Source organism: Paenibacillus sp. J22FR21 (assembly GCF_056269135.1).
Map to the genome: position 1 here is coordinate 1,038,089 of NZ_JBWDNJ010000002.1, position 57,671 is coordinate 1,095,759.

A 57,671-nucleotide genomic window follows, 5' to 3' on the forward strand; every position below is an offset into this window, starting at 1 on the left:
AATCAAGCTCAGGCTGCTGTCCAGCCGAACGTTCAATTCGGGCATTATCGCAACCCGCTATGAGGTAGAGAAATAGGCTTGCCGTACAAGGTGTTCCACGAGTGTGCACGATACTAACACAAATAGGCAGACCCTACAAGGATGTACGCGGGGGCTGCCTATTTTCTTATGTTACGAGTTATAGGAAATGTTGCCAATGATAGGCGGACACACATTGCATTTATGCACATAGAATATTGATAATCTAATAAGCGAATTCGCTTAAAGAAATGGCGTCATTTGAAATGGAGTGGCATCATCATGTACGACTCGTTAAGAAGCGTCAAAATCATTTCGATCATTCTTATCGCTCTTGGTATCGTCTTTTTTCTGTTAGAATTTGCGGCTGCTGGAAGCATATCTATATTGGGTCTAGTTTTGTTCATGATCGGATTCGGGCTGAATTCTTTGATGCGCGCGGTAAGATACGAGCTCGAGAAACTTCGGTTGGAGAACGCCGAATTGAGGCGACAAATGCAGGAAAAATGGAGATGAAAGAACATAAACAATAGATTTCAATACATTTTTAGCCCCTAAGAATGCGGAGCAATACGGATGAATCTTGCTTGGAGGAGAGCTGATATCGATGGCGGTGCTTTACAAAAAAATGAACATAGAAGGGATTGAAGTCTTCTTTCGTCAAGCAGGGAATCCTAGAAATCCAGCAATTATTCTTCTTCATGGATTCCCTAGTTCTTCCCACATGTTTCGGGATTTGATACCGCTATTGGCTGATTGCTATTATGTCATTGCTCCGGATTATCCTGGATTCGGGAACAGCAGTATGCCTCCAATGAATGAGTTCTCTTATACCTTCGAACATCTATCCTTGGTTATTGAACAATTGCTTGAACGGCTCAACATCCCACGATATATTTTGTATTGTCAGGACTATGGGGGCCCAATCGGATTCCGAATTGCAATGCGGCATCCTGAGCGAGTTCTGGGTTTCGTCATCCAGAATGCTGTAGCTCATGAGGTAGGACTCGGTCAACCTTTTGATATATTCAAGGCTCTTTGGGCGGATCCGAGCCCGAGAACAAAGCAGCGTTCTCCAAGCTTGTCGAATTTGAATTCACTAAGAAACAATATACTTCAGGAGCTTGTCATCCTTTTTTGATCAGTCCTGATGGGTATACAATGGATCAGTTCTTCCTCGATCGGCCGGGTAATGCCGCCATTCAGTTGGCACTTGGCTACGATTATCGGCATAATGTGGAACAATATCCGGTTTGGCAGTTGCCGAGTTTATGGATTCTAGCTGTGAGAACGGATGGCGTGCAATTCATGCGCTTCATCCTTTTTTGTGTGTTCACTTTTACTCTCATCTATTATTAGCTTAATAGTTTTGCCTGGTTGTATGCCTTGACAACGATCGGTTTATAATTATTTGACCGATTAGTCCAGAAATGTTACTTTACTTTTGAAGGAGGGAGACACGCAATGGCTAGACCTAAAGAATTTGATCAAGATATTGTTTTGCATAAAGCAATGAACCTGTTTTGGGAGCAAGGCTACGAGAAAACATCTATGCACCAGCTGGTTACGCATATGGGAATTCACAAGGGAAGCTTATATGATACCTTCGGGGAAAAGAAGCAGCTATATAATCAGGCATTAAAGCGTTATATCGAAAAATTTGAAACTTCTCTAAAACAACGAGTAGAAGCTTCCCCTTCGTCCAAAGAGACCATACAACAATTTTTTGATATGGCTATCCGCGAACGAGAAGATATACCTCAAGGCTGTTTCATTGTAAATACAGCGGTAGAGCTATCCAGTCATGATGCCGAGGCAAGGGATTGTGTACGTGTGAATTGGGAGCATGTAGAAGGGATCATTCGTAATTTGATCTTGCAGGGTCAGCAATCCGGAGAGTTCCCTGAAACGCTTGACTCGGATCAACTGGCATCTTGTTTGAATAATGCCTTAATTGGACTTCGCGTAATGGTGAAAACCAATCCGGACAGGGAAAAACTCAGAAATATCATAAAAGTGAATATGTCATTGTTGAAATAACGGAGTAGAAGCTGTTGGAATGGAATGCCGACGGCTTTTTTTTATCTTAAACAGAAAAGTTGATTCTAGAACGATCGTTCAAAATAATTATTGACCGATCGTTCCAGAAATGATATTTTTACTTCTGAGCTCAATAAATAATGAAATTGGAGTGAGGAAATGGAAGCCAAAGTGAAATCAACTTCCTGGCATTACAGCTGGATAGTTGTCCTAATAGCGTTTATTACGCTTCTCGTCTCTGCTGGTATTCGTTCGATGCCGAGCATATTGATGGTCCCGTTTGAACAAGAGTACGGGTGGGACCGCAGTTCCATATCGGGTGTTATCTCTGTCGGTATCTTCCTTTATGGCCTTGTAGGGCCATTCTCTGCTGCTATCCTGTCTAAGTTCGGTATTCGTCGTACGATGGTGATTTCACTTGCTGTCTTGGCCACGAGCATGGCACTGACTCCTTTTATGAAGCAGCTATGGCAATATGAATTGCTCTGGGGTATTGTGTCTGGGCTAGCAACTGGGATGATGGCTAACGTCCTCGGAGTGACTGTAGCTAATCGTTGGTTCGTTAAACGCAAAGGCCTCATTGTTGGCATTCTAACCGCCAGCGCAGCGACAGGACAACTGCTATTCCTGCCTTTGTTAGCACATATCACTGTTGAGAATGGCTGGCGCTATGCTGTCTTTACCGCAGTCGGGTTTATTGTCCTGGTATTGGTGATTGTGGCGATCTGGATGAGAAATCATCCATTTGAGAAGGGGCTCGCCGCATATGGCTCTGATGAACTTGTGAAGCCAGAACCGTTTCAAGGCAATATATTTCTTACACCGCTGTCGACATTACGTCAGGCGATAAAGAACAAAACGTTTTGGTTGCTCGCAGGCACGTTCTTCTTTTGTGGATTTTCGACCAACGGTTTGATCGGCACGCATCTGATCCCGGCTTGCGGCGATCATGGTATTCCTGAAGTGATGGCTGCCGGATTGCTAGCCTTGATGGGAATGTTCGATTTGATCGGTACGACATTATCAGGTTGGTTAACGGATCGTTTTGACGCTCGCAAGCTGCTTTTCTGGTATTACGGCCTTCGCGGACTCTCCTTAATGTTCTTGCCTTATGCCCTAGATGGGGGACAATCCACGTTGTTCATATTCTCAGTGTTTTACGGACTTGATTGGATCGCGACTGTACCGCCAACGGTTAAACTAGCGGCGCAAGAGTTCGGTAAAGAGAAGATAGGTATGGTATTCGGCTGGGTGGTCGTTGCTCACCAAGTCGGTGCATCTGCCGCAGCTTTCCTGGCTGGAGCAATAAGAGATTGGACAGGAACCTACTCACCGACGTTTTTCAGTGCAGGTCTTATTTGTTTGTTCGCTGCCATGATGGCTATACGTATTACGAAGCGCAATAAGGAACCACAAGCAGCTTAATCATAAGGTTAATAGAACATTCGAAAAGAGACTTAGGAGTTGGATCCCCTTGTCTCTTTTCGAATGTTCAACTACTAATTAATGCAGCTCTCCTCGTGCGGCGCGCGCTATGCTTTCCGCAAAGAGAGGTGCTTCCCGTCTATTATGATCTTCAGATATTTGTTGACGGGTCGCGGATGCTTGTTCAAACGTGAGTCCTTGATCTTCGAAGATTTTCAATAAATGTTCTGACGGGTGGGTTACTACGGCGTTCGTAAATTCGGTTTGATCAGCGTTGACGCTCTTTACGCTAAGCTCCCAAATAACTTGCATCTGAGTCCGTTGTTCGGTTGTAATAAAAATATCGGTCGTGGAGACCATCCGGCATTTGTGCTTCTCAACAATCTCTCCGATATAATGCTGGATCGAGAGACTGCTGCCGATTTTCTCCACGTTAATCGACATTGGACGTCCGTCTTCCGTCTTGGTCGTGCCCACCGCAATATGATCCGGGGGACAACAACGTTGATACTCGGCTTCTGAGAGAGAGAATAACCAATGGCCAATGTCAACTTGTTCTATAGGAACGTCGATGATGTGACTAAAGCTCGACGTTGCAAGAGTTAAGTCCTCGCGAATCTTTGACATAAGCAAGCCTCCTGTCGAAAAGTAAATTCATTAAAGCTTTCGACAATTGTGCATACTTTATGCTCAAATTATTGAATTAGATGATCAGTTTAGTACAACAATAAAGGAATATGCAGACTGGAAGCACGTTTGTCCGCAGCTGGTTCGCGGCGGAATCGGCCACAATAATGTTGTTCGTTCCTTATCTTACTGACGAATGTTATGATGTGTTTAGTGAAAGTGCATTCATACATAATCTACTCTGAAAATAGCGAGGGGACATGCCATGAAATCTATGAGATTTGATATCTTAACGATCCAAGCGATCTTCGAGAAGCATAGCCTCGGACGCATTGATCGCATAGAATATTCGGATCGTGGAATTGTGAATCCTTGTATTTTTATTAACGATCATTATGTAGTTAGGGTAAATGCCCGAGACGTGGAGCTGCCGAAATTTGACAATGAGCAGCAAGCGCTTCGAATGATGAAATCAGAGGGCATACCTGTTCCGGATGTCTATGTATTTGATAACAGCCATGAACATTTGCCCTATGAAATATTGATTACAAGCAAGATGCCGGGCATTGATGTATGGCAAGCATTGGAGACGGCTACCGATGAATCAAAAATCAAGATGGCATACAACTCAGGCATGTTACTTGCGAAAATACATGGTATTGGGCGGGATAAGTTTGGAGAGCTTGCTCTCTCGTCGAATAATCAATATAACAGCTGGCAACAGTATCTTGTTGAGGGCATGAAGCAGAGAACCAATCGTTGCCTGAAGCTTGGAATTATCAATCCTGAGGAAGCCGAGCGTTATGTCTTCGTATATAAGAGAGCGGAGCATTTGTTCAGTGGAATTGCAAAAGCATCGTTGATTCACAACGATTATCACTTTGCTAACTTGCTGTGTGCTGATGGAGAGATCACAGCTATTCTAGATATGGAGTGGTCGATTGCCGGAGATCCGGAGTTCGACTTCAAAGCGCTGCATGCCAAGGATGTATTCACGGATGCAAAGGAGATGCAGCAGGCATTCATGGCAGGTTATTCAACCCTGCGCAAGCTGTCACCTTTATTTGATATCAAGCTGCTCTATTATCAGCTCTTTGAAACAGTCGAGCTCATTTCGGTGTCCTATCTGCATTGGGGAGAAGAATCCTACCAAGGGTATAAAGCTAGTGCCAAATCATGGTTGGAGCAGATTGAAGCTTCATGGTCAACAGGATGACTTCTTGACATCCGTAACTGTAACAAATATAATTACAGTAACAAGTAAGAAGAGGGCGGCTAGCCGAGCAAACTGCTTATGCACCGTCCTTTTTTCACAACCTAACTGTAATCAATTAAGATACAGTTTGGTTATCCATTCTAATGACAGGTGGTGCTGACGATGAGCTTTGCGATCAGTGATTGGGTACAAGGCAGAACGAAGGACGGGGAACTTATTCAAGGATTTATTACGGCGATGAACGAAATACACAACATTGCAAACGTTTATGTTGTTCAATCCGATCATGATGCTGCTGTCGGCACTACGATCTCCGTGCTCAGAAGCTGGCTCAAAGAGCAGCCTACGGTGGATGTGCTGGAGTACGAGGAGCCGATCCTAGACTTTATCGAGCTGGCGCTGGCCACGCGTGACGAAGAATGGTACGCGGAGCTGATGGGGCGGATGCAAGAGGTCCACAAGCAAGCGAGCGGCAGAAGCAATGCTCCGATTCTGTATAACCGAAATCGTATCGGACGCATCATAAGATAACGGTAGAACAACAAAATGGCAGCTGATCAGATGATCAGCTGCCATTTTTGAAGTAGAATAGATAATAATCCGTCTAAGCTGACAAAGGAGCACGAAACGATGAAGAAGTACATACTTTTCGATCATGATGGCGTTCTGGTGGATACTGAATTCTGGTATTACAAAGCGGGAGAACGCGCTCTGGCCGACATTGGATTTACCTTGGATAAAGACCAATACCTCCGCGACATGACCCAGTCATTGGGCACATGGTCCCAAGCTAGGAAGGCAGGTATTGATGAACAGACCCTCAGCAAGCAGCGTGAGGTCCGAAACGTCTATTACCAGAACTATCTAAGAACAGAAGACATAGAGATCGAAGGCGTAGTTGAAACGCTAGCCGAACTGTCCAAGTACGTCCGCATGGCCATCGTGACGACTGCAAAACGTGCGGATTTTCAACTTATTCATGAAAATCGCCGGATTAAACAATTCATGGAATTTGTCCTTGTTCGCGAAGACTACGATCGCACCAAGCCGCACCCGGAGCCATACTTGACCGGACTAAAGCGTTTCGGAGCTACCAAAGAAGAGACGCTGGTTGTAGAGGATTCAAACAGAGGGTTAAACTCAGCCGTAGCGGCTGGTATCGACTGTGCTATTGTCCATAACGACTTCACAAAAACACATGATTTCTCACAGGCCAGCTATCGAATCAAGACTCTGTTTGAGCTAAAAGACATAATCCTGAAAGTAAGATAAGAGAGCATTCTCCAGCGTGTTGCCCCCAAATAAGGTTAGGTTCACCATTAATTTTAATGCCGAATACAATAGTGAAAAATCACATTGTATGAGGGATATAATGGAACTACTTCGAAAGTATATAATCGCGAATCTGTTGATATTTATGCTGTGTGACCTTTTATGGATGGCGGATGGTACTATTCGCCCTTCGGTAGCCGCAGTACCGTTCTTCTTTGCCATTGTCTATTTACTGAATAGGAAGAAGTTTGAGAAGGCGTTATTTGGGTGGAATGAGTCATAGCGTAGCTTTAATTTCATAAGTGTTTCGAAAAGCCGCCGGTGTGCGGCTTTTTTTTGAGGGGATTTGGACCTTTAATCCAACTGGATGGTCAGAGCGGCTTCTAATTGGACGGTTACAAACGCGATGAACAGGTTTAAGATACCTTCATATCAAGTTTCCACGTGGAGGGGATCTAATTATGCAGGTACCAGTTGGTGTATGGATTGCTGCCGCAGCAATTGCAATCGTTGTGACTTGGATTACGATATGGGTTACGAATAAAGCCTACTCGAGAAGATGGGAAGACAGCAGCAACGAGAATGACGGACGGATATAAAAGGAGGGCTCATAGACATGTATGATATTATTTCAATGACGATATTGTCTTTCGCTTTTGTTGCGGGATCGATTTTACTTGGTGGTGGAGCCGTATACCTGATTAAGCATGATATAAAGTAAAAGATGAGATTACCCACAGGAGGCCCTGTGGGTAATTTTGATAAGGAAACTAGTCCTGTAATTGCCGATACGCCTCGCAAAATAGAGATATTCCCCGTTCGATATCTTCCGATCTCGGTCTCGCAAATGTAAACCTGACAAATCCGGCGTCCGATCCGTACACGCTGCCCGGAACAAAAACAGCTCCCCTTCTAATGGTTTCCTCCAAGAGCCTGCCGTCTTGAATCGTATTGTTCAACTTACACCATAAATGCAGTCCTCCATCCGGAATCGAGTGCAGAAGTGCATCCGGAAGCTCCTTGTTGAGCGCTTCGATTGTCAAATCCCGCCTAAATCTCAATTCCATCCGTAATCGATCCAAATGCGGTACGAACAGTGAAGATTGTAGAAACTGTGCAGCTACCTGCTGCGGGATTACGCTTAAACCGAAGTCCATCTGCTGCCTGGCATCGGCGAGACGTTTCACAATGGAATGGGGAGCTACCATCCAGCCGATTCGCAGGCCTGACGCTGCTATTTTGGAGAAAGAGCCGATATAAATGATGGACCCGACAGTATCCGATGCTTTCAAAGGAGAAGGCGGCTTGCCATCATAAGCGGTCAGACTGAAAGGATCATCCTCTACAATCGGAAGCCCAAGCTCGCTTGCGATATCAAGCAGCTGCCGACGACGTTCATCACTGAGCACCGTACCGGTAGGGTTCTGAAAATTAGGGTTGAGAAACACCATCTTAATTCGATGTTTTTTGAACAACGAACGAATCTCCTCCGGCTGAGCCCCTTGCGAATCGACCGGAAGCCGGAATAATCGAATCCCTGCAGACTGGAACATGGGAAGGGAGTAACAATAGGATGGATCTTCGATAGCCACTGCATCCCCAGGGGACAGAAGACATTGCGTAATTAGATATAACGATTGCTGAGAGCCGGATGTAATCAGAATAGATGATTCGGTCGTCCGAATTTCCCGGTATTTCTCCAGATAATCAACCAGAGCTTGTCTAAGCGGAATCGAACCTTGCGGATTGTCATAGCCCAAGTAAGAGGGATATTGGAATTCACTCATGATCTTGGCTATTTCTTCCGTCGGGGCCAAATCGGCTGCCAGCTCACCGCTTGCAAAATCGATCAAGGAAGGCTGCTGTATGAGTGCTTCCCGAATCCTTCTCATAAAAGGCAAGTTGGGCAGGAAGTTTCCGCCTTCCGCATAGCGGCTCCAATTGGGGGTGTGTTTCGGTGTCGCCTCCCATTTGGTGGTACTCACTGATGTTCCGCTGCCGGTACGGCTGTCGATAATACCCATGGATCGAAGCTCAGCAAAGGCCATGATAACGGTGCTGCGATTGACGCCAAGCTGATCTGCGAGCTTCCTCTCCGAAGGGAGCAGACTGCCGGGAGGAAATTCCCCATATGAAATTCGTTGTTCGAGATGATCGGCAATTTGTTGATATAGAGCTTTCTTACTGCCGCGATCTGGTTTCCACATCTTACGATTCCCCTTACTACTTAGGTCAATTCTGATCAGTAACTTCTATGACCTAATAGTAACACAGCCTTTCAACATGGAGAAAACGGATGGTTCATTTCGCGAAGGGCTTCGATAAAGGCTTCATTTTCAACAAAGGTGCCGATAGAAACTCGGATATGTCCGGGCAGGCCCCATATTCCTCCATAACGAACAATGATCCCTCTGGCAAGCAACTCGTTGGCTACCGTCTTTGCATCAATGCCGATTTCAATCAACAGAAAGTTACTCATGGATTCCACATAGGTGATCCCTAAGTCCTTGAGCAGGCTATACATTTGCATTAAGCCCTGAACATTTACTGCCTTGGAGGCTATTAGATGTTCGGTATCGGACAATGCTGCACGCGCTCCTGCTTGTGCCAATGCGTTAACGTTAAATGGTTCTCGTACCTTCATGAGAGTAGAGATCACGTACTCGGGGGCTAGTCCGTAGCCGATCCGGATTCCAGCAAGCCCGTAAATCTTGGAGAAGGTATGCAAAATGAGAATAGGGTAACCCTCACGCACAAACTCAAGCCCGTCCGTGTAATCCGATGCAGAAGCATATTCGCTATACGCCGCATCCAACACGATCAAAACATGTTTCGGGAGCGAGTCGAGCAGTGCGCGTAAATCCGGTTTGGCCAGATAAGTTCCGGTCGGGTTATTCGGCGAACATAGGTAGACAAGCTTCGTTCGATTCGTCACGGCACCAAGAATGGCATTACGATCATAGCCATAATCAGCATTGAGCGGGACGGAAACAACGGCTGCAGCCATTAGATGGGCACCGAATTCATATTCACTGAAAGAGGGCGATGGGATAATGACCTCATCCCCCGGTTCAAGATACGCTTCTGACACGAGTTTGATTAATTCATCCCCGCCGTTGGTGACGATAATTTGATCGGGCTGAAGCTGATTCTGCTCGGCGATCTCCGTTCTCAGTAGTGACGTATTAGCATCCGGGTATCGGTGCAGCTCCGGGAGCATTCTTTGCATGGCTTCAACTGCCTTTGGAGAAGGACCTAATGGATTTTCATTAGATGCCAGTTTGATTACGCGGGAAAGCCCGAATTTCTCTTGGACTTCCCAGATCGGTTGACCCGGCGAATAAGGACTGATGTTGCTCAGAGCCTGCCTGGCCAGTGGTTTATTCAAGTTATTCATCGTAACACCTCTCTCGGATAGAGTTCACTCATTTCTGATTGTAGTAAGAATTATTCTGCAAGTAACCATCCATTTCTGAACGAATGAGAGCGCGAATGGCTGGTTCACGGAAAATTAGTTGAATCGCTCTCTTGAAACTCGGATAAATTCAGACACAGCTGCCGTTCTATAGGTATCTTTCCTGCGTATGAACAGGGTCGGGGTTAGGTAGAACTTATCCTCGATGTTTTGGGAGCGCAATTGATATTGAACCTTGGCTCGCTCAACCACTGAACGAGGCAAAACAGAGACTCCGAGACCGGCGTGAATACATCCCAGTATTCCCTCCAATGTACCGAATTCCATGATTTTTGCAGGAATAATCCCTTTCGCATGTAACCCATCCTCGAGCTTTCGCCGGTAAGAACAACCCGCACGAAACACCAGTAAAGTCAGATTGCGTAATTGTTCAGGATGATCAAATGATGCGAATTGTCCCGATGAGACAAGTACAAGCTCCTCAACTCCAACCTCAATAATATCGAGCTCTGCATGCTCAACAGGCGCAGCTACAAAAGCTCCATCCAATTCATATTTCAATACGAAATGGATAAGTTCTTCCGTTGTTCCCGTTTTCAAGGTCAGATCGACTTCAGGATAAGCTTTCAGGTAATCGGTGAGAATATATGGCAACCGAACCGCTGCAGTGGTTTCAAGCGAGCCGATGCGAAGCGGCCCTCGTGGAATCGTGTTATCTGCTACGACGCGTTCAGCCTCATGAGTAAGAAATATAATTTTCTCCGCATAGGACCTGAGTGCCTCTCCGGATGTTGTGAGTTTCACGCCTTGCCGCCCACGACGGAATAGCGTCGTATTCAATTCCTTCTCGAGCTGTTGGATACGAATGCTGATACTCGACTGCACGTATTCTAATTTCTCAGCTGCCTTGGTAATGCTTCCTTCGTCCGCAACGGCCAGAAAAATCTGCAGGTCTCGGATTTCCATCGCCATACCTCCATATGAGATATTGATTATTTTAATGTTAACCATCGTTAAAGTTCATTTTACTCGATATAAGTGATGGGTTACAATGCACTCAGAAAGGAGGCAGGTCTTATGAGGCTTGTTGAAAATAATCGAACGAACTTATCTGATTCTACCAAGACCATTATTGGTGGATTTGTTATGCTCATCATAGCAATGGGCATTGGACGATTCTCTTACACTTCCATACTCCCACTAATGCAAGCTCAAGCTCATCTTTCCGGTTCGGAATCCGGGTACCTGGCGGGAAGCAACAATTTGGGTTACCTTGTCGCTGCCTTTGGTGCAGGATTCATAACGTGGGGGAATAGGAAGGCTTACCATCTTCGGATTCAATTGATCCTATGCCTCCTTACAACGGGACTTATGGGAATAGCATCTTCATTTTATGTATGGATGATTTTGCGCTTCTTAAGTGGAATGAGCAGCGGACTTATTTTCGTTTTATCATCGAGTTTAGTACTGAATGCGCTGCTTTCAGCGAAGCGTGAGAAATGGGTAGGCGTGTTCTACGGCGGGGTTGGTACGGGTATTGCTTTAACCGGATTATTGACGCCCATCCTCAGCCATTTCACTTGGAGGGGAACATGGATTGGGCTTCCGATCATCGGCTTCGTGCTGTTAGTTCTGGTTTGGCCTTATTTGCGAGAGGATAAGACGGTATCAACAAATCAACATGCTGGTTCCTCGGCTTCACCGGGCGAGAACGCATCTATCTTTGGCTGGCTTCTATTTATGTATGGCCTTGAGGGACTTGGTTATATTGTTAGTGCGACTTTTCTGGTAGCCATGGTCAAACACATGCCACAGATATCAAGTTTCGCTGACTATAGTTGGATTATCGTTGGGATTGCCGCTGTACCATCGACCGTTCTCTGGTCTTGGTGGACGAGTAAAGCCGGTTATATCAAACCTCTGATAACCGCACTGATCCTGCAAGCTGCCGGAGTCATTCTGCCGGTATGGCTGCCTAATCTAATAGGTGTAACATTAGGGTCGATCCTTTTTGGCGGAACGTTTATGGGGATTGCCATGCTCGCAATTTCTGCTGCTCGAATAGCTAGACCTTCCAGCGGCAATAAAGCTATCGCTCTAATGACTGGCTTTTTTGGTATCGGGCAAATCCTTGGTCCGATTGGGGCCGGTATTGTTTTGGAAGTGACGCACAGTTACAGCTTATCCCTCATTCTTGCCACTTTGGTGCTAGTTCTTGCTGTTACCATATTGATGGTTGGCGCAGTCCTCACCAATAATAAAAGATCCATAAGAAACGCTTAGCGTAGCGTCCAAATACAGGAGGTGTTCCATCATGTTAGAAACGGAATTAACACGTATGCTCAATATTCAATATCCACTATTCCTAGCGCCGATGGCAGGCGGCCCTGCGACACCTGAGTTAGTTGCGGCAGTTTCAAATGCCGGAGGCCTGGGAAATCTGGGAGGCGCATACTTAACACCTGAACAGCTTCGAAGTACGATCCGAAGGACCAGAGAATTAACAGATAAGCCTTTCGGGGTCAACTTGTTCGTACCAGAGCAACCAGAAGAACGGGAAGGCGAAGTCGGTGAAATGACAACCCATCTCAATAAATATCGCGTCATGCTTGGCATTGAACAGAATCCATTCATTCCGAAGTCTTCAGAGTCCTTTCAGGAGCAAGTTCAAGTCTTGCTGGAAGAGCAAGTATCCATATTCAGCTTTACATTTGGCATTCCACCGCATGATATGCTCCAAGCTATGAAGCAGCGTGGAATTGCGATTATCGGTACGGCAACGACTGTTGAAGAAGCGATACGTTTGGAAGCGGCTGGCGTAGACGCCATTGCGGCCCAGGGAAGCGAAGCAGGAGGACATCGGGGCACATTCTTGAAGAGCGATTCGGATGCTTTGGTCGGTACGATGGCGCTTATTCCGCAGATAGTAGATCACGTGTCGATACCGGTCATCGCATCAGGTGGCATTATGGATGGACGGGGACTCGTAGCAAGCCTCGTATTAGGGGCAGCTGCTGTACAGATGGGAACCGCATTTCTGGCATGCCCTGAGAGTGGTGCCCATGAGATATACAAACAAAAAATTCTAACTTCCAATGAGAATTCCACTGCCATTACTCGTGCCTACTCGGGCAAACCGGCAAGAGGCATTCGGACAAAATTAATGAACGATATGCATCAGTATCCGGGAACAATCCCCGACTTCCCCATCCAAAACGTATTGACTCGAGACATTCGGCAGGCAGCGGCTAGAGCAAATAACCCCGAGTATATGTCACTCTGGGCGGGTCAAGGACTTCGATTAGCCAACAATCACTCCGCGGCAGCAATTGTTGAACAAACCATGGATCAAGCAAAGGCACTTCTCAAGAAATGGTAAGGAAAAGGAATGAATGTCCAGCATTCTGGACAACCTGACTGGAGTAATTGCAGGAGGGGAACGTTTCCATGACGGAGCACAATCAGGATCTCGCGGATCGGATAACAGAACGGCTGGGAGCTTCCCCGGATGTTGTGCGCCGCCATCTTCAGACAAAGGCAGGGTTCGAGGTATCCTGCCTTTTTCTCACATCTCTAGCTGATCAAGATCAGGTGGACGAAGCGATTATCCGTCCGATTCTTCATGCAATTCAAGAGCCGGAAAGCGAACATGCCGATGAGATTGAACCTTTGTCCTGGTTAAAGATGAGGATTTCCCATGGTCAAATGAAGGAAACGGACGGACTGGAAGATTCTATTGAAGCGCTTCTTGGCGGCCATTGCCTCATTCTTCTCCCAGGGAAGGATCAAGCGCTTGCAATGGATGTTTGCAAGCGGGAACAACGCAGCGTAGAGGAACCGAGCACGGAATCCACGATCCGTGGGCCGCGAGAAGGGTTCGTGGAGGATCTAATCCGAAACCTGTCCCTTATCCGCAAGAGATTGAAGAGCGATAAGCTCGTATTCGAATCCATGGTTATTGGCTCGGAAACGAGGACGATGGTGTGCCTAGCCTATATGCGAGGGATAGCCTCGGATAAATTAGTGGATGAGTTCCGCAAGCGGCTGCAAGCCATTCATACCGATAGTATTTTGGAGAGCGCCTATATCGAGGAATGGATTCAAGACAAGGCACTAACACCTTTCCCGCAATTAATTGCAACGGAAAGGCCGGACGCTATCTCCGCGAAATTGCTGGAGGGACAAGTTGCCGTCTTGACCGACGGTACGCCGATCGTCCTAGCAGGACCCTTGACGTTCTTTCAGCTGTTTTCCGCACCGGAAGACTATTATCAACGTGCCGATATTGCCACGCTGCTGCGCTGGCTTCGGATGGCTGCCTTTTTTCTCGCCATCTTCGTACCCGCGCTTTATATTTCGGTCGTCAGCTATCATCAGGAATTGCTTCCGGACCCGCTCTTGGTCAACTTGGCCGCTCAGCGGGAAGGGGTGCCTTTTCCGGCTTTCATTGAAGCGATCATGATGATGGTTACGTTCGAAGTATTACGGGAGGCGGGGCTTCGGATGCCACGGATCGCCGGGCAGGCAATCTCCATCGTCGGAGCGCTTGTGCTTGGGCAGGCAGCAGTAGAAGCAGGGATCGTCTCCGCAGCCATGGTCATCGTCGTCTCGATCACCGCGATATCCAATTTCGTATCCCCCATGTACAGCTTTGGTATTACCCAGCGGATCATTCAGTTTTTTTTCATGGCTCTTGCCGGTGTGATGGGATTGTTCGGGCTCATGTGCGGCGTATTCTTCCTGCTGATTCATCTTGCTTCACTCCGTTCGTTCGGAGTCCGGTATTTCGCGCCATTCGCTCCCATGTACCTGCCCGATTGGAAGGATACGTTCATACGGGTTCCAAGGCCGTTTCTGAAGAACCGACCGAAAATGTTTCAACAGGGAAAGTCCAGAAGGTGATCTCATGAAATGGTTACAGATTGTCGCTCTGCTGTTATTGTGCACGGGTTGCTGGGATATGCGAGAGATCAATCATCTGGCTTTGGTGGAAATGACCGCAGCGGATATGGATCCTAAAACCAAGCGTATAACGGCTTACTATCAAGTCCTCAACCCGACCGGCACCTCATCCCGGCAATCCGGGCCTGCGAAAGCGTCCGTATATACTTATGTAGTCTCGGAACAAAACCTCGGCCTGTTAACCGAAAAATCAGGCACGACTATGTCTCGGATGCTGTTCACCGCCCACTTACAATGTTATGTGTTCACCGAAAGGTTCGCGAGAGATGGGCTGCTTGAATTAGTTAATTATTTGGAACTTAATACAGAAAGACGAACCAATGTATATGCCGTCGTAACGGATGCGCCAATTCAGAACGTCATGGAAAGCTTCACGCCTCTGGACCGGGTACCTGGGCGTAATCTTCGGTTGTTGATGGACTGGCAAGCAAAGACATTCGGAATGACCAGAAAACTGACTCAATTGGAAGATATCGTGAAGGGGATTCCTTTGAGCCGGCCGACGATCATTCCGCTCCTTCATTACAATAGCAGTAGTGCAGCCTCCCGAACGGATCGAATGGAGCACATAAACGCGACAGAGCCGGGGTTTGAAATCTCCGAAGGCGCAGTATTCATTCGAGCGAAAATGGTGGGAAAGATCGATCAACACACCAAAAAGATGTATTACGTGTTGAACGGTGATGCCCGCAGGTGCTTGGAGAACATCAGAGTAAACGGCGCCAAAGTCGATTTAGAGACGAGAAATATCCAAGTTAAACGAAAATGGGGTCCGAAACGACTCCATATCACAATCCACGTCAACCTTCGGGTGCTGTACAATCAACAAATGAGACCCCTTACGCTTCAGAATACTCACGAAATCGAACAGGCTTTTAATAAGACCCTAGAGGAGCAGTCGGACCAATTTGTCCGGTTTGCGAAAGACAACAACTGGGATCTGCTTGGAATCGGAGATACGAAACAAGGGCGCGGAAAGTGGAGAGATTTCGACGTATCGTTCGAGGTGAGCTCCAAAGCAGCTTTGTTCGGAAACACGAGAACGCCGTATCAATAAGGAGAGAGATGGCATTGGAAAAACCACTACAACTAGGTGGGTGGCAACTATTCGCAATGACTGCTGCGTTCGTCGCAGGGACGTCGTTCATCTTGCTGCCAGTCGGCATTATCTCCGCAGCTCGGCAGTTCGGGTGGCTCGTCCAACTGTGGAGCACGCTGTTTGGCGTTGTCGCCGGAGCGTTCTGGCTGTACGTAGCAAGCCGATTTCCCGGTCTGTCTCTTGTCCAAATCGCCCAACAGGCGCTGGGTAAGTACGTCGGAGGCTTCGTGTCCCTCTGTTATGTCGTGTTCTTCGTTCAAATGGCGGCTTGGGTGACTCGAAACATGAGCGACTACATGCAGATTAACTTGATGCCAAGAACCCCGATTAGCGTGTTCAACATCTTGGCTCTGCTTGTATGTGCCTACGCGGTGATCAAAGGAATCGACACGATCTCTATGGTGAGCGTAGTCATTCTCCCCATACTGATGATCGCGTACTGGACGCCATTTACCGTCATGCTGAGAGAGTGGGACTGGAGAAATTTCAACTATCCGGGTACTTTTGAATGGTTGCCAACCCTTGCGGAGACGAAGTACGCGCTCGGCTTTCCGTTCATGGAGACCGTCGTATTCATGATGGCATTCCCGTTGGTACGCAGGAGGCTCAATACCGCCTTTTTGGGAGGTATCGCATTCATGGGCTTCCAGCTTGCACTGGGGATTTTCTTTACCATCGGTTTACTCGGCGTTTACCGGGGGTCACATTTGACGTACCCCATTTATATCATCTTCCGCGAAATGCAATTTTCTAATTTCATCGAGCATCTCGAAGCGATCATATCCGTAAACGCTCTTCTGCTCGTGTTCCTGAAGTTAAGCATTCTGTTCTATTTCGCCGTTTCAGCGATTTGCCAGCTGTTCGCAATCGAGAGCAGGGCTGTCGTCGCTTACCCGCTCGTATGGGTTATCTCAGCCTATGCTTTGTTTTTCTCTAATATCGTGGAGAATGCGGAATGGGTCCAGGATTATTTGTTCATCTACTACGTTCCGTTCGGATTCGGTTTTCCCTTATTGTTCCTAGTGGCCAGTTGGGTGCGCAAACGCGACAGAAGTACGAGTAAGGAGGCGGCGATATGACCTGGCTGATTCTATTGTACATTGCGTTTCTAGTCTCCGGTTTTATCATAATGAAAGCTCAGAATATTGGCCGCAAAGAAAAGATATTATTCGTCACGATTACGACAATCGGTTGCATCTTGTGGGGGAGCTTGGTTTTGCATCGACCTCTTGATCTGAACAAAGTGATCGGAATAGCCATCGATTTCATGTTTTGAGAAGTCCTTGGAAGAAAGCAACGCCTGACAACTTATAGTAATCGTAAAAGCTCATTCATAAATTGAATGAGCTTTCTTTGTTTGAAGGACGTGAATTTTCGAAGTTGCTAAACAAGAATTTAAGCAAGACAAATAACCCTCCGAAATAAATCAAACGCAAGAAATCCGCTCTACCAAGCGGATTTCTATTTACGGCATAGCCTTACTCCACCGCAATTACCAATGATATTGGAATTGACAGATCCGCATCAAAAGCATATATTATGGACAAAACAAATCGACGATTAAATTTGTCGTCAATAAAGAAACCGACATAAGGGAGAGATACGTCATGAACAAAATGCTTATCATTAATGCCCATCCGAAAGTAGAATCCACATCTTCTTTCAGTTCGATTGTTCTTCATCATTTTATGAAAACTTATAAGGAATTGAATCCAACTGAGAGCATTGAACAAATTAATCTATATAGCGAAGAAGTACCCGCAGTAGATCAAACGGTACTGAGCGCATGGGACAAGTTGGCGAAAGGTGAGCCGATCACCGCCGAAGAACAGAAAGCGACTTCGCGCATGTCTGAGGTACTGCAACAATTTAAAAGCGCCAATAAGTATGTCATTGCATTGCCGCTGCATAACTTCAATATTCCATCCAAACTCAAAGATTATATGGATAACATCCTGATTCCTCGCGAAACGTTCAAATATACGGAGAATGGTTCGGTAGGGCTGCTGAAAGACGGTCGAAGCCTTCTGGTAATCCAAGGAAGCGGCGCCGTGTATACAAATAATGACTGGTATACGGAAGTTGAATTTTCTCATAAATATCTCAAATCCATGTTCCAATTTCTCGGGGTTGAAGATTATCAGATCATCAGGGCTCAAGGGACAGCTGTTTTAAATCGGGATGAAATATTGGAGAAAGCCTATAAAGAGGCTGAGGGAGCCGCGACGTATTTATCCAAAGTGCCGGTTCAGAAATGAAAATGAAAAAGAATGTCGGAGAATTCTTACTTCGTGTTATGGTCTTTACGCTTATTATTTCAGTAATGAGTGCAAACATGTTTAACGTTGCGCTTCCAACTATTGGCAATGAGTTTCATCTTACTCCATCCCAAGTGAGCTGGGTTATTACAGGCTATATGATTGTATATGCAATCGGCTCGGTAACTTACGGGAAATTGTCACAAAGCTACAGCTTGAAGAGTTTATTAACATTTGGCTTACTTTTATTTGCAATTGGATCTGTTGTAGGCTTAGTGGCTATTGAATATTGGATGGTCATTGTGGGACGCATTGTACAGGCAGCTGGTGCATCGGTCATTCCCGCGATTGCCATGATCATTCCGGTTCGTTACTTTTCACCGGAAAGGCGAGGGCGTGCACTGGGTACCGTTGCAATCGGGTTCGCACTCGGTTCGGCGCTCGGTCCGATCATTGCGGGGGTAGTGAGCAGTGCGTGGAACTGGCGAATTTTATTTATTATTTCACTTTTATCTCTCTTTACGTTGCCGCTGTATCGGAAGTATTTAGATGATGAAAAGGGAGTCGCCGGCAAAATGGACTTTATTGGCGGATCACTTTTAGCAGGCACAGTAGCTCTTTTGTTACTTGCTTTAACCGGCGGAAATATATGGTTTGCTTTGGCGGGTACTGTTTTTCTCGTTTTATTCATAATGCGTATTCGCTATGCTTCTGCGCCATTTATAAACCCGGCTTTATTCCGAAACAAACCGTTTACTTTCGGTCTAATTATTACGTTCGTCACGCTCGGGATTAACTTTGCCATTCAATTCATTACACCTCAGTTGCTTTCTTCCGTAAACCACTTGTCACCGCTATTCATCGGAATGGTTACGTTACCGTCAGCTTTAGTTGCCGCGATTTTGGGTCGAGGAGGAGGTAAATTAGCGGATGAGAAGGGAAATCCGTTTCTTGTGTATACAGCAGCGTCACTTCTTACAATCGGTTTTATCTGTTTGTCATCCATAGTTGGCATGTCCCCAGTCTTTATTGCGATTTTTCTTGTATTCAGTGTTCTGGGTCAATCGTTTATGCAAATTGCGATGTCGAACACCATTTCACGAACATTACCAAATGAGCATATGGGAATAGGACTGGGATTGTACAATATGGTCACTTTTATTTCATTGGCTGCATCGACGGCTACAATCGCCAAGGTGCTGGATTTCGGCACATCAGCCGTTCGCTTTAATCCGATACCTCAAAATAGCGCAACATTCGTATACAGCAATATTTTCTTGGTACTGGCAGTTCTGATCGTTGTGATGGCTGCACTTTATTATGTGCAATTTGGGCGTGCAGCTGGCAAGAGCAAGGACAATAAGTTGGATAGCACAACACTTGCTTAGTATTTAGTTAGTGTGTGGTGCGCGACCAGTCTATCGCATACGGACAAACCTTCCAAACCATCATCTTTTGTCATTCCTACAGGTAAAATCGTTCTTTACCTACTTGTAACTGTTTCGTTACCGTTCTGTCATTCCTTTCGAGGCTGATCTGGGTAATATGAGGTTGTAAGCCAACCGTCGCTTATCTCCAATAAAATAAGAGGTGAAAATCTATGTGTTGATCAAATCGAAACACTCGTATAAATTAGCCGCAAAGCTGGTCGCAGGCAAAACGCCGACCTCCGCGATTCGTTACAAATGGGGCAAACCGGATGTAGGCGATGACACTTTGAGTACAAGTATCCAAAAATATATTATTACGTACCCATGTTTAAACCTATGACGACACCGAGACCTTATAAGATTTACAAAGTCGTGAGCGTTTTCGTCTTACATACTGCTCACGGTAGTGAATTTAGTTCACAATAAACGAAAGATTTTGAGGAGGAAATGAACATGAAAAAGAAAAACAAGGTAGCCGCAGCGCTGCTGGTGGCTGTTGTCGCCGTATCCGTACCGGCTATAGTGTCCGCAAACAGAGCGAATCATGCAGAGCAGGCAGCACCGGTCGTATCACAGGTAAAACCTGTCGTTGCACAAACGAATCAAGTTGAACAAACCGTCTATGAGAATACCCAATACGGATTCCGTTTCACGCTGCCGGACAGTTGGAAAGGATACACGATCGTAACGGACAATTGGAAAGGTCATGATGCATCAGACGGTAAGGTCGTAGCAACCGGCGCATCCATAGCCATCCGCCATCCTGAATGGACAGCTGACAAGCCTAGACAGGACATCCCTATTTATGTCTTTACTATCGATCAATGGAACGAGCTTCAGCAGGAGAAATTGTTCATCGGCGCAGCGCCTATGGGACCAAGCGAACTAACTCGCAATGACAAATACGTGTTCGCACTCCCAGCGCGATATAACTTTGCCTACCTTGATGGCTACCAAGAAGTGGAAGACATCTTGAAGGGCAATCCCATTCAACCGATGTAATCACTTTATTGGAGCAGTTGTCGGAAGACAAGAACATTGTCCGAATGAAGTCCACGTTAAACGTGGGCTTTTTTTGTTAGCTCATTTATTGTGTGGAATTTTGAACAGATCGTCTGGAACGATGTGGATGCGAAGGAAGATATGATCGTTGACAGTTTATATCATATAATTATATTATCTATTTATAGGATAAATAAAATTAGAGTACTATAGATGTAAAAGGAGGCAATATTAATGAAAATTGAAATCGGCATGGATACGTTTGTAGAAACAACACCGGATGTTCGTACAGGGAAGACTATAACGCACGCGGAACGGTTGCGTGAGGTCGTGGAAGAAATCGTCTTGGCCGATAAGGTCGGGCTGGACATATTCGGAGTTGGCGAACATCATCGAAAGGAATTCGGAGATTCGGCTTCCGCCATCATACTGGCGGCAGGCGCTTCCAAGACGGAGAACATCCGCCTGACCAGTTCGGTTACGGTGCTCTCCGCCGCTGATCCCGTGCGTGTATTTCAGGAGTTTGCTACGATAGACGGCATATCCAATGGCCGTGCGGAAATTATCGTAGGAAGAGGGTCCATGGTCGATGCTTTTCCTTTATTCGGCTTTGATTTGAACGATTATGAGACCCTATTCGAAGAGAAGCTCGAGCTCTTATTGAAAATTAGAGAATCGGAGAAGGTGACTTGGAGAGGAGGGCATCGGCCAGCGTTCAAAGATCTCGGTATTTATCCACGACCTGTACAGGACCAACTGCCCATCTGGATCGGCAGCGGGGGCAATCCGGAATCGGCCATACGCGCGGGTACGCTAGGATTGCCGCTCGTGCTTGCGATTATTGGCGGCAGTCCACTGCGATTCGCACCGATTGTGCAGCTCTATAAGAAGGCAGCAGCTCAAGCCGGACATGACGCATCCAAGCTTCCCGTAGCGGTACATTCCCTCGGCTTCGTAGCTGAGAACACACAGCTCGCGGTAGACCGATATTTCCCGCCGACTCAAGCATCGTTCAATCTATTTGGCAAAGAGCGCCGTTGGGGCGATTACACCCGCTCGCAATTCGACGCTGAACGAACGTTGGAAGGCGGTCTCTACGTAGGCGATCCCGAAACCGTAGCCAACAAAATCATCTACATGCATAAGAAATTAGGCTTCTCGCGTTTTATGCTGCACATGCCTGTAGGCACGATGCCGCACGATGAAGTGATGCGGGCAATTGAACTGCTTGGAACTGAAGTAGCGCCGCGAGTCCGTGAAGAAATCGCAAGATGGGAAGCTGAACAGACAGGATAGTTCAAGTACTTCGCGAATTGATAGTTAGAGATATCAATGAGAGGAGGCTAGCGGCAATGTCACTCATCGCAGGAAAATTCGTCACCGAGACGTTCGAGTACGACGGTGGTCGGCAAGTTACGGTGTATGTCCCTCCGGACCCTCCTCAGGCATTCGTTTTTGCCGGTGACGGTCAGTTGATCTCGCAGTGGGGCGGAATTCTCGAGGAGTCCGTCGCTCCGTCCACGATGATTATCGGCGTGCACCGACTGACCGATGAGACGCTGCGGCTCCATGAATATTCTCCGGGCTTTAGCCCGGAACGATTCTCAGCTCACGAGAAGTTCTTCGTCGAGGATGTCTACCGATGGGTCAAGTCACGTTTCGGAGTCACGCTAACCGCCGAAAGCACCGCGGTGTTCGGTGTATCTGCAGGCGGTGAGCTATCGCTCGCCATCGGTCTTCGGCATCCCGAGATTTTCGGTGCGATATTCTGCGCCTCGCCGGGCGGGGGTTACCAACCACCTGACGTAATGCCGGGTTCGATTCCTCGTGTGTACCTTGTCGCCGGCACGCTAGAGCCGTTTTTCCTTAATAATGCGACAAGGTGGGCGGCTGCTCTGCGCGTGGCCGGTGCAGACGTGGAAATGAGAGAGCGGATCGCGTCACATGACGATGTGATGTGGCGAGAAGAGTTCCCATTGATGGTGGCATGGGCGTTTGGACGATAAACGATGAACAGGCCACCGATGATTAATCGGTGGCCTGTCGGTTTCAGCGACATTCCGGACTATTAGAGTGGTTCGCCATTCAAATAATTGTAGAACGGAATGTCGGTCCAGAAATTGTAACTTTGAACGTCCACAGATGGATCTACGTGCTTGAATCCGTCGACAATGGCCTTGGACTGCTCCTTCAGTGAGAAGGACTGCGCGTAATACCGGCCAAGCTGAATTTTATTATTCGTGATTTCCTTATAGTCGGCCAATGGCGTCAGCGAGTAGTACAGCGGCTGCCACCATGAGCTTACAAGAAGTCCAAGTTGATTTTCTTCGTTTTTCTTAGCATAGGCGCTGATGATTGCGTTAAAGCGCTTCTTGTCGGCGACATTCTCGAATTCAAAGGCGATATCGTATTCCTTTGCGTATTCGATGTAATTGCCGTTCGAAATTTTACGAACTTCGTATTGGTCAGAAACGCCGGGCTCGCCCCATTCTTTCAGATAGACGAAGGCTGAGGTTTTCGGTTCGAATTGTACCTTGGCTTCGATGCCCTCGCTTCGCAGCAACCCGATCAACTGGAGAGCGTGTTGGAGATCAGAGTGGCCATAGATCAACGTCAAAGATTCGATGAAATTGGACTCGTAATGGCTGTCTTTCAGGTTGTAGCCCGTAACCAATCCCTGCTCCAGCGCAACATCGACGATTTTCTGCAGCTGGTCGTCTTTAATGATGACCGATCCATTATACGCATCCGAAAGCTTGGTATAGATGTCAGCGTCGCCTACATAGCCAAGGTAATGCTTATATTGTCCCTTGAAGACGAGCGTCTTGCCAATCAGCAGGTTCGCCAAGTCCGAAGTGACAGGTGCGTTAGGAGCGAGCTGGTTGAAATAGGAGGCAGGCAACAGGCCCGTATCGATTGCCGCGGCTAGTTCCTGCTTCGTTTGCTTGTTGAGTGAGGACAACTTGATCGGAAGCTTAGCAATCACTTTCTCCGCTTTCGCTTCGGAATACGTGTAAGCTAGTTCCTTAAACCCGGCCAAGCGAAGCGCGAGCTGCACGGCGTTGACGGCTTTAAGTGGCGCAGATGCATTCGTAATATCCGACGACAGCAGCCCGTTCTGATACAGCGCCGCGGCAGCATTGTAGTAAGGACTCGATGTGTTCAAGTCATTAAAGGTCACTGGCTTGTCCGCAGGGGATAGCTGCAGCAAACGGACCACATCGGCGAAGAACTCGCCGCGACTCACGTTCTCGGAGAGCGTTAGATTGAATTTGTCCTTCAGGAATGCAGCGTATTCCGCGGAAGAAATCTCTTTCGCCGAGACCGAATCGATTGTGATGGCTGTAGTGGAATTCACAGTCGTTACAGGGGATGCGAATGCGGGAGACTGGGCGTATGCCAGCAAAGTGGCTGATAGAGCAGCTGTTAGGAGAACCCTGTTGCGTACGGAAGTTCGAATTGACATGAGAAAAGACCTCCTAGTGAATTAATTCATATTAAATAGGTATGATTAGTAGAAAATACTATCATTCCGGTTTTTTCCTGTCAATACTGTTCAGCTTAGTATCCGCCCTTTTTCGCTCCGCTGGAATCCCTTGACGCTGTATAATCCCTTGTGATACCGTTAATGATAATTATTGGATATTCATACGAGCGATGAAAAGGATGAGTAGGCAAGCACTCGAATCGCAGAGAGCCCGGAGCGGTGGAAACGGGCATTCGAACTTGGCGAAAGAAGCCTTGGAGCATCGGGCCGAAAGAGGGAGTAGGTCCGGCGGGTCTTCCCGTTACAGAAGAGAAGCCGCTAAAGCGCGGTTTCGTTGAGAGGGGCGATTGCCCCAATTAAGGTGGTACCACGGAAGCTGAGCCTTTCGTCCTTTAACCGAGGACGGAAGGCTTTTTTGATTGCTTACAAGCCCATAGGGAAGGAATGAATCTACGATGAATCAAGCTGAGTTGGCAGATCGTTTGTTTCCGGGAGTGACGCGGCTCCCCCAAGAAGTTCTGGACAGCTATCCCAAAAGAGATTTGCCGGAGGGCGCTCAAGTGACTCGGTTCGCTCCTAGCCCGACGGGCTTTATGACGATCGGGGGACTCTACGCAACGCAAATCTCCGAACGGATGGCGCATCAAAGCGGCGGCGTCTTCTACTTGCGGATCGAAGATACCGACAAGAAGCGAGAAGTCGAAGGCAGCATGGAAGACATCATTCGGTCTCTCGGCTACTGCGGCATTTACACGGATGAAGGGCCGACTGTTTCCGGTGAAGAAGTCGGCATCTACGGACCTTACAGGCAAAGTGAGCGAGTAAGCCTCTATCATGTTTTTATCAAGGATTTGATTCGCAGAGGACTTGCTTACCCCTGCTTCTGCGATGCGGATGAAGTTCAGGCGATTCGTGACAAGCAGCAAGCAGCTCATTTGACTCCGGGCTACTACGGAGAATGGGCTGTTCACCGAAATTGGACGCCTGAGCAAGCTCTGTTGGAGCTCGAGAAGGGCAGGCCGTTCGTCATTCGGTTGAAGTCGCCCGGTTTGCCAGGGAGTAGAATCAAGTATGACGACTTGATCAAAGGTGAAATTGAAATGCCGGAAAACGATCAGGACATCGTCATCATGAAATCAGACGGCATCCCAACTTATCATTTTGCGCATGCGGTGGACGATACTCTGATGGGCACGACTCACGTCATTCGTGGCGACGATTGGCTGGCTTCCGTACCCGTGCATATTCAGCTGTTCGGGATTTTGGGCTTCCGCAGGCCGGAATACGGCCATCTGGCTCCGATCATGAAAATGGACGGCGCCTCGAAGCGTAAGTTCAGCAAGCGGAAGGACCGGGACGCGACCGCGATCTTTTACCAGACGGAAGGGTATCCGAGCAAAGCCATCGCCGAGTATTTCATGACGCTTATCAATTCGAACTACGAGGAGTGGCGGATGAGCCATCCGGAAGCTCCGTATACGGATTTTGCGATCGACGTGAACAAAATGAACGTCAGTGGTGCGCTGTTCGATATGAACAAGCTTAACGATATAAGCAAGGACGTCATTTCACGGTACAGCGCGGACGAAGTCTATGCGCAAGCATCGGAATGGGCTGCTTCGTTCGATGAGGAGCTGGCTGCGACACTGAGTGCCAATCGCGACTATGCATTCGCTATCTTCAATATCGGACGAGTGGCGGAGAAGCCGCGCAAGGACATTTCAAAGTGGTCCGAAGTGAACGACCTGTACGCTTACTTCTACGACGAGTTCTACAACCGTTCGGTCGAAGCTGGCTTCGAGGCACTGCCGGCGGATGTATCGCTAGAGCTGGCGCAGCAGATCATTCGCGAATACGAGCAATCGCTTGATCTGGGAGACGACCGGGATGCTTGGTTCGGCAAAGTGAAGGCGATCGGCGAGCAGCTTGGCTTCGCCAAGGATGCCAAGACATATAAGAAAAATCCGGAGGCATATCCGGGACATGTCGGCGACGTCGCGATGGTCGTACGTGTTGCCTTGTCGGGCCGGACGATGACGCCGGATCTGTACGACATGATGCACGTCATGGGGGAAAGCCGGGTACGGGATCGCCTGAAGCAGTTCTCCGGAGCTACCGGGTGAGCGTCGAGGATAATAACGGCTTTCTCTTGAGCTACGATGACAAAGGCAATATCGTCATGGTTATACAGGCGTTCGCAAACGGCGAGCGGATCAAGCAGGAAGGGGAAGAAGATTTTCCGCCGTCGGCGCTCGTAAGCGCGGCTTACCCCGATTACCATGTCAAACGAGGCATGCCAGGGTTTCTGTTTCTTCTCGGCCTGTTGATCTTTGGCTGGTGCAGCTTCCGGTACCAAGCCTTCCAGGATTTAATGTTCCGTCTATCTCCGCAGCGGCTCATGTACGAGAACCCCGAGCCGAGCGACTTCTATTATTTCACGAGCAAGGTCGGCGGCATTGTCGTGATGATCGGTTCGATTATCGTAGCTATCAAAGCGTACTAGGCGCATGCGGATTGCGTCTATAACAGGCAAGACGAGTAGCGTCAGTACAGAATGACTACAATCATTTATTACCTGACATCAACTATTGGAAGAATCAGGAAATCGTGTTATTGTAAAATCATTCCTATGAGAGCGGGTGATCGATGTGACTACATCAACCCTATACTGGCAGTTCTGTTGTGGCTAATGATTTCACCTACTATCAGGGAGGTCATCAAAATATGCAACGACCCCAAATATGGCACTATGGCCTTGTCGCACAATCGTGGGCGAATGCCACGGAAGCAGGTCCGGAAGGGGAGTACTACAAGAAGCTGATCGAGACGTCCGGACTACCGGCGCTTGATCTGGGCTGCGGCAGTGGACGCTTATTGCTCCTCTTTTTGCAGGATGGTCTGGATGTGGATGGCTGCGACTACTCTGAGGATATGCTCGCAGTCTGTCAGGAGCGAGCAGCAAAGCAAGGCCTTTCACCCCGGCTCTATGCGCAGGCCATGCACGAATTGGATTTGCCGCAGCGTTATAGGACGATATTTGCTTGCGGGGTGATTGGTCTTGGTGGACAGCATCGTCTGACTATGCAGGCCATGCAGCGCTGCCATGAGCATCTACGTTCAGGCGGCACATTCGCTTTCAACTATACGGTGCGATGGAACGATCCGCCCGCTTGGCTGGCGAGGTTGCCTGAGTACAGGCATGCTGAACCCAAGGGATGGCCCGCATCCAGTGAACGCCAGCTTCTGGCCGACGGAACGGAGCTGGAAATGGTTGCCCGGTCACTCGATACAGATCCTTTGGAGAACGTCGCCACCCGACAGATGCGACTCCGGCTGTGGCGCGATGGTGTCCTTATTAAGGAGGAAGTTCAAACGCAAAGGTTGGATGACTATACGAAGAACGAGTTGGTGTTGATGCTTGAGCGTGCTGGCTTCAGCGACATCCAAATCTATGGAGATTTCAGCGATGAACCAGCTACAGCAGACCACCGTGAACTGATCTTCATCTGCCGAAAGTAAATTGCGTTCCAAACCGAAACAAAAAATATATGCATGAGAAGCCGCGTTCATCTACGCGGTTTTTTATTTTATGGATACCACTTCTTGCGCAGCGACGTTAGCTGAATCACCACGAGGAAATAGGCAGCCTGAGTAAGGAAGAGAGCAAAAATGATCAGGCGCAATCGACCGCTCCCTGAAGGAGGATGGATGATCGGTTCCGCCGAATACGGCTGGGGTTACCTTGACGGATTAAACCATCATGGTCTTGCTGCGGCTATCACCTTCGGCAACTGTTCACGAAAACCAAGCATTCCTTACATCAGAGTAACTAGATGAACTTTTTTTCAGTACTATTAGTGAAAATGCTGAACTGGTATACTTAAAAATGGAATTTTTCGTCACTACTCTTGGAAGCTTCATAACTATCACTAAGGAGGTTGTACCATGACAATGCCACAACGTAAACTTGGTTCGACGGGGATAATCGTGGGGGAAATCGGGATGGGCGGAATGCCGCTCTCCGTTAACGGACGCCCTTCTGAGGAAGACGGCATCAGAGCAGTGCATGCCGCATTGGAGCAAGGCATTACACTGTTCGATACAGCCGATTCGTACTGCTTGAATTCGACCGAAAACGGTCATAACGAACGTCTGCTCGCCAAAGCTTTACATAACCGTCCCGAAGTGCTCATCGCGACAAAAGGCGGACACATTCGTCCGGATGGACGCTGGGAAACCGATGGCCGTCCTGAACACTTGCGTCAAGCGTGCGAGGACAGTTTGCGTGCGCTCGGCGTGGAAGCAATCACGCTCTATCAATTCCACCGTCCGGATCCTAAGGTTCCGTTTGCGGAATCCGTGGGAACAGTCGCTGAATTGCAGCGGGAAGGGAAGGTCGTTCACGTGGGACTGTCGAACGTTTCCGTTGCACAGTTGGAAGAAGCCCGCAACATTGTAACGGTCGCGTCTGTTCAAAACCGTATGAATTTGTTTGACCATTCATCCATGGACGTGCTGAAGCGCTGCGAAGAGCTAGGTATTGCTTTCCTACCATACAGCCCTCTAAACGGCATGGGCAACGCGCAAGGTATCGGCAGCAACGAGACGCTTTCCCGTATCGCCAGAAGTCATGATGCATCGCCGCAGCAGATCGCGATTGCATGGCTGCTTCAATTGTCGCCCGTTATTCTGCCGATTCCCGGCGCAAGCAAAGCGGTGAACATCGTTAACTGCGCGGGTGCATCCAACGTGGAGCTTTCCGCGAAAGACGTAGCTGAATTGAATGGCATCGCTGCTCAAATCACAGCCTAATTGCCCCTACGGCAATCGACCGGCGACATGATAGAACTTTCGGGATCTATTTTGCAAAGCCATAAACAAAGAGCAAGGAGCAGTTTGCCTACGGCAGCTGCTCCTTGTTTTTTTGAAATAGCGGGCAGATTCGTCCAATCAGTTAAACCCCTTAATAAATAAGATATTTAAGCGACTTGATTCTTTTACAATATCTTGTTATGAAAGGGCGGAGTATGTATGGTTCGTAAATATACGACTGGACCTTTGAATAATTTAACGGAGAAAGATAGGACTGTATCCAATGATATTGTTGTAAACTCGTTAAACCAGAATCGAAATGAGAATGCTAGAGTAAGAATCAAAGTGTATGCATTAAACGGAAGAAAGAAATTGATTCATAACGTTGCGTTTACTGTGAAACCGAGCGCATCCACATACAATAGTTTCTTTGTGGGAAATGCGAAGCAGTATGAAGTCCAATTTATTACCAATCAATCGAAGGTGCAATTTGCATCGTTTGGGATTAGTCCGAAAGATCGTTTTGTTGCCTCACATCGAGTAATCAACAGTGAATTAACAAGACTTGTATGAGTGACTTCGCTTAACATATATGCTTAAGAAGCCGCTAACTGCGGCTTTTTTCGGCTGTAAATCGTATAACGAAGGCAACCGGTCAGATATGACCTTGAGCTTATTCATTGAACTTATGATCAGTATAAATCAATCGGCAGCATGGTAAACTACTCCAAAAGATATTGGAGGTTTCTTTTTGGATGCGCAGTTTCTAGATTTATTGGCCATGGAATATGATACGGAAGAAAAAGTTGTAACAGAAATCATCAACCTAGAAGCGATCTCCAATCTTCCCAAGGGAACGGAGCATTTTGTCAGTGATTTGCATGGGGAGTTCCAGGCTTTTCAGCATGTGCTTAGAAACGGTTCGGGTACCGTGAAAGATAAAATCAAAGCTTTGTTCCGAGAGGTTTGGACGGATCACGAAATGAACGAATTTATTGCGTTAGTTTATTATCCGGAAGAAAAAATACAGTTGGTTAAAGCAGAATTGTGGAATAAACAAGCCTTGAACCGATGGTACAGACAAACGATTGAACACATGCTTAAGCTCGTTTCTTATGCCTCTTCCAAATATACGCGCTCCAAATTGCGCAAAGCTCTGCCGGAGCAGTTTGTATACATTGTAGAAGAGCTTCTATATAAGACGGATTCGACCAACAACAAGGACCCTTATTATGAGGAAATATATAGGCAAATTATTACATTGGGCCAGGCGGACAAGCTCATTATCGGCCTTGCTTATACGACCCAGCGCTTGGTGGTCGACCATCTTCATGTAGTCGGAGATATCTATGACCGGGGACCGGACCCCGATAAAATTATGGACACGCTAATCAACTACCATTCAGTAGACATTCAGTGGGGGAACCATGATGTCCTGTGGATAGGCGCCTACGCGGGTTCCCAGGTTTGCCTTGCGAATATTATCCGGATCTGCGCCAGATACGACAATCTGGACATCATCGAAGACGTATATGGAATCAATTTGCGCCCACTGCTGAATTTGGCGGAGAAATACTATGATGACAATCCAACCTTTAGACCGAAGCTGCAGTCCGACCATAACGGTTCGGAGCAGGAAATTCTGCAGATTACCAAAATTCATCAAGCCATTGCCATGATCCAGTTCAAGCTTGAAATCCCGATAATCAAGAGACGCCCATACTTTAATATGACTAATAGGCTTTTGCTTGAGCAGATCGATTACGACAAAACCGAAATCAAGATCGGAGGTAAAACTTACCCGCTCGAAAACGCCTGTTTCGCAACCGTAAATCCGCAGCAGCCTGAACAAATGCTGGAGGAAGAAGAGCAGGTGATGGACAAGCTGCTGTTCTCCGTTCAGCATTCCGAAAAGCTGGCCAGACATATGAATTTTCTTATGAAAAAGGGTAGCCTTTATTTAAAATACAATGGGAATCTGTTATTTCACGGCTGTATTCCATTGGATGAAGAAGGCAACATGGAAGAAATGCAGATTGAAGACAAGACATATTCGGGCCGTCAGCTGCTCGATGTTTTTGAATATTATTTACGTTACGCCTTTGCGCATCCGGAAGAGACGGAAGATCTGGCTACGGATATGGTGTGGTACATCTGGACAGGGGAGTGTTCCTCGCTTTTTGGAAAGAGAGAAATGACCTCCTTTGAACGGTACTTTATCCAAGATAAAGAAATCTATAAGGAGAGAAAGAACCCTTATTACCATCTGCGTGAAAATGAGGAGATCTGCCGGAAAATTCTGCTGGAGTTTGATATGAATCCGGATCATGGACATATCATTAACGGTCACACGCCGGTTAAAGAAATTCGTGGAGAGAACCCCGTTAAAGCAAACGGGAAACTGATTGTCATTGACGGCGGTTTTTCCAAAGCCTATCAATCCACAACGGGCATCGCCGGATATACCTTATTGTATAATTCCTTTGGCATGCAGCTGGTTGCCCATCAGAAATTTATATCAAAAGAAGATGTGTTATGTAACGGAACGGACGTATTGTCTGTAAAAAGACTGGTGGACAAGGAACTGGAGCGTAAGCTGGTAAGAGAAACCAATGTCGGGGAGAAGCTGCTGCAGAAAATCTCGAATTTGAAAAATCTCTTAGAAGATCGCTACATGAGATGAAACTATTGTCGGGTTAGATAGCTCAATAATCATTAGCAAGGCTGCCGGCATCGGCAGCCTTTTTGAGTAAATTGGACCTAAACGCGAATATAAATGAAAGATATTTAATTTTTTGTCGAAATCAAGCAGGCAAACCTTGGGATTTAGTCGAATTATAGAAAGTGGGCGTAGTAAAATTTACCTAAGAATTGAGGTGTCGGCAGGAATGAGACTAAACATATTCATCCGAATTTTTTTGATCATAGCGAGTATCTTGCCGATCGTACCGAATCTCGCGGGAGCATCACCGGCTTCGGCCGATTCTGCGATTTCATCGTGGCAGATCAAATGGGAGACGGAAGCAGATCGGCTTGCGGCGCCCGATCAGGCGCTGAAAGCCGATGGGTGGCAGGACATACGGGCTTCGGAGCCGGCAGTATCCAAACCGGAATCTGCGGTGTCCGCGTGGATCCGGATCAAGCTTCCCGTAATCGAAATGAACCAAGGGGTGTTCTTTCGTTCGATTTATGCGCAGAACATCACCGCCTTTCTGGGCGGGGAAGAGGTCTTTCATTCGGAACGCAAGTATTGGTTCGATCTGAACCGCGTTTTGATTCCGCTCGAGAATCACGACTCCGGTCAAGAGCTGGTTCTGCATCTGGAAAGCCAAACGGACAGATTGGGTCTCGGACCCGGAATTAACATCTCGGATTACCAGGATCTCATGCGTTTGTACGCGAAATTCGATTTGCTCGACATCATCTTGGGCAGCGCCTTTGTCTTCGTCGCCTTCGTCATGCTCGTATGCTCGGTTTTTCTCGACCGGAATCAATTGAAGAGCTGGCTCGCGCTATGCTTTATCATTCTCCCGATAGGCGGGATATTGATCGGATACTCGCCGTTCTTGTATACCTTCTACGGAGAGTACGGTTTCCTTTATCAAGGCATGTTCGATCTTTCCTTGTACCTGTTCTTGCCGTCTTTAATGATGTTCTTCGAGCAGTTGTTCGGAAGCGGCTATCGCGGCATCGTCAAGCATTTCCGCCGGTTCCAGATCGGCTATTCCATCTTTGGAATCATTATGCTGACTGTCAACTGGGCATCTGGCTACGCATTACAGCAATATTACTTTTTCGTATCTGTTACGTGTATCGGCATTATCATGCTGGCCCAATTTATCCTGATCCTCATCATTCTGGTCAGGCAGCTGTGGAATCGCAATATCGATTCGATTATCCTCTCTATCGGATTGGCTGTCTTTGCAGTGATCAGCGTGGCGGAATTGTTGAAATTCTACGCATCTTCCAAGACGTACGACCTGTCGTGGTGGAAATGGGGGCTGGTCGCCTTCGTGCTATCGCTCATCGTGCTGCTCGGGCGCCGAATCTCCTACCAGCATAAATTAATCATTACCTACTCGCGGGACTTGGAAATTTACAACTCCGAGATGCAGCGATCGGAGAAAATGGAGATTATCAGCCAACTGGCGGCTTCCGTAGCGCACGAGGTCCGCAACCCGCTTCAGGTCACGCGCGGCCTGCTGCAATTACTCGAGAGACGCCACGATATCGCGTCGAATACCGAGAGCTATTACAAGCTTGCCATTGACGAGCTTGACCGGGCTTCTACGATCATTACCGATTTCCTTACCTTCGCGAAGCCGGAGCTGGAACAAGTGGACGAATTGGATTTGGCAGACGAATTCAAGCACGTGGAAGGCATTATCGTCCCGCTGGCCAACCTTCAGGGCGGCCACTTGGAGATGAGCGTGCCCCGATCGCTGCGGATCATGGGCAATTCCTCGAAGCTGAAGCAGGCATTGATTAATATCATTAAGAATAGCATCGAAGCTCTGGAAGGCTCCGGCGTCGTGAAGATTTGGGCATACGAGGAGAGCAAACAGGTCGTCATTCATATTGCGGACAGCGGCGCCGGGATGGATGAGCGCATACTCGAAAGGCTGGGGGAACCATATTTCACCAACAAAACTAAAGGGACTGGTCTTGGGCTCATGGTGACGTTCAGGATCATCGAGGTCATGCAGGGGACAATCAAATTCAAAAGTCAGAAAGGCGTTGGCACCGAAGCGATGATTCGTTTCCCGGCCGCGCGCTATGTAGAAGCAAACGCGAAGGTCTCTATATGACCTTCGCGTTTTTTTGTAGGAAATATTGAACTGTAGCAAACGTTGAGTTTTACCAAGTACTGAGTTGGCTGTCCGTTTTTGCGACGTCAGCCGGGTTTTGAGGGAGGACGAACGCGAGCTTGGAAGGCGTTTCTTCGATGACGACCAGTTCCACGTCTTCAGGCAAATTCAGATTGAAGGCTTCTTTCAACGCTGCTTTGGGGTCCGCCAGCAATTTGGCTTTGAAAGACTCGTCGGACCAGGCTTTCTCGATGATCTGTTGCTGCAATTCTTGTTCGGACATCTGGCTGCACCTCTTTAAATAGGAATATACTACCATGTAAATACTATCACTATTAGTGGGACAATTCTACTATGAATCGCTAGAATGCGACAATTATTGCACAAAAAAAGGAAACCCCTCCGCAGGAGATCCCCTTGTCGTTTCTGACTTATGTCTTTCTTAATACCCAAGTTTATTTTGTGAAAGCCAGTACGTAAATCCGCCGCCAAGCAGCTGTTTCTTCGTTTGGCTCAAATGCTCGCCCGCCACCGCCAGCATGTCAGCCAAATGAGATTGGAACGAGGCCAAATGAGGGAGCGAAAGCGCTAGCCTTGCAAAAGCCTCGCTATTCGCTTGCGTAAGCTGCGAGTAACGGCTTAAGGCGCCGTCGATGTAGATGGCGTTCTTGATATCAGTTCTCGTAATCTGGGAATGGGACACCGATTTCTCGGAGGCAATCATGCTGATCAGGCTGTTGGCGTTATGCAAGTCGAAGTCTTCTTCCCAATCGGCCCAATCGTCAGACATCTGCAGCGTAGCCAATACAAGATCGACCGCCTCGGAAACGGCGGGCTCAAGCTCGCGGCGACCGGCGAGAAGCAGGGCTCCGATGCTCGCCAATTTGACGGGCGCTGCTTTTTGCGCGAGCTTGGCCGGAGATAGGCTGACGGAAGGACTTTCATAGGCAACCGCCATGGACCAGTCCGTCACGTAAGCGCGATAATAGTTCCAAAAAGGGGAGCTGCTTTCGAACAACATGCGGTACAGGTCCAGCATGCTTAGATGGAACATATTGCCGAGGGCCAGCTGTTCTTTCCAATCGGACGGGGCGGTATCCATGAGATCGTCCTGAATGAAAAAATATAGCATGACGAAAACGTTAGCGAGCGACAAATCGCGATAGCGCTGTGAATCCAACTCCGTAATGGGCTGCATCCAAAACGGAAGCAAGTAGCAGATATGGTTCTTCGTGCCCGAAGGATTCAGTGGGTTGAAGGCTTGCAAATAATCGCGCCCTTTGTCGTTTAGCGGTGCCGGATAGGCATCGATCAGTCGTTCCGCTTCCCGGAACACATGGGCAAGTTCATGTTCGTAATCGGATCTCCATGTCATCGTTTCTTGGTCCTCCCGGATAGGTAATCAAATGCGTTGAAACGATAAGGCGAACATACCAGCCTGATAGGAAAAGGACTCCTCGCTAAGCCAATGGTCCAATTCCTGCTTCCGCTCATCGGACAGATGAGCGCTTTGCATGATCCGGGTCACAGTTTCCATGTAGCGGTGCATCAGCCGCTTCGTTTCGCCGTCTTCAGCCAGGATGCTATAAGACTGCAGCTGCGTTCGGAAGCCGCCGAGAGCTGACGTTAATTCGGCCAGCCGATCGCCGACCGGCTTCGGGAAGCGATCCAGCAGCGGCTTGCGCGAAGCCCGGAATAACGTTTCGAATCGAGGCAGGCAGTCGGCGGGCAAGGGACCGGTTGCGTCGTCGTCCAAATCGATGACGATGATCAAGGAATCGGCATGGGTGACGGTTCGCAGCCAAGTCAGAAAATGCCCGAAGTCCGGGAGATGCAGGGCGACCAGCCTAACGATGATGACATCGAACGGCTCGGCCCATAGCGTCCGCTCCCGATAATCGGCGTGAATAAATTCCAGGCCCGGCGCGTTTCTTGCCTCCGCAAAGCGGTAAATACGTTCGTCCTTCTCAAGACCGGTGCATCTCAAATGCGGGTAGTCCTGTTTGACGGCCTCCAAATAGGCACCGTTTCCACAGCCGATATCGAGAACGGACGTTGCGGTTTGAAACGGCTCATGCAGGACCAGTGAACGCTCGCGCTCATAGAAGAGCTGCACGGTCAGCGAAAGCATATCGTTGAACAAATTGGTTGAATCGTCGACGCCCAGCGTTAACAGCTCCTTATCGGCAATATAATTGACTAGATTAATTATACCGAATAATTGGAAACAAAACGACATTAGCGACTGTATCTGTCAACTATATGAGCTACACTACAAGTAGGAGGCGATTCAAGTGATCAATAAGTCCAATGAATTACCGGTTATGTTTTTTGGCGAACAGCAATCTCTCGAGAATTGGCTTGAGAACAATCATGATACTTCACAGGGAATCCGGTTGCAAATCTCGAAAAAAAATTCCGGTGTGGTTACCGTATCCTACGATGAAGCACTTGAGAGTGCATTGTGTTACGGATGGGTTGACAGCCAAAAGGAAAAGTTTGATGAAAAAATGTGGCTTCAACGATTTACTCCGCGTAGAGCAAAGAGCGTCTGGTCGAAAGTAAATAAAGACAAAGCAGAGCTCCTCATTACAAAAGGTAGAATAAAGCCCTCAGGGTTTAAAGCGATTGAAGATGCCAAAAAGAATGGCCAATGGGAAAAGGCCTACGAATCGCAAAGTATCGCTTCTATTCCTGAAGATCTCGCACTTGAACTTGAGCGTAATGTCAAAGCGAAGGCATTTTATGATACGTTGAATAGCCAAAATAAATATGCAATCCTGTTCAGAATCCATAATGCCAAGAAGCAAGAGACTCGGGCGAAACGAATTCAACAGTTTGTAGCGATGCTTGAAAAAGGCGAAAAAATATATCCCTAATCAGCACAAGCAAAAAAAGCAAGTGGCATTTAGTTGCCGCTTGCTTACTTTTTGCCCCTCACTCTCGCTAGTCCTTACATTTGCTTCGTCTTAAATAGCGTATTTATCGATCCGCCGTTATTAATAATTTTGAGCGCAGTCGCGAGAAGCTCCGCCATTGGAAGAACAACGAACTTATCCGAACGATTCGGATCAATTGCGATGGTATCCGTAATAACGACCTCTTTAATGTAGGGATGCGACAGCTTCTCAAGCGCATTTTCCGAAAACAACCCATGTGTTGCGCAAATATAGGCGTCATTCGCGCCCCTTTTATGCAACGCCTCAACAACATTCACGATCGTACCGCCTGTATCGATTAAATCCTCAATAATAATCGGAGTCATGCCCTCGACTTCACCGATAATATGAGTGATTTTCGTCTTATTGTGAGCAGGGCGGTTCTTAATCATAATGGCAAACGGACAGTCCAGATAGTTGGCGAGCTTCTCAGCGGTTGTTGCCCGACCAGCGTCAGGTGAGACAACTACCGGATTCTTAATGTTCTTTGCCTTCAAATAATCCGTGATGAGGTCCAAAGCGGTAATATGATCAACAGGGATATCAAAGAAGCCTTGAATCGGATCGGCATGAAGATCTACCGTAATAATGCGGTCAGCGCCTACAGTCGTCAGCACATCGGCTACGAGCTTCGCGGAAATTGGTTCGCGCGGGGCTGCCTTCCGTTCCTGACGAGCATAGCCGTAATACGGCATAACGATATTAATCGTTTTGGCTGAAGCCCGTTTTGCTGCATCAATCATAATCATGAGTTCGACTAAATGCTCATTGACGGGGTGAGACAAAGATTGAACGATATAGACATGAGCAGAACGAATCGATTCGATATAACGTAAGCTGATTTCTCCGCTTGGCTGCCTGGAAATCTCAATTTCTCCAAGCGTAACATCAAGCTGCCGGCATAGCTCTTCCGCGAGCGGGCGGTTCGATGAACCGGAAAATATTTTTACATTTTGCATCCGCTTGACTCCTCCTAAAAGAATTGCTACTTAAGTCCTGCATAGTAAGCACTAACTAAAGAATTGCTATGCAATTTTCGCATCGTAAGCTTAGTCTTTTATGTTCTTGTAACATTACATTTAATCCCATTATATCTTTTCCCGTTGTTAAATTCAAAATTAATGGCCTACTCGGGAGTCAGGCAAGCTGATGCCGATAACGATCATATTACGATTCTCTAGGAAGGCGGCCCGAACAGGCAGATTACTAGAAGGAAATACTTTACAATAGAACAAACGTTCCCTATACTAAGTCTATTAGAGTGAACTATAAAACAGAGTATAAAAAGGAGCTGTCATTTTGACTTCAGACGAATCGATCCGAAGAGGCGAATTTGGATTAACATTCCCTGTACGTCTAGTATCCGATGTTAGAAAGTCTCAGGAATGGTATCGCAATGTGCTGCAATGTCACGACATCAGCGGCTATGGACATGCAACTCGGGGAGACGGGGGAGGCATGGGGCTTATTGTCATCACTGCCGCATCGCCGGACCATATTCGCCCGAACGCAGTCGCACAGAAGCACATGGATGAACCGGCAGAAGCTGCAAGCTCGGAGTATGGCTGTGATTCCTTGGTTGAGGTCGCATGGGATAACTTGGCTTACATAGTCGAGGAAGTACGCAGCAGAGGTGGCAAAGTTAACGTAGAACCTTATGAATACGCGCACGAAAGCCGGCTTCATAAGAAAGCGCATATTACCGATTATGACGGATATAACATCGTTTTGAGCGCCAACCGGTCGAAGACGGACGAACCGACTTCGCACCAGCCAGAAGATAAGTTTATTAAGACGATACAAGTACGCCTTGTTTCCGATTTGAAGAGGTCTCTGGACTGGTACAAGAACGTGTTGGGATGCGACGAGGTGAATGACTCCGGGTACGCCAGACGGGGAGATCCAGACGTGCCGTATCCTGTAATGGAAGTGATCTTACAGCAGGCTGTATCCCCACAAGATGTGCATCCGAATGCGATGTCCGTGAAAGTTAGAGGCGTTGAAGGTTTTTGTGGGAAGGCCCTGATCAACCGTGGGATACTTTTGTACATGTACCTTGGAATGATGTGAGGCTTATCGTTGAAGAAGTGAGAGCCAATGGCGGTACAATCGGAACGGAACCGATTGAATTTCACGGAGATGAATGGGACTCTATCAACGCGCGAATTGTGGACCCGGATGGGTACAGCATTATTCTTGGGGGCATGAGAGGGAAAGACGAAGCCTAAAAAAACGATATGGGGGAGTGTTCACTATGACGGAGATTATCATTAATGGTTCCTCTTTCGTCTTGTTAGTCAAAAATTTGGAGCGAACAGTTCAGTTTTATTCCGATTTAGGCTTCAACTATGAAGTGATCGGTGATCAGGTACATCACCACCATGTTTCGAGAGGAAAACTGACTCTCATTCTTATTGAAGCTAAACATGAAGACGAAGTGAACCCAATCAGTTCCAGATACGAGGAACAATATTTTGATGTCTATTGTTATACGAATGCCGTTGATTTGATAGCTCAAGAAGTTATGGATAGAAATATAACCATCATAAGTGATCCGAATTACACTAATCATTGGAGCGAGTTTACATTCCGTGATCTCAACGGCTATCAAATTACCGTTGGTGGAGGCGTTGTAAATAAAGAACTTATTTCGTGATAAACTCTGGCGTTTAAACTAACGAGCACTATGGTTCAATCACGAAATGCGGCAGCTGGTCAAACCTGTTCCGCTAGTTCGAGTGCCGAAATGCTTAATCAGTTCCAAAGCGATAACGAAAGTGCTGATTTGAAATTCAAGTTGAAACAAATCATTAGTACACCAAAGACTAGTGAATATTTCACCTTGCTAACTGCTGACTTAGGTCGGCTAAATATGTGTACACTATTCTCGTTGACAATACCATGCAATGGAGGTTGAGTGATGGGCAAAATTGCAATTTTCGGATTTGGACGCATCGGCAGAATAATGTTACGCGTGGCGCTTCAGGATAAGCTATTCGTTCCACTTTCTATATCAGATATCAAGGACGAAGGCACGCTTGCTGCGCTGTTCGAAGTGGATTCAAACTATAAGCGTTGGCATGAGGACGTATCCGCCAAAGAGGGTGCGATGATCATCGGCGGGCGAGAGATTATGTATATTAATGCAATGCAGGAAGTACCAGATTGGAAGGCGCTCGGTGTGGATTTGGTCGTCGATTGCACTGGCCGTGCCGTTGTTCGTTCCGTCGCACAGGTACATCTTGACCGTGGAGCGAAGCGTGTTCTGATCAGCGGGCCAAGCAAAACACTCGACGATTGCGACGCCGTATTGCTGAAAGGCATTAATCTCGACAGTTTCGATCCTGACAAACACCGAATCATCAGCGTAGCTAGTTGTACGACTAACGCTTTGGCCGCCGTCATTAAGCTGGTCAAAGAAAACTATGGGATTAAATTCGGTCTGTTCTCTACGGTTCATTCCTATACGAACACTCAATCATTGACGGATCAGCCGATGCGTGACCGTCGGGACTCCTGGGCAGCTGCCGAGAACATCATCCCGTCTTCGTCCGGTGCGGCCAAAGCGCTGAAGTTCATCTGGCCAGAGCTGCAGATTACCGGCAAAGCATACCGAATACCTACTCGCACAGGTAGCATCGCCGAACTAAACCTGATTACGGAGAAGCCGTGCACGGTGCAGGAAGTGAATGATATGTTCCGTCGCGCCTCAAGTGAAGGCGACCTGAAAGGCGTTATGGATGTACTTGAAGGAGAATGGGCATCGTCGCGAATTGTTGGTGATTCGCATACGTCGATCATTGATCTACCGCTCACGCACGTGGAAGGGGAGCTCTTGTCCGTTGCGACATGGTACGACAATGAATGGGGATTCGCAACGCGTCTTGCGGAGGTTGCGGCCTTCTTGGCGAATAAATAACGTAACCTGCTTTGGTATTCGTATCCGGTGTCGCGGGAAACCATGGCACCTTAGTGGCTGTCGGGGTTTTTGGTGTCGGTTTGAGGGAGGTCGAGGGGAAGACCATGAAAATGGAGCAGTCTGCCAGCGGCAGCTGCTCCATTATTGTTACAACTTCTGGCCAGAAAAGTTGCAATTCTAACAAACAGGATTGTTGAATAATGCAGTCGAATTCTATGCTAAACATAGATAAATACGATGCTTAACAGATGAAATACGAACTAGGAGAGAATTACATGCACAGGAAATGCAAGTTGATCTTAGTTGAAGGATTATGTGGTACAGGAAAATCAACGTTAGCAGCACGATTGCAAGGTTACCTTGAAAAGAATGAAATATCATCCCGCTTTTACGATGAAGGAGCTATGTCACATCCGACGAGCTTGAATTGGCACGCTTTCTTCCGAAAAGCGGAATATCAGGAATTTGTGGAGCGATACCCCAACGCAGCTAACGAAATCAATTCGCGGGTCATAAATGAAGGAAGTAACTATCTGGTCCCGTATCGTGATATGGCGTCATTTACCGATCTGGAAGCACTAAATAGTGAGCTAAAGTCTCGCGAGCTATGCAGGACGACTTCTCCGGTAGCTACGATGTCAGAGTTTACAAATTTAGTGCAGGGGCAATGGTCACGATTCACTAAACTAGCCAGCACTTCAGACGAGGTTTATGTGCTTGAAGCTGTGTACTTTCAGCATCAGATTCATGATTTGCTACACCACTATCAAGTTGATGATTATCAAATCGAGCAGCATATCAAGGGTATTGCAGATCAGATTAATGAGTTAAATCCGGTGTTAATTTATTTAGCTCAACCGAGTGTAAGAGAGCAACAGGTTTGGATTTCCTCCATACGTTCAAAGCATCACTACGCCACCGAACAGAATATTAGTTTTATGGAGAACCGCAAGCGGATTGAATTACGGCTTCTTGATTTGTTGCCATTTGCAACCTATTTAATTGAAAATGAAGACAGAGACTGGGAAGCTGTTTTTAGTAAAATGGTAGGGGCAATAGGTACAAACTTCTAGCGCCCCAGACTTTTGTCTAGAGGAGTACGAGGCCGATGACGGGTTTAATTCTCTTTGGAGCTTGCTATGATGAACCTAACAAGTATCTATACAGAAGGTCAGGGAAATACCACCTTGGTATTTCTGGCAGGAGGTGGAACAGCCTCGCCAATATTAGATTTAAAAAAGTTTATATTCTCGTTTAAGTGATAAATATAAAATCGCAGTTCCAGAAAGAATAGGGTATGGTTACAGTGATGTTGCAAAGGTTCCAAGAGATCTTGATACCGTATTGGAAGAGGATAGACGAGCGTTATTATCAGCCGGATTGAAACCTTCCTATGTCTTAGTTCCTCATTCTATTTCGGGATTGGAGTCCGTTTATTGGGCACAAAAATATCCAAAAGAAGTTTCTGCTATTGTAGGAATAGATGTGGGTACTGTAAATGCTTACTTCGACCCCAATTTGCCGAAAGCATCGCAGGGGTTCCAAATCTCTTACCTTTCAAAAATTGCTAATAGCAAGTATGTATTAATGAACGATTACGGACATTATCTTCAAGATTTTGCGCCTGAAGTACTTGCACAGAAAATCAAAGAATTTATACCAGCTAACTAACAATGTCGGGTGACAAGAACTTTATCTCATTAAGGGCCGCGAAAATCGCGGCTTTTTTTCTATGGCATCAAGTTCTTGTTAGAACCAAATGACAACGTTACGAAAGCTGAAAAGGAGGTGAAATGCACCTCCTTTTCTACGGTATTATTAACTTTTAAAGAATTTCAATCTGTCCTCTTCACTTAATGTGAAAAATCTACTTGAGCCACGGACGATGGTTGTTCCATCGACAATACGTACGGAGTGCTCATTGAAAGATTTAATTGTCGAAATAGGTCTCATCCGCATTCGATCCTGGTAGGCTTCAATTGGTTCTTTATGCATTATTGCTAATTCGAAATCTTGGTCTGTCTTTAATTCTTGCTTAGCAGTGAATAACGATTTCTCTTTTTCCATGATTAGCTTTATCCTCTTTTCCAAAGGTAATGGCGTATCCTACCTGTCGAGTCTTGGATCGAGGTAGGGTCTTGCTTAATCCCATCTTAACGCATCTCTTTCATAGTCTCGACAATAAGCGGTAGAATTATGCAGTTAATTCGGTCACGCTTCATACGCAAAACCGCATCCCCAAGGCCCCCTTTAACGAGTACGCGAGTTATTATTATGAAGCTATACGAATGGGCAGTTTAGTTGAATAGACAGAAATGATAAAATAAAGAAAACTAAGGGACGTTTTAATATTCTCTAATTTAAAGGAGCGCACTTTTGATGCTTAAAAAAGATAATACTGTAATTGGTTTTATTGGTACTGGCGTAATGGGTAAAAGCATGGCCAGTCATTTGTTGAAGGCAGGATATCCTGTAATCGTTTATAATCGGACAAAAGGTCGGTCAGATGAACTGGTCACTCAAGGCGCAGTTTGGAAGGATACTGTAGCGGAGGTAGCTTCCCAAGCAAATGTTGTTATTACTATGGTGGGATATCCTAAAGATGTGGAAGAAATCTATTTTGGACAAGACGGAATCATATCTAATGCTAAAGCAGGCACATATGTTATAGATATGACAACATCTACACCATCATTGGCGAGAAGAATTTATATGGAATCGAAAAATAATGGAATTTACGCAGTTGACGCACCGGTTTCCGGCGGTGATATTGGTGCAAGAGAAGCTAGATTAGCGATCATGGTTGGTGGAGACGCTTCTGCTTTCGAAGCACTGCTTCCGATTTTTCAAATAATCGGCAAGAATATCCAATTACAAGGCGATTCAGGCGCCGGACAACATACAAAGATGTGCAACCAAATTGCAATAGCATCCAATATGATTGGTGTCTGTGAAGCGATTGTATATGCTGAAAGAGCAGGACTTGATCCTGGTACCGTATTGAAAAGCATAGAAACCGGAGCAGCCGGGAGCTGGTCATTAAGTAATCTGGGACCGCGAATGATCAACGGAAACTTTGAGCCCGGTTTTTATGTCAAACACTTCATCAAAGATATGGGGATTGCTCTTGATGCTGCCAAAGAAATGGGATTATTAACACCAGGGCTTGAATTAGCCAAATCATTATATGAAGAGCTTGCAAGCAAAGGAGAAGAGAACAGCGGCACTCAAGCATTGTACAAGCTTTTGGCAGGAGAGGTTTAACATTGCAAAGCTGTTGTTCCTTTTGCTGGCGTACAGGCTACGGTGTAGCATGAAGTGATGTCATTTTTTGTTGGATATTGGATATACTTAGAATAGGCCTCAATGGAGGCGCGATGATAAAACTTTGGAGGTTATTTTAATTGGAAACAGGTACTGTCAAATGGTTTAATGCTGAAAAAGGGTTTGGCTTCATTCAAAGAGAAAACGGCGAAGATGTATTCGTTCATTTCTCTGCGATTCAGAGTGAAGGATTCAAGTCTTTGGATGAAGGACAACGTGTAGAATTCAATGTTGTTCCAGGTCAACGAGGACCTCAAGCGGAGAATGTTGTAAAAGCGTAATAATACAGAAAACCATGCCTGTTCCTGACGCTTTGTCAGGAGCAGGCTTATTTAAGTTTGTATGAGCAGCCCAAGCAGCGATTAATCTACAGGCGTAATCGCCGTGATGATGGATTGTTCCGCTTGCACCAACCGCTGGGCTGCGTTCAAGTTACCGGCTGCATCGGTCGCGAATAGGTTGATGACAATGTTCGAACCTGTCACTCTCACTTGCGTTTCATATGCGAGAACGCCTCTAATATCAACGGTTCTCGTCGAAACGTCAAGCGGAAATAACGAGAATAGCTGATGAACGACCGGGAATTTCGGCGTCGGAAGCGCACTCAAGCTGACAAGGAAAACCTCAAGTTCTATCGTCGCCACTACAGACGGATCATCGTTGCTAATCATAATTTGCAGATCACTGGACGGGTTTCCCCCTGTATTGAGGATTGGCCCGCTGCTAAACGTAGGCATTACCTATAACCTCCTTCTCAAGAATTATCAGTCCGCCTGAGTGAGCATGAAGATCGGCTTCGCTTCTGCATGTAACACCCGCAAGGCAGATTGAAGATTGCCGTGCTCATCCACCGGGAAGACATTAATGACCATATCGCCGTTCCCCGGACCTGTTAGTTCATACTGGATTTCGAAGCTTTGAAACGTCCCGACGTCGTACCCTCGGGTTAAGGTGCTTAAAGGCGGAACGGGTACCCATTCGGATGCGAAGGCAACTCGTCTAGTTCCGTTTAAGAAGAAGGCAGTAATCTGAATCGCTGCCCAGTTAATCAGACTATCGTTACTGATTATTAGCATGGCAGCGGATGCCGCACGAGAAACGGAAGTGATATTGTTCAGGACACCGGTTGTAAATGCGGCAGCGAATTGAATTTTCGCAATGAATAGATCGGTGCCGCCGCCAGAAACAGGCTGAAACACTTGACGTGTAACGGGAAAGTCAGACCCAAACGTTCCGCCTGACAGATAGAGATTGCCAGCGGAATCCATCGCAATCCCTGCGCCGCCGTCGTTTTCGGAATTGCCGAGATAGGTAGAGAAAATGAGAGAAGCCCCATCAGAGCTCAATATGGTGATGAATGCATCACTATTTCCACCGAATTCGGGTTGAATCGCATCCGTGGTAACGGGAAAGTCCGGGGAAGTTGTCGTACCGATAACAACTGCTTGGCCAGAGACATCTAATAGGATGTCGACGGCACTCGATCCTCCATTCGTGAGTCCGCCAAGGAAAGTGGAATAGACGAGCGAGCTGCCGTTTGGATTCATTTTCGTGATAAACGCCATGGGTGATGGGACATAATGGGTGTTATAAGCTCCAGGCGTAACGGGGAAATCAGGCGAGTAGGTTAACCCGGTCAGATAGGCATTCCCCGCATCGTCAATAGCGATGCCTTCCGGGAGATCTGTTACTGTTCCGGTCAAATAAGTTGAATAGATGAGCTCCGAACCGTCCGCATTCAATTTGGCGACAAATCCGTTTATATATCCAAGATGCATGGACTGGAAAGCGTCGGAAGTAACAGGAAAATTTAAGGAGGTTGTGTTTCCGGTCAAGTAGGTGTTCCCGGCTGAATCAATCGTGATTGCAGTACCGATGTCATCATATTGCCCTCCAAGAAAAGTTGAATACACGAGAGCCGTGCCAGCAGGATTGAGCTTGGATACAAATACATTCGCGAAACCTGCAAGAATAGGCTGATACACCCCTGGAGTAATCGGAAAGTCAGCCGCTTTTGTCGTTCCAGTCACATAGGCATTGCCGGCTTCATCAATAACGATACTGTTTGCGAATGTATAGGGGTTGCTCCCTCCCAGGTATGTGGAGTATACGAGCGCTGTCCCCGTCGGATTGAGCTTTGTCACGAATGCACAGTAAGTCGATAATGCTACCGTCTGGAAAGCACCGGGCGTGGTGGGGAAGTCCAATGTATCGTCCCTGAGTGTTGCCGTGTAGCCCGTCACATAGGCATGACCGGACGAGTCGACATCAATGCTCGTGCCAATGTTATCGGATCGTCTTCCTCCGATATAGGTCGAGTAGAGGATCTCCGTTCCTTCTGAGTTGATCTTAGTTACAAACACATCTCGACCACCGGTTAAGGAGGTGCTGAACGCTCCGGGAGTTACCGGGAAATTGACCGAGTACGTGTAACCCGTAACATACACGCATCGTGAGGAATCTAGAGCCATATCGGTCGACGCAATGTCTATGCCGCTGCCTCCGAGAAAAGATGAGAAAGTAAGAATGGGGTCGATAACAAGCGGAAGCGAGGCGTCGTAATCTTCCTCCATCCGGAAGCCTATTGTATAGCTTCCATCCATTTCGGTGTGAAGGAGGAAGCGGCATGCCATGCTCCGAGTGTTGCCGTTCAGCACTTGGTAAGCGATTGGCTTCAGATCAATAAGCGTGGCATAAGGGGTTACAATTATTAAATTGCCTTCGTTGTCGAGACGTAGTTCATCTGCACCTTCGCAGTGTAGTCGAACATCCTCGATGCGTGAGCCAGGGCGAAGATGAACGTCATACTTTAATTGCTGACCTTGTCCATAATAGATAACGTCGATGCCCTTCCATACTTCTCGGTAAACAACACGCTTGTACAGCGGGAGAGTTAAGTGATTGCTTGCCCTGTCATTTCCGCTGAGTCGATTCAATGTTCCCGGCCCTGGCTGCTGTCCCTCAGGCATGATAGCTGACTGCGCACCTCGGAAATTCCAAGCGAGGGTGACGCCTTCCGCATTGCTCTGCTCACCGGCGCCATTGTCTTGCTGTCTCCACAACGTCATCCAGACCGCACCGGCACCGAACGCAAGGCGGCAGCCATGCATATGCGACTGATAAGCTATCCGGCTATCGGCGAACTGTCCCCTGTTTGGAACGAACGATAGGGGAATCTTCCCGTAAACTTGCATTGGCAGATTGCTTTGCTGCTTCGTTAAGGGCATTACTATCACCTCTATTCTTACCATTCATAGAATACTAGCATTGTATGTTTCAGAAAAACGTTTCGCTACAATGAAAGGTTTGCTTATCGCAGTGTATTTAAAGGGGAAGTTGGCTGGAATACCATCACTCTAATAATAATTTGTGTTTTGAGAATATTTGGGATGATCATCGCGCATCTTATTTTAGAATTGACTAGTAAATGGAGGAGCTTTTTTATGATTAAAATTGGAATTATTATTGGAAGCACGCGCCCCGGTCGAAACGGAGAGGCGGTAGCTCGTTGGACTTACGATATTGCTAAAAAAAGAAATGACGCTGAGTATGAACTGGTGGATATCGCCGAGTTCAACTTACCTATGTACGATGAGCCGATTCCACCGGCTATGGGGCAACCGTATTCAAAACAACATACAAAAGCCTGGTCTGAAAAAATAGCCTCTTTTGATGGCTACGTATTTGTAACTCCTGAATACAACCATGCGACATCGGGAGCCCTTAAAAATGCAATCGATTTTCTATTTCAAGAATGGAACAATAAAGCTGCTGGTTTCGTCGGGTACGGCAGTCTTGGGGGATCACGAGCAGTGGAAAATTTACGGCTTATTATGGGAGAGCTGCAAATAGCAGATGTTCGTGCGCAAGTGGCTCTTTCACTTCGTGATGATTTTGAGAATTACAGCGTTTTTAAACCGTCACCGCATCACGTAGCGACAGTGGACAACATGTTGGATCAGGTGGTTGCTTGGTCTGGAGCATTACAACCACTTAGAAAATAAGTGAAACTAACATTGTAGATTATTGTCGGGTGGTCATATTATTTCTATGACAGCCAGTTCATATCAAAATTCAAAGACAAGAACTTGATATCACTCCCGTCGGATGACAAGAACATGATCTCATTAAATGCCGCGTAATCGCGGCATTTTTTTGTTAAGCAAGGATTCACGGCCCTAATCTATTATCTTTATTGTCGAAATTGAATCCATGACATTTTAAACTGCAACTAATTTGCAATCTGCCATGCGTGGCCGGACCGCTTTCACATGTCCGGCCAGTGACGGACGTTAGCTCTCGTGACTGTTTGGCAGAGCTTTCATTTCGACATGGCGCAATCTGCGTAAGCCTGTGGCGGAAAGCCCTAGTGCGCTGCGAGCTTGGCCAGCATCAAGCCTCGAGTTCTGCTCGAAGCTCATCCGCGGTCTGCTTTGGTGCCTGCAGATGCGGATAATGGCCGAGACCAGGGAGAATCATAAGCTCTAAATTATTTCGCTCAGCGAACTCGACGCCCATTTCCTTCTTGACGTAGCTATCCTTTTCGCCCCACACGACTTTCACGGGCACTTTGAGCTTCGACATATTGGCTTCAAAATAGTCCTGGTCGCGGGTGAAGTGAGAGTAGTAGTGATAGAACGCGTCGGCCGCAGTGATATCGCCGTCCCACCCTTTCGCTATATCGTCCCTAAACTCCTGGGGCAACATGTAGCGCTCTTCTGTCGGATTGTCTCGGAAAAACGTGTTTGCAAGGATTTCATCTCGGTTCTGGTTCATCGCAGCGCGCACGACATCGGACGAGGGCTTAGATTTCAGGGCAGCCAAGTTTTCCCACATGTACTGTGGCCGGTTGAACGGCGCAAAATCTCCAACGATGATCTTCCTCGCGATATGTGGCTTTTCCAGAGCGGCCAACAACGCCGGCAAAGCCCCAATATCTGTCGCGTAAATCACCAGCTTCGAGCTGTCTATACCGGAAGCGCGGATATATTGTTCCAGCACCTGGGCATAGTCTTTGGGTGCGTAGGAAAAGCGATCGGAGCTCGGACGTGAGGATTGTCCGTAACCGGGCCAGTCAAACGCATGAACCTCATAATCGTTGGATAGAGATTCAGCAATCGGCTTCCATGAATACATCGACTCTGGGAATCCATGTAGAAATAACACTGTAGCCTTCGGATGGACAGAACGATAGACCATATGACGGAGCTTGATATCCGAATTTATCTGAAACTCGTCAATCTCTATCTTTGGTGACGGTGCTAGATCCGGTTTTGCGGACCCTGCCGCCTTTGTGGTGTTTGGGTTCATAAGATTTTTCCGCCTTTGCCTGCATAATCTCGTGCATAGATACTGCCTTGTCTACTATCGATTGCAATGCTCTGTAAATTTAGTGTTTGTTGTTCCCATCCTTCTAGCTAATGTACTTAAATATGATGTTCTGTCTTTTATCAAGATATACGGATATCGTAATATGACTTTTGTCACACCTAATTGCTTGGATATGCAAAATTCAGGTTGTCATCAACAATGCACGGGATGGATCGTTATGTTGAACGCGCACGTGCAAATTACAAGGAGCAAAAACGTCATAGTTGTCGCAATTAAGCGATTCGGATTCCTTTTGTTTGTAGGCTGATTTGAAGCCGTATACAGATCGAGTGCCTGAGATGAGGTATTTTTTGATTTCCCTTCTTAATATCGAATCATAATTTTTCAATCTCATTCTGGATAATATAAAAAATACAAAACTTCAGTAAAGAGAGGTACAACAGGTAATGACGCAACGTGTAAATTTCGCTTTACAATCACCCAACCTGTTCAAAAAGTTCTTAACTTTCACCAACGCCTTGGGTGAAAGCACAATCGATGTGAAAATAATTGATCTCGTTTCGATAAGGATATCGCAAATAAACAATTGTGAATTTTGCATAGAAAGGCACATCGATCATGCGAAAATCCGTGGTGTAAGTGAACTTCACCTCGAACAAATTACAAATTGGCGTAAATCGACTTTGTATACACCGCGGGAACGGGCCGCTCTGACATGGACTGAGATACTGACAACTCTACCAGTACAAGGCGTGCCTGATGAAGTATATGACAGTGTTAGAGAACAATTTTCTGAGAAAGAAATCTCGGACTTGAGTTTCTTGATCGTATCCGTAAATGGATGGGACCGCATAAACATTGGCTTTAAAACTGAAACGGGACGCTTGACGCGGATTTCAAAATAATAGGTTCAAGGCGAAATGTCAGTACGGGTGTTGGAGTTGGATTTTACCCTTCGCAGAAATCTTTGCGGATACGGTAGCCAGCATAATGACTCAGCCTGCTCGGGATTTATTCAGGTATAAAGTGGGAATCAACTGGAACAATAAAGACTGTTGCGTCAAGAGTTGGACGGAGGTATCGATGGGCTTGTATGTCTAAAATCAGTTTTTTTCAACTTTGCATGATTTTCATGTTGATGAATGGGTTGATGAATCACGTGATCATCAACCCGATGCTCCTTGACGCATCGGGAAGAGACGCATGGATATCGGTTCTATTGACAGCATTGATATTTCTCCCTTTTTGCGTTTTACTGGTCGTCTTTATGAGAAGATCGGGGCAGCAGAAGCTGCAGCCGTGGCTTTCTCAAAAGACCAATAATGTCGTCGCCTGGATCGTCGTTATGCCGATCGTGGTGCAACTGTACTTTACCGGCGCGACAACCATCATGCACACGGGGACTTGGACGTTTACGAATTACTTGCCGAACACGCCTAAATTGGCGTTGAACTTTGTTTTGTGTCTGGCCTGCCACTATTTCGCCGTATCAGGTCTTCGGACCATCGCAATTTGCGCGGGGATATCGTTGCCAATCGTAATCGTCCTGGGTTATTTCGTATCCCTATCGAACACGCCCCAGAAAGATTTGACGCTGCTGAAGCCGATGCTTGAACACGGCTGGATACCGGTCATGCAAGGGATGATTTATGCAGGCGGAGGATTTATCGAATTTCTATTGATCGTCACGATTCAACACCGGTTAAAGTCTCGCGTTCGGACGTGGAAACTCGTACTTTTCGCAATCATTATGGTCTATATTACACTCGGCCCCATAGTCGGAGCCATTACTGAGTTCGGAGCGCCCGAAGCCGCTAAACAATTCGCTTCTCCGTATGAACAATGGCGATTGGTCAGATTGGGTAGCAATATCGAACACGTCGATTTTTTATCTGTATTTCAGTGGATGACCGGCGCAATCATTCGAGTAGGATTTGCGCAATATTTGCTCGCGGAGATGTTGCCTTTCTCTAAAGTGAAACAGCGCAAACTTTTTTTACTGTGCATCACAACCAGCTATATCGCATTATCTATGCTTCCTATCGAGAAATACACGTTTTATTTATGGTGTTATCGATATTATTTTCCATACGCTTTGATCATGTCTTCTATCGTATTCGTCGTTTGCTTGTTGGTCTCGGTGTTATCCAGGAAACGGCTCAAGGAGGACTATGCATGAACGATTCTGCTCCCGCTTCGATAAGTGGATGGGATAAACAACGAATTAGAAAGCTTTTTTCTAATTGCGAAGACGTAAGCGTCCACGAATACCGATATGAAGAAGATGCGATGTCCGAAGCTGTCCTCGTTTACTGCGGAGGTTTGTGTGATAGTTCGCTCTTATCCAAGGTCGTTCTACCGGAGATCGAAGGACTGTTCCAGAAACAAAAGCAAAGCGACGCGCCGGTGAATGCATTAACCCTGCCGTTGCCCTTAATCGCGGTTGATACGAATGCCTCCAAGGAGCAACTATCCGAATGGATTTTTCACGGAGATTTGCTCCTTTTCTTTTCGCGCGATAAATCCTTGTTCAAAATGAACGCGTCGCACCGTCCGGAACGAACCCCCGAGGAATCGAGTACGGAAATATCCATCAATGGGCCTCGAGACGGTTTCGTGGAAGATATCGACGTCAACGCGGCGCTCGTACGGAAACGCATACGGAGCGACTCGCTTTGTTACGAAACGTTTACGATAGGCAGAAGAACGAGAACAAAGGTTGGTTTGTTGTATTTCAGGGATATCCTTTCTCCCAGCATCTTAATCGAATTAAGAAGGAGACTGAACGCCGTCGACGTAGACGGACTTCAAAGCATCCATCAACTCGAGAAGCGCATTTCGGACTACAAATACTCTTTAATGCCGTTATTCGATCAAACCGGTCGTCCGGACAAAGCAGTCACCGGGCTGCTTAACGGAAGATTCATTCTGATCGTGGACGGCAATCCGATGGTCCTAATCGGTCCCGGAACTTTTTTTCTATTGCTTAAATCTCCAGAGGATATCCACTTTAGTTTCCAATATATTTCGTTCGCACGTTTGATCCGCGCCTTCAGTTTTTTGTTATCCGTCTTATTACCAGGTGCCTGGGTAGCGCTAACTACGTTTCATCCCGACCAGATTCCCTTTCGTCTGATGGCGACGATCGCGACGGCTCGCATCGGTCTTCCTTTCTCCGGGCAAATCGAGATGTTCATCCTGCTTATGCTCCTAGAAATATTGAGGGAAGCCGGCCTGCGCCTTCCAAGTCAGATCGGACAGACGTTGACAGTCGTTGGCGGGCTCATTATCGGTGATGCGGCTATCCGGGCAGGCCTCGTATCCCCGAGCGTAGTGGTCGTAGGGGCCATCGTAGCCGTAACCGGCGCGACGCTAGTCAATCAAAATTTAAGCGGTGCCGTCAGCGTCATTCGATTCGCGTTTTTTATCGTTTCGGCTGTGTTCGGGATGTACGGATTGATCGTTTGTTTCGTGTTGCTTCTCGGTTACATGAGCAGGTTGAGCTCCTTCGGCGTCCCCTATCTTTCCCCTATGTCACCACCGATCTTCAGTGAAATGGCGAGAGCGATCTTGCGTCCTCCGTGGTTTCGATACAAACAAAGACCTGTCGAGCTAAATCCAGTCGATTCAGATAGACAAGGGGACGAACAACGTGAAGACAATCCTTAAGCTGCTAGTCGTATTGCTTGTTATTCTTACGGCGACTGGATGTTGGGATTCTAAAACAATTCAATCCATGGCTTATATTACGGCTATCGGGCTCGATTATAAGGATGGCCGATATATCGCGTATATGCAGGTTCTTAATTTTTCGAATGTGGCTAGAAGCGACAAGTTAGAAGTAGGCAAGAACGTACCGATTTGGATCGGAAAGGGAGAAGGTCCTACGATCATCGACGCTTTGGCCGCAATTTACGAGACCTCCCAGTTAAGGGTTTATTGGGGACATATTAAGGCGATTTTATGTACGGAATCCATTCTGAAAGATAAAAAAGCGCTTAGGTTGGCATACGACACGATTGATCGTTACCACGAGGTCCGCTACAATATACTGCTTTATGGGACGAAAGAGAAATTCTCGGATCTTCTAACACAAAAATCGTTGTTAAACCTGTCGCCGCTAGATACGATTATGGATTCGCCGGAGGAAAACTTTGAGCAGCATTCTTCCCTTCAACCTCAGTACGGTTATCGGAATATCGCTGAATTGAATGAGAAAGGGAGGACGATTATCCTCCCGACACTTTCCATTACGGATGAGCAATGGCTGGTAGACAAGAGCAAGAAGCCGATGATGAGAATCGACGGTGCGTTTGCCATGGAGGAACACCGACTGAAAAGCTGGTTTTCCGAAGAGGACCTAAAAGGTGTTCGATGGTTCAACAAGAGAGCGAAACATATACATATCAACATTCCGGACAGCGTTCATCCGGTAGGATCATTGCTGACGATGAGTCCTCGTCATAAAATTCGGATTGTGATGGGGAACAAAGGAGAAGTGCGCTTCGATGTTCACTTAAAGGTTCGCGCAGCCGTTCAGGGAATGACGGAGAACGTCTCCATCCCGACGATGGAAAGGCAAGCCGAAGAAGTTATTCGTCAGGAGGTCCGAGCAACTTTTTTAAAGGGACTCCCTACACAAACGGATCTTCTAAACTTACTTGGAGAAGTTTATCGAAACGATAACCGTTTATGGAACCGTTTATCGACAGAAGGCCGATTACTATTGAAGGAAGATATGTTGAATCAGATTCATGTAAAAGTTAAGATACTGCACACTGGAAAATATAAAGGTAAAGTTCTGCCGGATTAACGAAATGAAAGAACAAAAACATAAATCGACTGCCAGCATATCCATCATGACGTTATTCAGTTTATAATAAAGTCGTGTACGTTATGGAATGGCTGTTGTTGACCTGTGATGGAGGTTGAACACCGTTCCACTGACAGTAAGTATTTTACTATTCTAAGGACAACGATTGTTCTGGTAGGTATTGAGGGGTTTTAATGATGCAAGAAAACTTTTGGCGCGATTTACCACGACCTTTTTTTGTACTAGCACCCATGGAAGATGTGACAGATGTTGTGTTTCGCCATGTGGTAAGTGAGGCAGGCAGACCGGATGTGTATTTTACGGAGTTTGCGAATACGGAGAGTTATTGTCACCCGGAGGGGAACAAAAGCGTACGTGGACGCTTGACTTTTACCCCAGATGAACAACCCATTGTGGCACATATCTGGGGAGATAAACCGGAATTTTTTCGTGAAATGAGCATCGGCATGGCGAAAGAAGGATTCAAAGGCATCGATATTAATATGGGTTGTCCAGTGGCGAATGTAGCAGAGAATGGGAAGGGCAGCGGCCTGATCTGCCGTCCTGAAATCGCAGCGGATATCATCCAAGCCGCCAAAGCCGGGGGACTGCCTGTCAGTGTAAAAACAAGGCTCGGTTTTAGTGAACTAGACGAATGGCGTGACTGGTTAACCCATATTTTGAAACAAGACATTGTTAATCTGTCCATTCATCTTCGGACAAGAGAGGAAATGAGCAAAGTAAAAGCTCATTGGGAACTGATTCCGGAGATTAAGAAGCTTCGTGATGAGGTGGCGCCAAATACACTTCTGACCATTAACGGCGATATCCCTGATCGTCAGACCGGCCAGCAGCTTGCTGAGCAATACGGTGTCGACGGTATTATGATTGGACGCGGTATTTTTCAAAATCCATTTGCATTTGAGAAAGAGCCGAAGGAGCACAACAGTGCGGAATTGCTTGAGCTGCTGCGGCTCCATCTGGATCTGCATGATCAATACTCAGCAGAGGAACCACGTTCGTTTAGTGCGCTTACCCGTTTCTTCAAAGTCTATGTCCGTGGGTTTCGAGGGGCAAGTGAACTCCGAACCAGCTTGATGAACGCCAAATCCAAAAGCGAAGTGCGTGTATTGCTGAATGAATTTGGAAACAAGGAGCATGATGGGGCTGAGGAACATGGGGAAGCCAATTACGCGCAATGAAGCAGTGTCGAGTGACATAAACATGATCTCATTAAAGGCCGCGATAATCGCGGCTTTTTTATTTATGGGATCAAGTTCTTGTCAAAATCAAATGACAAGAACTTGATCATATTCCCGACAGAATAAAACAACTTGACCAAAAATCCTTTTACTAAGTGAGGAGATGAAGAAGGCTTAATAAGAAAGAAGTCACATGAATTGCTAATGAATTCAACTAACGAGCAGGTTAACACGCCAGCCATTTTAGTTTGCAGCCGACTTGTAAATCGATGTACTCCCCTGGTATGTGACACAAAGTTAGTCATTCGCATACAGTGAAAAGGCACAAGCACATTTAGATGAAAATGTGTTGGGGAGGAAAGTGTAGTGGCGACTGCAAAAACTATTGCTTTACTAGACACCGAAGTTGGTACTCGTGAGGTTTCTATTAATTCTGACCTAGAGGGCACGTTCGCCTTGCAAGGTATCAAATTGACTGAAGGTGAATCTATAACAGTGAAAAGAGGTAGCATATCCAAGGAATTAATCCTCAGAAAGATTACATTACCAGATGAGGTCGGAAATTTCTTGAGGCTTAACACTATTAATATAGCGTTATTCGGTTTTACAAGAGGTCAAAGAATATCAGTTGCGTTTGACACCAAAACAAATACATTGACTCTAAGAAGTATTGGAGCTAAGTAATTGTTGAACGAGTGGAGTTGTTATCGAGGGCTAGATTCCAATGTGACGAATATAGTTGGATTGGACGTACTTGGCACTTTTAGCTGTGTTGGGGGAGGCAAATGTATTGGCGATTGAAAAAACTACGGCCATGCTCATCTCAATCGGAACTGAAACGCGTGAGGTTTCTGTTAATTTTGGTATCAACTTCCCTTTCGGTAAATCCATAACAGTGAAGAGAGGTGGCATTTCCAAGAAATTAATCCTCACAAGGGATTCGTTTGAAGATGATCCGCCTGGAAATTTGTTGAGACTTAACAATAACGATATAGCCTTATTCGGTTTTACTTTAGATCAAAGAATAACAGTTGAATTTAACACCAACACAAATACAATGACGCTTGGTAGTATTGGAGCTAAATAATAAAGGTTTAACACCGCCTATCCAATCGGGGAGGATGAAATGTCGAAGGAAATTGTAATTGCGGCGGTCGGCGATCTGCTGATGAAGCCTCGGCTCATCCAATTGCTTCAGACTAGCAACCAAACGGGCGAAAATGATGTTCAAAGAAGGACAACTTACGCTTTCGAGCAGATGTTTGAACCGGTTGCCGGTTATTTGCGGGATGCACATTTAACAATCGGCAATCTGGAAAGCACCTTCGCCGGCGGTACGGATGCTAGCTTCAACAAGACGAGACGCAATCCAAAAAACCGCAATCCGATATTCAAAAGCCCTGACGCTTTTGCGCCGGCGCTGTCGGCAGCGGGCTTCGATATGGTGGCGACAGCCAACAACCATTGCGCGGATTACGGCGTTCGCGGACTCAAACGGACGCTGGATGTGCTCGACAAGAACCGCCTCGACCACGTCGGAACGTACCGGACTGCGCAAGAATCGATGGCGCTCTGTGTGCGGAATGTCAAAGGCATGCGCATCGGCATCTTGTCTTATACGCGGGATACGAACGGCATGCACGTACCGAAGAGCCAGCCAGCAGGCGTCAAAAAGCTCGTACGCGCGAGGATAAAAAATGACTTGAAACGGCTGCGAGCAGCCACGGATTTTATTATCGTGTACATGCATTGCGGATTCGAGTACGAGAACAACGCAGCTACCCACCAAAAGCAGTGGGTCCACTTCCTGTTCCGGAACGGCGCGGACGTGGTGCTGGGATCGCATCCGCATGTCCTTCAGCCGGCAGTGACACGAACGGTCAAGGACGTCTCAGGGCAGACGAGAAAACGGTTCGCCATTTACTCGCTCGGTAACTTTATCTCCACTCGGTTGCACGGCAAGGACGAGGCTCTGACCGGTATCATTATTAGACTTACGCTACGCAAAAATTCCAGCGGCCAAGTTCGGCTCGCAGGCGTCGAAGGCGTCCCAACCTGGGTAAGCATCAATAAGAACGGGAGGCCTGCAATGTGCCTCATCGTGCCTTTACATGAAGCGATCAGTAAATCGAACGAATTTCCAAAGGAACAGTTGGTGCGAATGAAACGTGCCTTTCAAAGCACGCTCCGCATGTACAGAGGGGTACTGACAATTCCGAGCTGAAGAATAATAGGCATTGATTTTTTACTGCAAGAAGAAACCAACTCTATA

55 protein-coding genes, 1 pseudogene and 1 other annotated feature (1 of these 57 cut by a window edge) are annotated in these 57,671 nt (G+C 46.9%); of the genes and pseudogenes, 43 read left to right on the plus strand and 13 right to left on the minus strand.

Annotation, left to right across the window (positions count from 1 at the left end):
* From AC0YNS_RS10485 to AC0YNS_RS10505, 5 genes are all read left to right on the plus strand, one after another.
* Positions 1-76, plus strand: partial view of a dihydrofolate reductase family protein gene (locus AC0YNS_RS10485; protein ID WP_475780929.1) — the 3' end only. It extends 494 nt beyond the left edge of the window; 76 of the gene's 570 nt are visible here — the last part of the coding sequence; its start codon lies beyond the left edge, outside the window; the stop codon is at positions 74-76.
* 549 nt (positions 77-625) lie between these two features.
* A complete protein-coding gene (locus tag AC0YNS_RS10490) occupies positions 626-1,159 on the plus strand; it encodes an alpha/beta fold hydrolase (RefSeq protein ID WP_475780930.1) in 534 nt (177 codons plus the stop codon).
* Positions 1,156-1,377, plus strand: a complete 222-nt coding sequence (locus AC0YNS_RS10495) for a hypothetical protein (RefSeq protein WP_475780931.1) — start codon at positions 1,156-1,158, stop codon at positions 1,375-1,377. The genes AC0YNS_RS10490 and AC0YNS_RS10495 overlap by 4 nt, the downstream gene beginning before the upstream one ends.
* Before the next feature lie 105 nt (positions 1,378-1,482).
* Positions 1,483-2,058, plus strand: a complete 576-nt coding sequence (locus AC0YNS_RS10500; RefSeq protein WP_475780932.1) for a TetR/AcrR family transcriptional regulator — start codon at positions 1,483-1,485, stop codon at positions 2,056-2,058.
* A gap of 159 nt (positions 2,059-2,217) precedes the next feature.
* Positions 2,218-3,483: an MFS transporter gene (locus AC0YNS_RS10505; protein ID WP_475780933.1), complete on the plus strand. Its 1,266-nt coding sequence runs from the start codon at positions 2,218-2,220 to the stop codon at positions 3,481-3,483.
* A 78-nt stretch (positions 3,484-3,561) separates the two neighbouring features.
* Here AC0YNS_RS10505 and AC0YNS_RS10510 read toward each other — a convergent pair whose 3' ends face one another.
* Positions 3,562-4,110, minus strand: a complete 549-nt coding sequence (locus tag AC0YNS_RS10510) for a hypothetical protein (RefSeq protein ID WP_475780934.1) — start codon at positions 4,108-4,110, stop codon at positions 3,562-3,564.
* A 265-nt stretch (positions 4,111-4,375) separates the two neighbouring features.
* Here AC0YNS_RS10510 and AC0YNS_RS10515 point away from each other — a divergent pair, with 265 nt between their 5' ends.
* The 4 genes from AC0YNS_RS10515 to AC0YNS_RS10530 all read left to right on the plus strand — a co-directional run bounded on the left by AC0YNS_RS10515 (position 4,376) and on the right by AC0YNS_RS10530 (position 7,197).
* Positions 4,376-5,326 carry a phosphotransferase family protein gene (locus AC0YNS_RS10515; protein WP_475780935.1) on the plus strand — a complete coding sequence of 317 codons (951 nt, stop codon included), beginning with the start codon at positions 4,376-4,378 and terminating at the stop codon, positions 5,324-5,326.
* A gap of 162 nt (positions 5,327-5,488) precedes the next feature.
* Entirely contained in the window at positions 5,489-5,857 is a 369-nt protein-coding gene (locus AC0YNS_RS10520) for a hypothetical protein (RefSeq protein WP_475780936.1), read from the plus strand.
* Positions 5,858-5,956: 99 nt separating this feature from the next.
* Positions 5,957-6,598, plus strand: a complete 642-nt coding sequence (locus AC0YNS_RS10525; protein ID WP_475780937.1) for an HAD family hydrolase — start codon at positions 5,957-5,959, stop codon at positions 6,596-6,598.
* A 461-nt stretch (positions 6,599-7,059) separates the two neighbouring features.
* Positions 7,060-7,197, plus strand: a complete 138-nt coding sequence (locus tag AC0YNS_RS10530) for a hypothetical protein (protein WP_475780938.1) — start codon at positions 7,060-7,062, stop codon at positions 7,195-7,197.
* Positions 7,198-7,368: 171 nt separating this feature from the next.
* Here the strand turns inward: AC0YNS_RS10530 and pdxR are convergent, their stop codons facing one another.
* The 3 genes from pdxR to AC0YNS_RS10545 form a co-directional block, all read right to left on the minus strand.
* Positions 7,369-8,805, minus strand: coding sequence for a MocR-like pyridoxine biosynthesis transcription factor PdxR (pdxR, locus tag AC0YNS_RS10535; protein ID WP_475780939.1), 1,437 nt, complete (start codon positions 8,803-8,805; stop codon positions 7,369-7,371).
* A gap of 71 nt (positions 8,806-8,876) precedes the next feature.
* Entirely contained in the window at positions 8,877-9,995 is a 1,119-nt protein-coding gene (hisC, locus tag AC0YNS_RS10540; RefSeq protein WP_475780940.1) for a histidinol-phosphate transaminase, read from the minus strand.
* Between the two features lie 114 nt (positions 9,996-10,109).
* Positions 10,110-10,979 carry a LysR family transcriptional regulator gene (locus AC0YNS_RS10545; protein ID WP_475780941.1) on the minus strand — a complete coding sequence of 290 codons (870 nt, stop codon included), beginning with the start codon at positions 10,977-10,979 and terminating at the stop codon, positions 10,110-10,112.
* A 111-nt stretch (positions 10,980-11,090) separates the two neighbouring features.
* Here AC0YNS_RS10545 and AC0YNS_RS10550 point away from each other — a divergent pair, with 111 nt between their 5' ends.
* From AC0YNS_RS10550 to AC0YNS_RS10600, 11 genes are all read left to right on the plus strand, one after another.
* Positions 11,091-12,296 carry a YbfB/YjiJ family MFS transporter gene (locus AC0YNS_RS10550; RefSeq protein WP_475780942.1) on the plus strand — a complete coding sequence of 402 codons (1,206 nt, stop codon included), beginning with the start codon at positions 11,091-11,093 and terminating at the stop codon, positions 12,294-12,296.
* A 28-nt stretch (positions 12,297-12,324) separates the two neighbouring features.
* Positions 12,325-13,392, plus strand: coding sequence for an NAD(P)H-dependent flavin oxidoreductase (locus AC0YNS_RS10555; RefSeq protein WP_475781018.1), 1,068 nt, complete (start codon positions 12,325-12,327; stop codon positions 13,390-13,392).
* 68 nt (positions 13,393-13,460) lie between these two features.
* Positions 13,461-14,915, plus strand: a complete 1,455-nt coding sequence (locus tag AC0YNS_RS10560) for a spore germination protein (protein WP_475780943.1) — start codon at positions 13,461-13,463, stop codon at positions 14,913-14,915.
* 4 nt (positions 14,916-14,919) lie between these two features.
* Positions 14,920-16,032, plus strand: coding sequence for a Ger(x)C family spore germination protein (locus tag AC0YNS_RS10565; RefSeq protein ID WP_475780944.1), 1,113 nt, complete (start codon positions 14,920-14,922; stop codon positions 16,030-16,032).
* 14 nt (positions 16,033-16,046) lie between these two features.
* Positions 16,047-17,153 (plus strand): GerAB/ArcD/ProY family transporter, encoded by a 1,107-nt coding sequence (locus tag AC0YNS_RS10570; protein WP_475780945.1) that lies wholly within the window; start codon positions 16,047-16,049, stop codon positions 17,151-17,153.
* A complete protein-coding gene (locus tag AC0YNS_RS10575) occupies positions 17,150-17,350 on the plus strand; it encodes a hypothetical protein (RefSeq protein ID WP_475780946.1) in 201 nt (66 codons plus the stop codon). Before AC0YNS_RS10570 ends, AC0YNS_RS10575 begins: the two co-directional genes overlap by 4 nt.
* Positions 17,351-17,681: 331 nt before the next feature.
* Complete coding sequence (locus tag AC0YNS_RS10580; protein ID WP_475780947.1) at positions 17,682-18,332, plus strand: FMN-dependent NADH-azoreductase; 651 nt, start codon at positions 17,682-17,684, stop codon at positions 18,330-18,332.
* Positions 18,329-19,720: an MFS transporter gene (locus tag AC0YNS_RS10585; protein ID WP_475780948.1), complete on the plus strand. Its 1,392-nt coding sequence runs from the start codon at positions 18,329-18,331 to the stop codon at positions 19,718-19,720. The genes AC0YNS_RS10580 and AC0YNS_RS10585 overlap by 4 nt, the downstream gene beginning before the upstream one ends.
* 495 nt (positions 19,721-20,215) lie before the next feature.
* Complete coding sequence (locus AC0YNS_RS10590; protein WP_475780949.1) at positions 20,216-20,764, plus strand: hypothetical protein; 549 nt, start codon at positions 20,216-20,218, stop codon at positions 20,762-20,764.
* Between the two features lie 240 nt (positions 20,765-21,004).
* Entirely contained in the window at positions 21,005-22,060 is a 1,056-nt protein-coding gene (locus tag AC0YNS_RS10595) for an LLM class flavin-dependent oxidoreductase (RefSeq protein ID WP_475781019.1), read from the plus strand.
* 56 nt (positions 22,061-22,116) lie between these two features.
* Positions 22,117-22,770 carry an alpha/beta hydrolase gene (locus AC0YNS_RS10600; protein WP_475780950.1) on the plus strand — a complete coding sequence of 218 codons (654 nt, stop codon included), beginning with the start codon at positions 22,117-22,119 and terminating at the stop codon, positions 22,768-22,770.
* 62 nt (positions 22,771-22,832) lie between these two features.
* Here AC0YNS_RS10600 and AC0YNS_RS10605 read toward each other — a convergent pair whose 3' ends face one another.
* Complete coding sequence (locus AC0YNS_RS10605) at positions 22,833-24,230, minus strand: hypothetical protein (protein ID WP_475780951.1); 1,398 nt, start codon at positions 24,228-24,230, stop codon at positions 22,833-22,835.
* Between the two features lie 182 nt (positions 24,231-24,412).
* Positions 24,413-24,647, plus strand: a binding site (T-box leader).
* A 59-nt stretch (positions 24,648-24,706) separates the two neighbouring features.
* Between AC0YNS_RS10605 and AC0YNS_RS10610 the strand changes: the two genes are divergently transcribed.
* From AC0YNS_RS10610 to AC0YNS_RS10635, 6 genes are all read left to right on the plus strand, one after another.
* Complete coding sequence (locus AC0YNS_RS10610; RefSeq protein ID WP_475780952.1) at positions 24,707-26,374, plus strand: glutamate--tRNA ligase; 1,668 nt, start codon at positions 24,707-24,709, stop codon at positions 26,372-26,374.
* Positions 26,371-26,754 (plus strand): DUF6199 family natural product biosynthesis protein, encoded by a 384-nt coding sequence (locus tag AC0YNS_RS10615; RefSeq protein WP_475780953.1) that lies wholly within the window; start codon positions 26,371-26,373, stop codon positions 26,752-26,754. The genes AC0YNS_RS10610 and AC0YNS_RS10615 overlap by 4 nt, the downstream gene beginning before the upstream one ends.
* 221 nt (positions 26,755-26,975) lie before the next feature.
* Positions 26,976-27,770, plus strand: coding sequence for a class I SAM-dependent DNA methyltransferase (locus AC0YNS_RS10620; RefSeq protein WP_475780954.1), 795 nt, complete (start codon positions 26,976-26,978; stop codon positions 27,768-27,770).
* 426 nt (positions 27,771-28,196) lie between these two features.
* Positions 28,197-29,063 carry an aldo/keto reductase gene (locus AC0YNS_RS10625; RefSeq protein WP_475780955.1) on the plus strand — a complete coding sequence of 289 codons (867 nt, stop codon included), beginning with the start codon at positions 28,197-28,199 and terminating at the stop codon, positions 29,061-29,063.
* A gap of 751 nt (positions 29,064-29,814) precedes the next feature.
* Complete coding sequence (locus tag AC0YNS_RS10630) at positions 29,815-31,746, plus strand: fructose-1,6-bisphosphatase (RefSeq protein WP_475780956.1); 1,932 nt, start codon at positions 29,815-29,817, stop codon at positions 31,744-31,746.
* 205 nt (positions 31,747-31,951) lie between these two features.
* On the plus strand, positions 31,952-33,871 hold the full coding sequence (locus AC0YNS_RS10635; protein ID WP_475780957.1) for an ATP-binding protein: 1,920 nt from the start codon (positions 31,952-31,954) through the stop codon (positions 33,869-33,871).
* Between the two features lie 49 nt (positions 33,872-33,920).
* On the opposite strand, the gene AC0YNS_RS10640 is transcribed toward AC0YNS_RS10635, so the two are convergent.
* From AC0YNS_RS10640 to AC0YNS_RS10650, 3 genes are all read right to left on the minus strand, one after another.
* The gene (locus AC0YNS_RS10640; RefSeq protein WP_475780958.1) at positions 33,921-34,154 is read right to left on the minus strand and encodes an NHLP leader peptide family RiPP precursor; all 234 of its coding nucleotides are present in this window, start codon (positions 34,152-34,154) and stop codon (positions 33,921-33,923) included.
* Positions 34,155-34,313: 159 nt separating this feature from the next.
* A complete protein-coding gene (locus AC0YNS_RS10645; protein WP_475780959.1) occupies positions 34,314-35,246 on the minus strand; it encodes a hypothetical protein in 933 nt (310 codons plus the stop codon).
* Between the two features lie 27 nt (positions 35,247-35,273).
* Positions 35,274-36,110, minus strand: a complete 837-nt coding sequence (locus tag AC0YNS_RS10650; RefSeq protein WP_475780960.1) for a class I SAM-dependent methyltransferase — start codon at positions 36,108-36,110, stop codon at positions 35,274-35,276.
* Between the two features lie 55 nt (positions 36,111-36,165).
* On the opposite strand from AC0YNS_RS10650, the gene AC0YNS_RS10655 reads away from it, so the two are divergent.
* Positions 36,166-36,750, plus strand: a complete 585-nt coding sequence (locus AC0YNS_RS10655; protein ID WP_475780961.1) for a YdeI/OmpD-associated family protein — start codon at positions 36,166-36,168, stop codon at positions 36,748-36,750.
* A 74-nt stretch (positions 36,751-36,824) separates the two neighbouring features.
* Here the strand turns inward: AC0YNS_RS10655 and AC0YNS_RS10660 are convergent, their stop codons facing one another.
* Positions 36,825-37,769: a ribose-phosphate diphosphokinase gene (locus tag AC0YNS_RS10660; protein ID WP_475780962.1), complete on the minus strand. Its 945-nt coding sequence runs from the start codon at positions 37,767-37,769 to the stop codon at positions 36,825-36,827.
* A gap of 340 nt (positions 37,770-38,109) precedes the next feature.
* On the opposite strand from AC0YNS_RS10660, the gene AC0YNS_RS10665 reads away from it, so the two are divergent.
* From AC0YNS_RS10665 to AC0YNS_RS10685, 5 genes and pseudogenes are all read left to right on the plus strand, one after another.
* Positions 38,110-38,880 carry a hypothetical protein gene (locus tag AC0YNS_RS10665; RefSeq protein ID WP_475780963.1) on the plus strand — a complete coding sequence of 257 codons (771 nt, stop codon included), beginning with the start codon at positions 38,110-38,112 and terminating at the stop codon, positions 38,878-38,880.
* Positions 38,881-39,064: 184 nt separating this feature from the next.
* A complete protein-coding gene (locus AC0YNS_RS10670; RefSeq protein ID WP_475780964.1) occupies positions 39,065-39,466 on the plus strand; it encodes a VOC family protein in 402 nt (133 codons plus the stop codon).
* Positions 39,467-39,730: 264 nt separating this feature from the next.
* Positions 39,731-40,729, plus strand: coding sequence for a type I glyceraldehyde-3-phosphate dehydrogenase (locus tag AC0YNS_RS10675; protein WP_475780965.1), 999 nt, complete (start codon positions 39,731-39,733; stop codon positions 40,727-40,729).
* Positions 40,730-40,977: 248 nt separating this feature from the next.
* Positions 40,978-41,802, plus strand: a complete 825-nt coding sequence (locus tag AC0YNS_RS10680) for a P-loop NTPase family protein (protein ID WP_475780966.1) — start codon at positions 40,978-40,980, stop codon at positions 41,800-41,802.
* Between the two features lie 193 nt (positions 41,803-41,995).
* A pseudogene (locus tag AC0YNS_RS10685) lies at positions 41,996-42,400 on the plus strand (alpha/beta fold hydrolase); the annotation flags it as partial.
* Positions 42,401-42,547: 147 nt separating this feature from the next.
* Here AC0YNS_RS10685 and AC0YNS_RS10690 read toward each other — a convergent pair.
* The gene (locus tag AC0YNS_RS10690) at positions 42,548-42,796 is read right to left on the minus strand and encodes a hypothetical protein (protein WP_475780967.1); all 249 of its coding nucleotides are present in this window, start codon (positions 42,794-42,796) and stop codon (positions 42,548-42,550) included.
* 312 nt (positions 42,797-43,108) lie between these two features.
* Between AC0YNS_RS10690 and AC0YNS_RS10695 the strand changes: the two genes are divergently transcribed.
* Together AC0YNS_RS10695 and AC0YNS_RS10700 are read left to right on the plus strand one after the other, a co-directional pair.
* Positions 43,109-43,993 carry an NAD(P)-dependent oxidoreductase gene (locus AC0YNS_RS10695; protein ID WP_475780968.1) on the plus strand — a complete coding sequence of 295 codons (885 nt, stop codon included), beginning with the start codon at positions 43,109-43,111 and terminating at the stop codon, positions 43,991-43,993.
* Positions 43,994-44,133: 140 nt separating this feature from the next.
* Complete coding sequence (locus tag AC0YNS_RS10700; protein WP_475780969.1) at positions 44,134-44,334, plus strand: cold-shock protein; 201 nt, start codon at positions 44,134-44,136, stop codon at positions 44,332-44,334.
* Positions 44,335-44,415: 81 nt separating this feature from the next.
* Here the strand turns inward: AC0YNS_RS10700 and AC0YNS_RS10705 are convergent, their stop codons facing one another.
* Positions 44,416-44,790, minus strand: coding sequence for a hypothetical protein (locus AC0YNS_RS10705; protein ID WP_475780970.1), 375 nt, complete (start codon positions 44,788-44,790; stop codon positions 44,416-44,418).
* Between the two features lie 27 nt (positions 44,791-44,817).
* A complete protein-coding gene (locus AC0YNS_RS10710; RefSeq protein ID WP_475780971.1) occupies positions 44,818-47,280 on the minus strand; it encodes a DUF7948 domain-containing protein in 2,463 nt (820 codons plus the stop codon).
* Positions 47,281-47,496: 216 nt separating this feature from the next.
* Between AC0YNS_RS10710 and AC0YNS_RS10715 the strand changes: the two genes are divergently transcribed.
* A complete protein-coding gene (locus tag AC0YNS_RS10715) occupies positions 47,497-48,057 on the plus strand; it encodes an NADPH-dependent FMN reductase (RefSeq protein ID WP_475780972.1) in 561 nt (186 codons plus the stop codon).
* Between the two features lie 388 nt (positions 48,058-48,445).
* Here AC0YNS_RS10715 and AC0YNS_RS10720 read toward each other — a convergent pair whose 3' ends face one another.
* Complete coding sequence (locus tag AC0YNS_RS10720) at positions 48,446-49,363, minus strand: alpha/beta fold hydrolase (RefSeq protein WP_475780973.1); 918 nt, start codon at positions 49,361-49,363, stop codon at positions 48,446-48,448.
* A 467-nt stretch (positions 49,364-49,830) separates the two neighbouring features.
* Between AC0YNS_RS10720 and AC0YNS_RS10725 the strand changes: the two genes are divergently transcribed.
* The 8 genes from AC0YNS_RS10725 (at position 49,831) to AC0YNS_RS10760 (ending at position 57,623) form a co-directional block, all read left to right on the plus strand.
* On the plus strand, positions 49,831-50,289 hold the full coding sequence (locus AC0YNS_RS10725) for a carboxymuconolactone decarboxylase family protein (protein ID WP_475780974.1): 459 nt from the start codon (positions 49,831-49,833) through the stop codon (positions 50,287-50,289).
* A gap of 188 nt (positions 50,290-50,477) precedes the next feature.
* Positions 50,478-51,563, plus strand: a complete 1,086-nt coding sequence (locus tag AC0YNS_RS10730; RefSeq protein WP_475780975.1) for a GerAB/ArcD/ProY family transporter — start codon at positions 50,478-50,480, stop codon at positions 51,561-51,563.
* On the plus strand, positions 51,560-53,053 hold the full coding sequence (locus AC0YNS_RS10735; protein ID WP_475780976.1) for a spore germination protein: 1,494 nt from the start codon (positions 51,560-51,562) through the stop codon (positions 53,051-53,053). The genes AC0YNS_RS10730 and AC0YNS_RS10735 overlap by 4 nt, the downstream gene beginning before the upstream one ends.
* Positions 53,037-54,197 carry a Ger(x)C family spore germination protein gene (locus tag AC0YNS_RS10740; RefSeq protein ID WP_475780977.1) on the plus strand — a complete coding sequence of 387 codons (1,161 nt, stop codon included), beginning with the start codon at positions 53,037-53,039 and terminating at the stop codon, positions 54,195-54,197. Before AC0YNS_RS10735 ends, AC0YNS_RS10740 begins: the two co-directional genes overlap by 17 nt.
* Before the next feature lie 197 nt (positions 54,198-54,394).
* Complete coding sequence (locus AC0YNS_RS10745) at positions 54,395-55,399, plus strand: tRNA dihydrouridine synthase (RefSeq protein ID WP_475781020.1); 1,005 nt, start codon at positions 54,395-54,397, stop codon at positions 55,397-55,399.
* A gap of 366 nt (positions 55,400-55,765) precedes the next feature.
* Positions 55,766-56,083 (plus strand): hypothetical protein, encoded by a 318-nt coding sequence (locus tag AC0YNS_RS10750; RefSeq protein ID WP_475780978.1) that lies wholly within the window; start codon positions 55,766-55,768, stop codon positions 56,081-56,083.
* Between the two features lie 106 nt (positions 56,084-56,189).
* Positions 56,190-56,486, plus strand: a complete 297-nt coding sequence (locus AC0YNS_RS10755) for a hypothetical protein (protein ID WP_475780979.1) — start codon at positions 56,190-56,192, stop codon at positions 56,484-56,486.
* Positions 56,487-56,525: 39 nt separating this feature from the next.
* Complete coding sequence (locus AC0YNS_RS10760) at positions 56,526-57,623, plus strand: CapA family protein (protein WP_475780980.1); 1,098 nt, start codon at positions 56,526-56,528, stop codon at positions 57,621-57,623.
* Positions 57,624-57,671 lie beyond the last annotated feature (48 nt).

Coding starts and splice junctions, on each gene's coding strand:
- AC0YNS_RS10490 (WP_475780930.1), top strand. CDS start 626: ATGGCGGTGCTTTACAAAAAAATGAACATAGAAGGGATTGAAGTCTTC.
- AC0YNS_RS10500 (WP_475780932.1), top strand. CDS start 1,483: ATGGCTAGACCTAAAGAATTTGATCAAGATATTGTTTTGCATAAAGCA.
- AC0YNS_RS10505 (WP_475780933.1), top strand. CDS start 2,218: ATGGAAGCCAAAGTGAAATCAACTTCCTGGCATTACAGCTGGATAGTT.
- AC0YNS_RS10510 (WP_475780934.1), bottom strand. CDS start 4,110: ATGTCAAAGATTCGCGAGGACTTAACTCTTGCAACGTCGAGCTTTAGT.
- AC0YNS_RS10515 (WP_475780935.1), top strand. CDS start 4,376: ATGAAATCTATGAGATTTGATATCTTAACGATCCAAGCGATCTTCGAG.
- AC0YNS_RS10520 (WP_475780936.1), top strand. CDS start 5,489: ATGAGCTTTGCGATCAGTGATTGGGTACAAGGCAGAACGAAGGACGGG.
- AC0YNS_RS10525 (WP_475780937.1), top strand. CDS start 5,957: ATGAAGAAGTACATACTTTTCGATCATGATGGCGTTCTGGTGGATACT.
- AC0YNS_RS10530 (WP_475780938.1), top strand. CDS start 7,060: ATGCAGGTACCAGTTGGTGTATGGATTGCTGCCGCAGCAATTGCAATC.
- pdxR (WP_475780939.1), bottom strand. CDS start 8,805: ATGTGGAAACCAGATCGCGGCAGTAAGAAAGCTCTATATCAACAAATT.
- hisC (WP_475780940.1), bottom strand. CDS start 9,995: ATGAATAACTTGAATAAACCACTGGCCAGGCAGGCTCTGAGCAACATC.
- AC0YNS_RS10545 (WP_475780941.1), bottom strand. CDS start 10,979: ATGGAAATCCGAGACCTGCAGATTTTTCTGGCCGTTGCGGACGAAGGA.
- AC0YNS_RS10550 (WP_475780942.1), top strand. CDS start 11,091: ATGAGGCTTGTTGAAAATAATCGAACGAACTTATCTGATTCTACCAAG.
- AC0YNS_RS10560 (WP_475780943.1), top strand. CDS start 13,461: ATGACGGAGCACAATCAGGATCTCGCGGATCGGATAACAGAACGGCTG.
- AC0YNS_RS10565 (WP_475780944.1), top strand. CDS start 14,920: ATGAAATGGTTACAGATTGTCGCTCTGCTGTTATTGTGCACGGGTTGC.
- AC0YNS_RS10575 (WP_475780946.1), top strand. CDS start 17,150: ATGACCTGGCTGATTCTATTGTACATTGCGTTTCTAGTCTCCGGTTTT.
- AC0YNS_RS10580 (WP_475780947.1), top strand. CDS start 17,682: ATGAACAAAATGCTTATCATTAATGCCCATCCGAAAGTAGAATCCACA.
- AC0YNS_RS10585 (WP_475780948.1), top strand. CDS start 18,329: ATGAAAATGAAAAAGAATGTCGGAGAATTCTTACTTCGTGTTATGGTC.
- AC0YNS_RS10590 (WP_475780949.1), top strand. CDS start 20,216: ATGAAAAAGAAAAACAAGGTAGCCGCAGCGCTGCTGGTGGCTGTTGTC.
- AC0YNS_RS10600 (WP_475780950.1), top strand. CDS start 22,117: ATGTCACTCATCGCAGGAAAATTCGTCACCGAGACGTTCGAGTACGAC.
- AC0YNS_RS10605 (WP_475780951.1), bottom strand. CDS start 24,230: ATGTCAATTCGAACTTCCGTACGCAACAGGGTTCTCCTAACAGCTGCT.
- AC0YNS_RS10610 (WP_475780952.1), top strand. CDS start 24,707: ATGAATCAAGCTGAGTTGGCAGATCGTTTGTTTCCGGGAGTGACGCGG.
- AC0YNS_RS10620 (WP_475780954.1), top strand. CDS start 26,976: ATGCAACGACCCCAAATATGGCACTATGGCCTTGTCGCACAATCGTGG.
- AC0YNS_RS10625 (WP_475780955.1), top strand. CDS start 28,197: ATGACAATGCCACAACGTAAACTTGGTTCGACGGGGATAATCGTGGGG.
- AC0YNS_RS10635 (WP_475780957.1), top strand. CDS start 31,952: ATGAGACTAAACATATTCATCCGAATTTTTTTGATCATAGCGAGTATC.
- AC0YNS_RS10640 (WP_475780958.1), bottom strand. CDS start 34,154: ATGTCCGAACAAGAATTGCAGCAACAGATCATCGAGAAAGCCTGGTCC.
- AC0YNS_RS10645 (WP_475780959.1), bottom strand. CDS start 35,246: ATGACATGGAGATCCGATTACGAACATGAACTTGCCCATGTGTTCCGG.
- AC0YNS_RS10650 (WP_475780960.1), bottom strand. CDS start 36,110: ATGTCGTTTTGTTTCCAATTATTCGGTATAATTAATCTAGTCAATTAT.
- AC0YNS_RS10660 (WP_475780962.1), bottom strand. CDS start 37,769: ATGCAAAATGTAAAAATATTTTCCGGTTCATCGAACCGCCCGCTCGCG.
- AC0YNS_RS10670 (WP_475780964.1), top strand. CDS start 39,065: ATGACGGAGATTATCATTAATGGTTCCTCTTTCGTCTTGTTAGTCAAA.
- AC0YNS_RS10675 (WP_475780965.1), top strand. CDS start 39,731: ATGGGCAAAATTGCAATTTTCGGATTTGGACGCATCGGCAGAATAATG.
- AC0YNS_RS10680 (WP_475780966.1), top strand. CDS start 40,978: ATGAAATACGAACTAGGAGAGAATTACATGCACAGGAAATGCAAGTTG.
- AC0YNS_RS10690 (WP_475780967.1), bottom strand. CDS start 42,796: ATGGAAAAAGAGAAATCGTTATTCACTGCTAAGCAAGAATTAAAGACA.
- AC0YNS_RS10695 (WP_475780968.1), top strand. CDS start 43,109: ATGCTTAAAAAAGATAATACTGTAATTGGTTTTATTGGTACTGGCGTA.
- AC0YNS_RS10705 (WP_475780970.1), bottom strand. CDS start 44,790: ATGCCTACGTTTAGCAGCGGGCCAATCCTCAATACAGGGGGAAACCCG.
- AC0YNS_RS10710 (WP_475780971.1), bottom strand. CDS start 47,280: ATGCCCTTAACGAAGCAGCAAAGCAATCTGCCAATGCAAGTTTACGGG.
- AC0YNS_RS10715 (WP_475780972.1), top strand. CDS start 47,497: ATGATTAAAATTGGAATTATTATTGGAAGCACGCGCCCCGGTCGAAAC.
- AC0YNS_RS10720 (WP_475780973.1), bottom strand. CDS start 49,363: ATGAACCCAAACACCACAAAGGCGGCAGGGTCCGCAAAACCGGATCTA.
- AC0YNS_RS10725 (WP_475780974.1), top strand. CDS start 49,831: ATGACGCAACGTGTAAATTTCGCTTTACAATCACCCAACCTGTTCAAA.
- AC0YNS_RS10730 (WP_475780975.1), top strand. CDS start 50,478: ATGTCTAAAATCAGTTTTTTTCAACTTTGCATGATTTTCATGTTGATG.
- AC0YNS_RS10735 (WP_475780976.1), top strand. CDS start 51,560: ATGAACGATTCTGCTCCCGCTTCGATAAGTGGATGGGATAAACAACGA.
- AC0YNS_RS10745 (WP_475781020.1), top strand. CDS start 54,395: ATGCAAGAAAACTTTTGGCGCGATTTACCACGACCTTTTTTTGTACTA.
- AC0YNS_RS10760 (WP_475780980.1), top strand. CDS start 56,526: ATGTCGAAGGAAATTGTAATTGCGGCGGTCGGCGATCTGCTGATGAAG.